The organism is Caballeronia sp. LZ028 (assembly GCF_031451415.1).
Lineage (GTDB): Bacteria > Pseudomonadota > Gammaproteobacteria > Burkholderiales > Burkholderiaceae > Caballeronia > Caballeronia zhejiangensis.
In genome coordinates, this window is the sequence record NZ_JARUXN010000001.1 from 2653935 (window position 1) to 2694521 (window position 40587).

Below are 40587 nucleotides of genomic sequence, written 5' to 3' on the forward strand. Positions count from 1 at the left end.
GCGCGCGGCTTCGGCGTCGATTTCGTCGAAGCGGCCCCGCGCATTGGCGCGCACGCCGCGCTCGCGCAAATCGGCTTTGGCGTCGACGGACGAGTAGCGCTCGTCCACCCATTGCACCGGCACGTTGAAACGTCCGTTCACCTGATTGCCGAAGCGCTTGGCGAGCGCGCTCATTTCGTGCGGCGTGCCGTCGGGATGCATTGGCATGCCGACGACGATGGCGTCGGGCTTCCACTCGTCGAGCAGTTTGCCCACTTCGACGAAGCGATATTCGCGATTGCGGTTTTCCAGCGTGACGAGCGCGCGCGCGTGGCGGGTGAGCGTATTGCCGACGGCGACACCAATGCGTTTCTCGCCGTAATCGAATGCCAGCAGCGTGGCTTCGCGGCTCATGCGTGCCCTGCTTCGCCGGACAACATCGAGCGCGACACGCCGAGCAGCGAGAGCGCCGCTTCGAGGCGGTCTTCGGCTGGTACGTCGAAGATGATGCGCGGATCGGCTTCGACGGTCAGCCAGCCGTTCTTCGAGATTTCCTCTTCGAGCTGGCCCGCGCCCCAGCCGGCATGACCGAGCGTGAGCAGGAAGCGCTCGGGGCCCTTGCCGCTCGCGACTGCTTCGAGCACGTCCTTCGACGTGGTCATGGCAAGGCCGCCGGGCACGCTCATCGACGAGCTATAGGGTTCGCCCTCGCCCGCTTCGTGCAGCACGAAGCCACGCTCCGTCTGCACGGGACCGCCGAAATAAACGGGCAAATGGACGAGCGGCTCGATTTCGAGCTTGAGATCGATGCGATTGAAGAGCGATTGAAGGTCGATGTCGGTCGGCCGGTTGATGACGAGACCGAGCGCGCCCTTCTCCGTGTGATCGCAAAGGTAGACCACCGTTCCTGAAAACGTCGGATCGGCCATGTTGGGCATGGCGATCAGGAACTGATTCGTCAAATTGATGCGATCGGAAGTCTTGGACATAATTCAGAATTTTAACAAAGGCGCTGCGAGATGGCCGACTTTGATGTGGGTCTGGTCTGGTTTCGGCGGGATCTGCGCGCGGCAGACAATGCTGCACTCTATCACGCGCTTACAAGGTGCCGTCGGGTGCTGTGCGCCTTCGTTTTCGATCGCGATATTCTTGCGCCGCTCGATAAAAAAGACCGGCGCGTGCCGTTTATTCACGCGAGCGTCGTCGAGCTGGATCGCACGCTGCGCGAGGCGGGCGGCGCGTTGATCGTGCGGCACGGGCACCCCGTGCACGATATTCCTTCGCTCGCACGCGAATGCGGCGCGAACGCCGTGTTCGTCAATCGCGATTACGAGCCGGCGGCGAAGGCGCGCGACGAAGCCGTCGCGCAGAAGCTCGCGAGTCAGGACATCGCGTTCTTCTCTTTCAAGGATCAGGCCGTCTTCGATCACGACGATGTGATGACAGGCGCCGCAAAGCCCTACACCGTCTTCACGCCGTACAAGCGCAAGTGGCTCGCGACGCTCACGCCCGATGCGCTTGCGCCCTACGCATCCGAAGAACATCTGGACGCGCTCGCGAAGCCGCCGTCGAACGTGAAGCATGCGATTCCATCGCTCGATGCGCTCGGTTTCGGCGATGCACCCGCGCCTGCGTTTCCCGCCGGCACGCGCGGCGCCTATGAGCTCTTCGACGATTTCCGGGACCGCATGATCGACTACAGCCGCACGCGCGATTTCCCCGCGCTAAAAGGGCCGAGCTATCTCGGCGTTCATCTGCGGCACGGCACGATGTCGATCCGCGCGCTCGCCCGCAGCGCCCACGATGCGCAGCGTCACGGCGACAAGGGCGCCGAAACGTGGCTAGGCGAGCTGATCTGGCGCGAGTTCTATTTCTCCGTGCTGCACCATTTTCCGCACGTCGGCGTGGCTGGCGATCATCGCGCGTTCAAGCCGGAGTACGACCGCATCGGCTGGGAAACGGGCGATGCCGCCGACGCGAATTTCGCCGCGTGGTGCGCGGGTCAGACGGGCTATCCGCTCGTCGATGCGGCGATGCGGCAGATCAACGCGTCGGGATACATGCATAACCGTCTGCGCATGGTCGTGGCGAGCTTTCTGACAAAAGATCTCGGCATCGACTGGCGACGCGGCGAGGCGTACTTCGAAGCGCATCTGAACGACTTCGAGCTGTCGAACAACAACGGCGGATGGCAATGGGCCGCGTCGAGCGGCTGCGATGCGCAACCATACTTTCGCATCTTCAATCCGGTCACGCAGTCACGGAAATTCGATTCGGCGGGCAAGTTCATCCGTCATTACGTGCCAGAGATCGCGGCTCTTTCCGATCGCGATATCCACGCGCCGTGGCTTGCAAAACCGGATGCGCTGAAAGCGGCGAAGATCTCGCTCGGCGCGGATTATCCGCAGCCGATCGTCGATCACGAAGCCGCCAGAAAACGCACGCTCATGCGTTATGACGTCGTGCGTGCGCCGGGCCCGAAGCAGCTTCCGCCCGACGACGACGGCGAAGACTAGCGCGCAAACGGCGCAGGTTTTTCGATCATCGCAGTCAGCGCGACGATCGATCCGCGCCCTTCCGAAGGCGCAATGCCGGCCGCCGCCTGATGCAGCATCGAACGCAGCATTTGCGCGGCGCGCTCGGGCACGGTCGCGTCGATGCCGCGTGTCGCGCCTTCGGCGCCATCGGCGTGCGTTTCGCCGTGATGCGCGACGCGCCGCCATGCGAGGCCGAGCGTATCCGCCAAGAGCGCGACATGCCCGAGGCCCAGCGCGCAAGCCGCCGCGCCCAGCCGATGCGACGCGTCCGCCGCCGACAGCGCCGCCGCTTCGTCGACCATGCCGGTTTCGTTCGCCTGCGTGCCGCGCTCGACGAGCGCGTCGATCGACGTTTCCGCGCTCTGCAGGAAGTCCTCGTAAGCACTCGCGTTCACGCGCAGCACGCCGAGATCGCGCGTCGCGGCGTCGCGCGAGGCTTCCTCGCCCGCCTGCGCGGCGCTCTCTTCCCACGCCGCTTCCGATTCGGGCGTCGCGGCGACGTGCCACGCGACCGTCAGGCCGTAATCGCGCAAAACATCGACGTGGTCGGCATCTTCCGGCCGCGCGCCGTACAGCGCGAAATCGCGCCACAGCAGCGCGAGCGTCGCGCGCACGAGCGAGCGCGGCGCATACGACAGCGCGTGCGCCTGATCCGCCAGCACGAGGTTGAAGCGCGCGTAGAGACGCTTGACGTCGGCGATGTAGTCCAGCTCGCCGCCGGTGCGCTGCGCGCGCTCGCGCAGCGCCACGACCGCCGACGACGCGAGCCGCCAGAAATCGTAGGGATCTGGGCCGCGCAGTTCGTCGAGGCAGGCGTCGAGGCGCGCGAACGTGTCGGCGGAGCCTTCGGCCGGTCCGCGCAAGAGTTTCAGCAACGTTTCCTCATAGCGCGCCCGCGTATGCGCGAGCCGCTCGGGCGCGATGCCGCGCAGCGTCGCCGGCGCGATCGCGCGGCCCGCGAGGGCGAGGTCATCGTAGGAAACCGGCGCGATGCGCGTATGCGATGCAAGCAACGCATGCAGGCCGCGATAGTGATCGAAGAGCGCCGTCGAGCACGAGAGTTCGCGCAGATTGCGCCGCTCGACCGCGCCGCGAAAAACCGCGATCGCATCGGCGATGCGTGCGTGGCTACCTTCCGATTCCTCGCCGAGCGGCGCGACGAGCGTCAGCGCCTCGGCGAAGCGCTGCGCGGGAAGCCACCCCGCCGAATGCAGCGCGGCGATCGCGCGCTTGAGCGCCGCCCCGGTTTCGCCCTGACGCTGGAACGCGTGCAGCGCGTCGGTCAGCGCCATTTCTGCGAGTCGCACCGATCCGCCGCGCGGATTGGGCAAGGCTTCGTACGGAACGGGCAGATCGGGACGAGATGTCATAACAAGCGCTCACAAGCCGGTTCGCGGGCGCGGCGATGGAAGGCCGCCGTCACCCGCCGTTTAAATGCGTCATCGACAGGCGGGAGACGGCGTCGCCGCGCCTGCTTCAAGCGTATGCCTTAACGGGCCGGTGCGGGAACCGAACCTGCAAAGGCTTTTCGCATCTTTGTTCGCCAACGTCGGTCGACGCCGGAATCGCCGCAACGAACTCATCTGACGCTGCAAAATCCGAAAAATCGGACGGGCCGCCCGACGGCGGCCCATGCGTGGCACGCGCCGTCAGCGACGTACGCGGTCCGCAAAAAACGCGCGCCGCATGACGCGAGTCATGCGGCGCGGCAGAACGACAAGATCAGATCTGGACCATCTCGAAATCTTCCTTGCGAGCTCCGCATTCGGGACAGGTCCAGTTGATCGGAACGTCCTCCCAGCGCGTGCCCGGCGCGATGCCCTCGTCAGGCAATCCCGCCTCCTCGTCGTAGATCCAGCCGCAGATCAGGCACATCCAGCTTCTGTATTCCATACTTATGCCGAGTCGATTGGTCGTTTAAAAATAGGACATGATGGTACCGTGTTGCCGTGCCGATGCCTAGCAAGCCGCCCGCCTGCGGTGCGCGCATCGTGACATGGGTCGAAACGGCCGTCACGCCGGGTCCGGTGAAGAAGGCTAGCGCACCGGAAAAAAGTGCGCAAAGAAACATTCCTGGCGGCGTTAGGCCGCATAATCAGACATGACCGAGCGGGCATTCGCTCACGCGCCGAGGCGCGCACGAGTTCGCTTAGAGCCGATCGTCCATCCAAGCAATCCAATACCATAATGTCCGTTTTTGCCATGACCGGCGATTCCCCACCGATCGTACTCACCTTCGGCCTTTCCGATCCCACGGGCGGCTCCGGCCTGCAGGCCGACTTGCTGACGCTCGCCAGCATGGGCTGTCACGGCGCGACCGTGCTGACGGGCTACGCGGTGCGCGATTCCGCGACCTGCGATGAAGTGACGGGCCTCGATCCGGACACCGTCGCGACCCAGGCGCGCATGTTGCTAGAGGACATGCCGATCGCCGCCTTCAAGATCGGCGCGGCGACGCGCGCGGAGCTCGTGTCCGCCATCGCCGAAGTCGTCTCCGATTACGACGACGTGCCGCTGATCCTCGCGCCCGATTTCACGCTCGACGACGAACACGTCCTGTCCGCCGATGAACTGCGCGAATCGCTCGCCGATCTGCTCGTGCCGCAGACCACCATGCTGATTGCCGATCACGCCACGCTACTGCAACTCGCGCAGCCCGACAGCGACGCGGAATCGCCGACGCTCGATTCCGCGATTTCCCACATTCTGGCGCAGGGCTGCGAGTACGTGCTCGCGATGGAAACCGGCACGCATCGTCACGTCAACACGCTCTACAGCGAAGAAGGGCTCGTGCGACAGGACACGTGGGAGCGCAGCGTGCAACGCATCATGGGCCTGACCGATACGCTCGGCTCGGCAGTCGCCGCCCTGCTCGCCAACGGTCAGGAACCTGCCGAGGCCGCGCGTGAGGCGCAAGAGTATGTGTTTCAGGCCGCGCGCGCCGCGTTCCGGCCCGGCATGGGCGCGTATCTGCCGGATCGCTTTTTCTGGGCGCGCTCGAACGATGCAGACGAAGAAGGCGACGCATCCGCGCTGCCCGACGATCCAACGGGATTGCCCGGAGAAGCCCGACACTGACACACAACAAGAAGGGAGGCGACGCGAGCGCATGCCATACCGACTGCCCCATCTGCACAAGCCCGGCCCGCAAGGCGCGATCCGCATCGGCTGCGCGGGCTGGGGCCTGTCGAGCGGTGTCTCCGCGAGCTTTCCGCATGAAGGCACTCATCTCGAACGCTACTCGCACGTTCTGACGTGCGTCGAGATCAACTCCAGTTTCTACAAGCCGCATCGCGAGCAGACCTACGCGAACTGGGCGCACAGCGTGCCCGAGTCATTCCGGTTCTCGGTCAAGCTGCCGAAGGCGATCACGCACGACGCGCGTCTCGTCGATATCGAATCGCTGCTCGACGACTTTCTCCGCGCGGCCGGCCAACTCGGCGACAAGCTCGGATGCTGGCTCGTGCAATTGCCGCCGAGCCTGCCGTTCGATCACGACATCGCCGACGCGTTTTTCAAGGCGCTGCGCGAGCGCACGACGTTGCCGGTCGCGTGCGAGGCGCGCGAACATAGCTGGTTCACGACGCACGCGGCAGCGTTGCTGAAGTCGCATCACATTGCATACGTCGACGCCGACCCGATTCCCGACGAATGCGAGATCAAGCATCGCGCGGACGCATCGCTCGTGTATGTGCGGCTGCACGGCTCGCCCGAGTTATACAGGTCTTCGTACGACTACACGTATCTCGACGAACTCGCGCGCACGCTGCACAACCGCGCGAAGAAGACGGCCGAAGTCTGGTGCATCTTCGACAACACCGCCGAGGGCCACGCGCAGCCCAACGCGCTGCATCTGATGGAGCGGCTGCGGATTCATCACAAGGTCTGAAGTTCTTTTTGGAGGCTTCCTCAGATGCTCAAGCTGCTTGCGGCCACGCTCGCCGCGTCTTGCATTTTCACGGCCACGCCGGCACACGCTCAGAACGCCACGCCCGCCGGCGATGGCACGTTCCTGCTGACGATCTTCCTCAAGCACGACGAATCGAAGACGCTGCCCCAGATCAATCAGCAGTTGAAGGAGCAAGGCTACTTCAAGCAGTTTCCGCCGCCGGGCGTCGAAGTGGTGTCGTGGTACGTGATGATGGGAATCGGTCAGGTCGTCACGTTGCGCGTACCCGCCGACCGGTTGCGCGAAGTCAACCGCGCGATCGAAAGCACCGCATGGGGCGGATATCGGACGGAGTTCTATCCGACGTACGACTACAAGGCCGCCGCGCAGAAGTTGCGCGAGGAAATGAACAAATAGTCCGGACGAAAAAAAACCCGCATCGCTGCGGGTTTCTTCTTTCGGCATGACGCGAGCCTCTTTCGAAGCCCGCGCCGATGTAATCGGCTTTCGCCAGATTACATGTCCATGCCCATGCCGCCCATGCCGCCGGGCATGCCGCCAGGCATCGGAGCATCTTCCTTCGGCAGTTCGGCGACAGCTGCGTCGGTCGTCAGCAGCAGGCCAGCCACCGATGCCGCGTTTTGCAGCGCCGTGCGCGTCACCTTCGTCGGGTCGACGACACCGGCTTCCACCAGGTCACCGTACTCGCCGGTTGCCGCGTTATAGCCGTAGTTGCCCGTACCTTGAGCAACTGCTGCCACCACGACCGAAGCTTCTTCGCCGCCGTTCGTGACGATCTGGCGCAGCGGCTCTTCCATGGCGCGCAGGACGATCTTGATACCAGCGTCCTGGTCTGCGTTCGCGCCCTTCAGCCCGTCGATCGCCTTGCGTGCGCGGATCAGCGCAACGCCGCCGCCTGCCACGATGCCTTCTTCCACAGCTGCGCGCGTTGCGTGCAGTGCGTCTTCGACACGTGCCTTCTTTTCCTTCATTTCGACTTCGGTCGCAGCGCCGACCTTGATCACCGCAACGCCGCCGGCCAGCTTGGCCACGCGCTCTTGCAGCTTTTCACGGTCGTAGTCCGACGTCGCTTCTTCGATCTGCTTGCGCACTTGCTTCACGCGCGCTTCGATGTTCACGGCTTCGCCAGCGCCGTCGATGATCGTCGTGTTTTCCTTGCCCACTTCGATGCGCTTCGCCTGGCCCAGTTCAGCCAGCGTTGCCTTCTCGAGCGTCAGGCCGGTTTCTTCCGCGACGACTTGACCGCCGGTCAGGATCGCGATGTCTTCCAGCATGGCCTTGCGGCGGTCGCCGAAGCCCGGAGCCTTGACAGCAACCGTCTTCAGGATGCCGCGGATGTTGTTGACGACCAGCGTAGCCAGCGCTTCGCCTTCGACGTCTTCAGCGATGATCAGCAGCGGACGGCCAGCCTTCGCGACTTGTTCCAGAACCGGCAGCAGATCGCGGATGTTCGAAACCTTCTTGTCGTGCAGCAGCACGAACGGGTTTTCGAGGACGGCGACTTGCTTGTCCGGGTTGTTGATGAAGTAGGGCGACAGGTAGCCGCGGTCGAATTGCATACCTTCGACGACGTCCAGCTCGTCTTGCAGCGACTTGCCGTCTTCGACGGTGATGACGCCTTCCTTGCCGACCTTGTCCATCGCTTCAGCGATGCGCTCGCCGATCGACGTGTCGCTGTTCGCCGAGATCGAGCCGACTTGCGCGATTTCCTTGTTCGTCGTGCAGGGCTTGCTGATCTTGCGCAGTTCTTCGATTGCTGCAGCCACGGCCTTGTCGATGCCGCGCTTCAGGTCCATCGGGTTCATGCCCGATGCGACGTACTTCATGCCTTCGCGAACGATGGATTGCGCGAGCACGGTAGCGGTCGTGGTGCCGTCACCTGCGTTGTCGCTGGTCTTGGAAGCAACTTCCTTGACCATTTGCGCGCCCATGTTCTGGAGCTTGTCCTTCAGTTCGATTTCCTTCGCGACCGACACACCGTCCTTCGTGACCGTCGGGCCGCCGAAAGAGCGCTCGAGCACGACGTTGCGGCCCTTCGGACCCAGCGTGACCTTGACCGCGTTGGCCAGGATGTTCACGCCTTCGACCATCTTGGCGCGTGCGGAATCGCCAAAAGTGACTTCTTTAGCTGCCATATCCAAACTCCTTGATTCGATTCGGTTTGCTGGCTTCGCTGCGGCGCTCGGAGGAGCGGCTCAGGCAGACGAAGCCGAACGTGCAGGAAGGATGCTTACTTGACCAGAACGGCCATGATGTCTTCTTCGCGCATGACGAGCAGTTCCTGCCCGTCGACCTTGACGGTCTGGCCAGCGTACTTGCCGAACAGAACACGGTCGCCGACCTTCACGTCGAGGGCGATTTGCGCGCCCTTGTCATCGCGCTTGCCCGGGCCGATGGCCAGGACTTCGCCTTGATCCGGCTTCTCAGCGGCTGCTTCAGGGATCACGATGCCCGATGCGGTCTTGGTTTCCTGGTCCAGACGTTTGACGATGACGCGATCGTGCAAAGGACGAAGGTTCATACACACTCCTCTCTTGATTGAGACTGAAAACGCGGGAAAACCCGTCCTTTGAGAAGGATCTCGCCGGACGGCAATCTTGTTAGCACTCTCGTGCAGTGAGTGCCAATTATATGGAGCGACTTTGACAATTTCAAGGACGCAAAGGCCGGGAAAACGCTTAAGCAGCTTGACTCTTGAAAAACGGCACTGCGTCCATAAGCGGAAAACCGGATCAATGGAAACCAAAAACCGATTGACAGAATTAATGCCGATTCGACAAAAGTGATTTCGTCGGATTAGGGTTTTTCCTAGGTCGTCCGGAGCCTAGACTGCATCTCAACGACGAAGCAACGGAAAGACACACACTCCGCCGCGACGTTCCTTAAAACAGCATCCGGAGGTCATCATGTTCAAGTTCAAATCAATCGTTCCCGCCATCGCCATTGCAGCCGTACTCGCCGCGCCGGCTTTCGCGCAAGCGCGCGAAGACGGCCCTGCCACCCGTGCGCAAGTGCGCGCCGAGCTCGTTCAGCTCGAACGCGCCGGCTACAAGCCGATGGCCGATCAAGCCACGTATCCCGCCGAGATTCAGGCTGCCGAAGCGCGCGTGGCCGCGCAACAAAGCGCATCGAACGCGTCGTTTGGCGGCGTGAGCGATGGCGCGTCGGCATCGGGGAAACCGGCGCGCGTCGGCTTTTTGAGCCGTATCGTCCGTCCCGCCGCCGATGCCAATCCGGTCGACTTCAATCGCCCGTAAGCGAAACGCAAAGCGGCGCGCGACGCCGCATCCGACGAAGCCCGGCCTCGCATGCCGGGCTTTTCGCTTGCTGAAGGAACTGAGACCTATGCTTTTTCGTCGGTGATACCGCTGGCACTACAATCTTCACCTGCCTCCCTTCGTTCCTCTCGCTCTCCGTCTTAAGCCGCTCATGTCATCTCTCGCATCGTCGCGTCTCGTGTTCGTGTCGCTCGCGCTGACCGCCCTTGTCGGGTGCGGCGGCCGCGCCGCCACCACGCCGAGCTATCAGCAGGAGCTGTTCAGCACCGGCGTGAGCCCGTTCGCGCACAATTTCGACGCCACCGTCAACGAAACCTGCGAGGCCGCGCGGCGTGCGCTGCTGTCGCAAGGTTTCCTCACGACGATGGGCCAGCCCGACACCGTCGACGCGACCAAGAATTTCCAGCCGAGCGCCGAAACGCACGTCGTCGTCTCGTTCCACGTCGTTTGCACGCCCGGCGAAAACGCGACGAACCAAAGCATCGCGTACGTGAACGCCGTGCAGGACGGCTATGCGCTCAAGAAAAGCGACACGTCCGCGAGCGTGGGCTTGAGCGTGCTCGGCTCGCTGTCGCTGCCGATCCGCTCGAACAGCGACGCGATGGTCAAGATTTCCAGCGAGACCGTGCCCGCCGGCAAGTTCTATGACCGCTTCTTCGGTCTGATGGGCCACTATCTGAACACGGTGCCGCGCAGCGCGCCCGTCGCCGGCGACGAAGTGAAAAGCAAGCCGCTCGCGCCGTCGATCATCGTGAGCTCGCCCGAGCTGACGCCGACGCCGATCGTCGTGCAGGCGCCCGCCGCCGCGACCGCGATCCAGAGGCCGAATGCCGATGCGGCTGCGGCTGGCGCATCGGACGTCCCGGCGGCGTCGGCGGCCGCAGTGCCCGCGGCCACCGTGACGCACTGAACCGTCAGTTCGGCACGTTGACGATGCCGCCCGCCACCGAGATCGCGTTCGCGCCGGGATCGGTCGCGATGGGCGGCAGATTCGACGTCGTGAGGGCGGGCGCCGAACCCGCCTTGCCGCCGCGCGCGACCGTCCGCACCACCTGCGACGGCGGCAGCGGCGCGTTGTTCTTCAGGTGGTTCCACATCAGGTTGAGCGCCTGAATGTCGTAGTAGTGGACCGGAATGAAGCGCGTGTCGAAGCCTGCCACGCTCAGGAACGCGTCGAAGTGCTGACCGTTCGTGATCTCATACAGCGAAAGCTGGCTCTTGCTTCCCTCCGCCACGCGATTCGCACCCAGATACGGCCGCGACGCATGATTGATCGGCACGAGCGCATCCGCCCGGCCCTGCACGATGATCGCGGGCTTGCCGCGAAGATTCGCGTTCACGCGGATCGCATTGACGCTGCCCGCCATCGTCGCGTTGCCGTTCGTCCATAACGCGCGCAGGCAGGAGGCGCCCGCGTAGCTGGCATCGGGCGTCGCCAGCCGATGATCCGCCGCGCCCGTCGTTCCCGCGTTGTAGACCAGGTTGATGCCGTTGGTCGGCGGCACGCCGTTGCCGTTGCCGAAGATCGTCGGCATCGGCGAGACGAGCGGCGTGACGCCGGCCGCGCCCGTCGCCGCGCTGGTCGTGCCGAAGCTGAACTCGCAGAGATTGTCGAGCACGCTCGCTTTCATGTACGCATCGGCGTAAGTCACAGCGACGGCCGGGACCGCCTGCGAATCCCACATCGGCGCGTGCAGCGTGTCGGAATCGCTCTCGTAGCCTGCCTGATGCAGACGGTTCAGCGCATCGGTCGCCTGCTCCGTCGTCGTGCCGCCCGAGACGAAGCCGTTGGCGGCAAGCGTCGCACAGCGCGCCGTGCGGATCGCGTTGGTCGTGGCGGGCAGAAGCGTCGTCAGATACGGCGCGCCTGCCGCAGCGGGCGCGAGCGCCGCGCACGGCTGCAGCAGGTTCGCGAGCGTCATGTAATCCGCGAGCGGCCTGCCGAACGAGCCGACCGGCACGCCGCCCTGCCGCACCGAAACCTGCGACGGCAAATTCAGATTGATCTGCGGCTCGCCGACGACGACCGCCGTGATCCAGCCATCGGTGTCCTGTTCCGCCGCCGCCAGCGATGCGCCGCCGCCGTTGCTCACCGATGCCGCGATCGTCGTGATGCTGCCCTTGCTGTAGCGCACCTGATGCGTCGATCCGCTGACCGGCCCGAACATGTCGTTGAGCGCCCAGTACGCGAACTGGATCGCCTGCAGCGTGTTCTTGCCCCAGTCCTGCTCCGGGTTTTGCTGCGAATGCGCGTGCTTGTACGCGTAGCGATTCGGGAACGCCGAATTGAACGACGACAGCGCCGACGCGCTCACGTTCGCCTTAAAAATCGCCTTGGTTCCGGCGATGTCCGCACTGGCGAGCGTGCCGTCGATGAGCGTCACGAGCGTCGTCGAAATTTCCTGCGCGCCGTTGCCGCTGCCCTTGTCCGTGTAGGCGACCGCGCAGCCGCGCTTGAGGCCCCACTCGCCCGCCGCCGAAATCGCACCGTAGACGCCGCGCGATCCCGATGACGTCGCCGTGACGATGCACGGCTGGTCTGGATTGAAGCTCGTCGGGATCTGCACGAGCAGGCTCACGTTCTGCCTGCCGCTGCCATCGTCCGCGTAGGCGATGTACTCCTTGCCCGCGATCTTGCCTTCGCCGAGCGAGTCGTTGCCGTTCAGATCGACATTCGGCCCCCAGAAGCGGCCGTAGCCGCCGTTCGCCGACATGTCGACGAGCGCGCGGTAGTTCGAATAGATCGCGAGACGGCGCAATTCGGCTGCCGTCGGCGCGGCGGGCTTCGCGAACGTCGGCGCGGTCGCCGACGCGAGCCCCGTCTTGCCGAGACCGGCCGTGAGCAAATCGTCGGAGACGCCGTCGTAAGTCTGGGTGTTGACCGAGCCCGAGATGAAGCTCGGCAAGCTGTTGGCCGGCTGGCCGCCGCCGCCGTTGTCGTCATCGCCGCCGTGGCATGCGGCCAGTGTCGCCGCCGCCAGCAACGCCAGCGCGCCGAGCGCGGCCGTTCGCGGCACATCCTGCAAAGCCTGCAACCTCGGGAAACGCGCGAGTCTTTTCATTTGAATCTCCGCCATCGGTTCCGATTGAGTGATGCGATTTTCAAGCGATCGACAATGCGAGTATCGCGCCGATCGAACGCCAGTCACAGCCGATTTCACGCGCGCCGGCTGCAAAAGCTCCAAACGACAACGGGCCCCGGCGGCGACGCCGGAGCCCGTTCAAACGCCCGCCAGACGAGCGAAGCTTGCGGCATCGCGAGATGCCGCCCACTGCCTGTGATGCGTGTTATTGCCCGCCGCCTTGAACGCCGAGCGTAATCTTGTTGGAGACCGACTTCACGCCCGGCACGCCCTTCGCGACTTCTTCGGCCTGAGCGATCTGGCCGCCTTCCGGCACCGTGCCGGTCAGCGTGACCGCGCCGCTGCGCGCGCGCACGAACACGTTCGACACGTCGAAGCCCTGTGCCTTCGACAGCGCGCGGCGCACGTCGTAGCCGAGCTTGCGGTCGGTTTTCTTGGTCGCGGATTTCTGAGCCTTGGCCGCCGCTGCCGAGTCGGTGCTCGTGGCCGCCGCGTCGCTCGATTGCGCATAGGCGCTCGATGCCACGGCCACGCACACCACCACGCCCAGCGCCTTCAACAGATCGACTGCTTTCATGATTTCTCCTTTTGTTTCGCTTGTTGACTTCGCACAGTTGCTACTTCGCTCGTTTTGCACTTCAAAAGCGGGCCGCATTCCCAGCGGCTGGGCAACGACATCGAGCGGCTGACCGTGACCGCGCGCGCCCGGCGCCTGAAACTGACGCGGGAATAGCGGCGGCAAGCCGGCGGATGCGGCTCACGGTGCTGCGAGAGACTGGCGATCGAAACAAATCACGGCCGGTTTTTTCGGGCGATGACGCCCGCCGGCTCGAATATGACCTGCCGCATGGCGCCTGCTTGGCGGTCCGCGAACCCACATTCCGGGCTGCGGCGCGCGAGGAGCCTTGTCGTGCGGCGGCGAACGTCAATTTAGCCCAGCGCGGCCATTAGCGCAAAGCATTTAACAATGCGGCCATATGCGACGCCGTTCGCAAGCAACAGCGCGCGCGCTTTCTACACACGCCTGTCACACGGCGCGCCGGGCCCGCGGTCATCCGGGCGACGCGCGATCTCATGTACCATCGACGCCATGCCGGCCGTCCGGACGCGCCGCTCGCGCGCCTCGCCGAACACGTTCGGGCAGACGTGGGCGCATCGCGATCGGGTAAGCTCGCACGCACGAAGTTTCAAGATTACCGACGAGATGACCCACCCTTCAGGAAACAATCCGGGCCACGATCCGGACGTCCCGCCCAAACGCAAGCCCCTGCCGAGAATCGGCGCGCGCTTCGTCGCGATCTCATGGCGCGATCTCGCGCTCACCTTCGGCCCGATCCTGCTCGTGTGCGCGGCCGCGCTCTATGCCGCCGTGCGGCTGATCCAGCCCGCGCCGCCGAGCACGCTGACCATCGCCGCCGGCCCGAAAGGCAGCTCGTTCTGGACGAGCGCGCAGAAATACAAGACGATCCTCGCGCGCAACCGCGTGACGCTGAACATCCTCGAGACGCAAGGCTCGCTCGATAACCTGACGCGCCTCGAAGACCCGAAATCGAACGTCGACGTCGGCTTCGTGCAGGGCGGCCTGACCAAGCCGGGCGCGACGCACGACAATCTGGAATCGCTCGGCAGCGTGTCCTACGTGCCGCTCGCGGTGTTCTATCGCGGCGCGACGGTCGTCAGCCGATTGTCGGAGCTGAAGGGCAAGCGGCTCGCGATCGGCGCGGAGGGCAGCGGCACGCGCGTGCTCGCGCTGAATCTGCTGAAGGCGAACGGCATCGAGCCGGGCGGCGACACGGAACTGCTGCCGCTCGCCGGCGACGAAGCCGCGAAAGCGCTCGAAGACGGCCAGATCGACGCAGCCTTTCTGACCGGCGACTCCGCGCAGCCGCCGACGATGGCGAAGCTCCTGCGCACGTCCGGCATCCGCTTCATGGATTTCGCCCAGGCCGACGCCTACGCGCGCCGCTTTCCGTATCTGACAGAAATCGACTTGCCGATGGGCGCCTTCGATTTCGCCCGCAACCTGCCGCCGCGCGCGGTCCACATGATCGCGCCGACCGCCGAACTGGTCGCGCGCGACAGCCTGCATCCGGCGCTCTCCGATCTGCTGATCGAAGCCGCGCGCGAGGTGCACGGGCGCGCGAATCTGCTGCAGCGGGCGAACGAATTCCCCGCGCCGCTCGTGCACGAATTCCGCATCAGCGACAACGCCGAGCGCTATTACAAATCCGGCAAGAGCTTTCTGTACCGTTCGCTGCCGTTCTGGGTCGCGAGTCTCGCGGATCGCGTGCTGGTCGTGCTGGTGCCGCTGATCGTCGTGCTGATTCCGGGCTTGCGGCTTGTGCCGGGACTGTATCGATGGCGCGTGAAATCGCGCATCTACCGCTGGTATGGCGCGCTGATTGCGATAGAGCGGGAAGCGATCAGCGGCCCCGACACCGCGCAGCGCGACGCCCTGCTCGACCGCATCGACGCGATCGAAACGGCCGTCAATCGCATGAAAATGCCGCTCGCGTTCGCCGATCAGTTCTACGTGCTGCGCGAGCACATCGGTTTCGTGCGGGAGCGTCTCGCGCACGCGCCGGTCGCCCCGGCCGACCAAACCCGCGCGCGCGACATGGCGCAACAGCATGCGGCCGGTGTCGTTCGCCAAGCAGACACGGAGCAAGGCAGCACGTAATATCTGTTGGAGAAACGTTAAAAAAGGATGCGACGCCGCGCGCTGCATCCGTCATGCAGGACACGACAAAAAACGAACAGATGCGGCTCAGAGCGCGCCGCCGCGCGAGCAAAGCCACGGAATCTCAGGGAGAAGGGAACATGAGTGCCCCGCATTCGACCAGCACCGGTCATCCGTACTTTTTCTTCGACTTCATATCGCCGTTTTCGTACTTGCTGCTGGAGCAGCATGAGAAGTGGCCCGACATGCCGTTCGAGCTCGTGCCCGTCCAGTTGATGAAGCTGCTCGACCGCTGGGGCCAGCCGCACGCCGCGACGATTCCGTCCAAGCGCGTCTTCACCTACCGGCACGCGCTGTTTCGCGCGGAGCAGCTCGGCATTCCGTTCAAGATGCCGCCCGCCCATCCGTTCGATACGAGCAAGGCGCTGCGTCTTGCCGTGCTCGCCGACGGCGACATCGCCCGCGTGCGCGAAATCTTCCGCTACATCTGGCGCGAAGGGCGCGATCCCGCGACGCCGGAAGGCTTCAAGGCGTTGTGCGAGCACGTCGGCATGCCGGAGGCCGTGACGCGCATCGAGGATGAGGACGTCAAGGCGAAGCTGCGCGACAACAACGACCGCGCCGTAGCGATGGGCGTGTTCGGCGTGCCGACTTTCCTCGTCAACGACCAGATCTTCTGGGGCGAAGACACGCTGCCGATGGTGCTCTACGTCGCGCGCTCGCCGAACTGGCTCGACGGCGCGGAAGTGAAGCGCATCAGCGCGCTGCCGATCGCGCCGAAAGACGCCGATTTCAGCTGACGGCGGCCGGATGGCGCACGCGCCTATGCCGTGCATAGCGCGCCTGCTATGGCGTCAAAATTGGATAAGCGGTTTACTTCGGCTTTAGGGCTCGCGAGTTCGCGCCCGCGCGTCCTGAATTCACTTGCTTGCCATGAACGATCCCGCCGACTCACTCGACATCTGGCTCATCCGCGTGCTGCGCACCTTGCTGCTGGAGCGCAGCGTGACGCAGACCGCGCAGCGGCTGAACCAGACGCAACCGGCGATCAGCACCGCGCTGCGCCGTCTGCGCGAGATCCTGAACGACCCGATTCTCGTGCGCGGCAAACAGGGCATGGTGCCGACCGAATACGGCGAATCGCTGCTCGCGCCCGCGCAACGCGCATTGCGCGAAGTGGAATTCGTCGCGACGCCGCACGGGGATTTCGACCCGCGAAGCTCGCGCCGCACGTTCCGCGTGGCCGCGCCTGATTATCTGAACGATTTCTTCATGCCGACGCTCGTCGCCGCTTTTCGCGACGCCGCGCCCAATGCGCGTCTGGAGATCGAGTCGCTGAATCCGATGCGCGATCACGAGCGCATGCTCGACGAAGGCGAAATCGATCTGATGGTCGCGAACTGGACGAAGCCCGAGCCGCGCTTCGAACGCCAGGATCTTTTCAGCGACGTATTCGTCTGCCTGATGCGTGCGAATCATCCGCTCGCGCGCGAACCGCTGACGGCGGAACGCTACGCGCTCGCCGCGCACCTCGCGCCGACGCCGTATAGCGGCGGCCGGCGTCATCCGATCGACATCGGGCTCGCGCGCGCGGGCATCGAAAGGCGCATCGTCACGACGATTCCGTACTTCGGCCTCGTGCCGCAGGTGCTGTTGCAGTCGGACCTCATCTTCACCGCGCCGCGCCGCTTCGCGCAGCACTATGCGGCGATGCTGCCGCTCGCCGTGCTCGATTCGCCGGTGCCGTTTCCGCGCATCAAGTGCTACCAGCTTTCGGTGCCGCAGCCCGATCAGCCGACGGACATCGCCTGGCTGCGCACGCTGATGTCGACCGTTTCCGACTCGCTCACGGGCCGGAAGCAAGTCGCGGCGGCGGCATCGGGCGATGAAACCGCCGAACTGGGCGAAGCGGCGAAGTAACGCACGCGCGGCGGGACTTCGGTACTATCCGAACGACACCTTCTGCCCGCCCGCTCACATGGATGCTCTCGACAAACTGATTCAGCTTGCGAGCCTTGCCGGCGCGCTCGATCTGCGCTGCCTGCTGCGCGGCCCGCTGGAACTGGATCACGCGCCCGCGCCCGCCGGCGAAGCGGTGTATCACGTCGTGCTCGACGGCGCGTGCACCGTCGTGCGCAAAGGTCACGCGCCGCTCGAACTGACGGCGGGCGACATCTTCTTTCTGCCGCGCGGAGACGCGCATGTGCTGAGCATCAAGGCGCGCGAAGGCGGCTCGTCCAAAGTCGAGATGGAAGCGCGCGACAACGGCGCGGTCACGGTAAGAAGCAATTGCGGCGGGCAGCCGCCGGGCGTGGACTTGCTGTGCGGGCGCTTTCTCTACGCGCCGCGCGCGCTTCTGATCGACGTCCTGCCAGATGTCGTGCACGTATCGTTCTCGAACGCGTCGGCTTCCTATCTCGCGCCGCTCGTCCAGACGATGCGCCGCGAAGCGGAAGATGCGCAACTGGGCGCGCCGTCGATCGTCACGGCGCTATCGACCGCGCTCTTCACGATGGTGCTGCGCGCGTGGCTCGACGGACAGCCGTCATTGGCGGGCGTGCTCGGCTTGCTGGCGAACCGGCGGCTGGGCGCATCGATCATCGCGATGCTCGAGCGCCCCGCCGAACCGTGGACGCTGGAGATGCTCGCCAAGGAAGCGGCGATGTCGCGCGCCACGTTCATGCGCGCGTTCTCGGCGCATTCGGACAGCTCGCCGCTCGCGTTGCTGAGTCACGTGCGGATGCAGCTCGCCAGCACGATGCTCACGCATACGAAAAAGAGCATCGCGGATGTCGCGGCCGATGTGGGGTATCAGTCGGAAGCGGCGTTTTCGAAGCGGTTCAAGGAGCTTTATGGCGTCGCGCCGGGACGCTTCAGACAGACCAACGGCATCGCTTGAAGCGTCATTGTGGCTCAGGCGGAAAGATGCGCTGCGTTCACCGCCGGCGTTCCGAACCTCGCCGTCATCTCCCGCACGCGCAGCAGTTGCGCGGCAACGGCGAGCCCGATCGACCACGGCGCCTTGTCGACGATCCCTTCCACGCCGATCGGACACGTGATCTCCGGCAGCCGGTCCGCCGCCACACCACGCTCCATCAATCGCCGCTCGAACTTGACGCGCTTCGTCTTCGAGCCGATCAGCCCGAAGTAAGCGAAGTCGTCGCGCCGCATGATGCGTTGCGTCAGCGAAAAGTCGAGCGAATGATCGTGCGTCATCACGATGAAGTACGCGCCCGGCGGCGCTTCGTCGACGATCGCGTCGGGCAGATCGGTCGCTTCGATCTGCACGTTCGCCGGCACTTCGTCGGGGAAAAGTTCGTCGCGCGCATCGACCCATTGCACGACGCACGGCAACGTGCCGAGCACCTTCACGAGCGCGTGGCCGACGTGGCCCGCGCCGAACAGGACGACGTGCATCATGAGCGCGCGCTCCTCACCGCATTCACCGCCTTCAGGATTTCTTCGGCCGTCGCGGGCGCGTTGAGCGGCGGATTGATCTTGTGATCGCCGACAGCGGAAACGGCATCGCGGATCGCGAAGAACACCGAGAACGGCAGCAGCAACGGCGGTTCGCCGACGGCCTTCGAACGATGGATGCTGTCCTCCACGTTGCGATTCTTGAAGAGATCGACGCGGAAATCGGCGGGCATGTCGTTGGTCGTCGGAATCTTGTAGGTCGACGGCGCGTGCGTCATCAGCTTGCCGTTGTCGTCCCACCAAAGCTCTTCCGTCGTCAGCCAGCCCATGCCCTGTACGAACGCGCCTTCCACCTGGCCCTTGTCGAGCGCCGGATTCAGCGACGCGCCCACGTCATGCAACGCATCCGCGCGCAGCACGCGCATTTCGCCGGTGAGCGTGTCGATCACCACTTCCGACACTGCCGCGCCATACGAGTAGTAGTAGAACGGACGGCCTTGCATCGTCGCTGCATCCCAGTGGAGCTTGGGCGTCGCGTAGAAGCCGTCGGACCACAACTGCACGCGCGCGAGATATGCCTTCTGGACGACTTCGCCGAACGGAATGGCATCGTCGCCGACGATCACGCGGTCGTTCGCGAAGCGCACTTGCGCCGGCGTGACGGTGCCGCCGCCGAACTTCTCCGCCGCGAACTTCGCGAGCCGCTCGCGCAACTGGCGCGCGGCGTCCTGCGCGGCCTTGCCGTTGAGATCGGTGCCGGTCGATGCCGCCGTCGCCGATGTATTCGCGACCTTGCTCGTATCCGTCGCCGTCACGCGCACGCGCTCGAAGTTCACGCCGAGTTCGTGCGCAACCACTTGCGCGACCTTCGTGTTCAGGCCCTGGCCCATTTCGGTGCCGCCGTGATTCACGAGCATCGAGCCGTCGGTGTAGATGTGAACCAGCGCACCCGCCTGGTTGAAGTGCGTCACGTTGAACGCGATGCCGAACTTCACCGGCGTCAGCGCGAGGCCCTTCTTCAGGATTGCGTTGTTCGCGTTGAATTCGTCGATGGCCGCGCGGCGCTTGCGATACTCGCTCGTCTCTTCGAGTTCGGCGATCAGTTCGTGGATGACGTTGTCCTCGACCGTCTGGCCGTAAGGCGTCTTGTTGTTTTCCGTCTTGCCGTAGAGATTCGCGCGGCGCACGTCGAGCGAATCCTTTCCGACCGCACGCGCGACGTTATCCAGAATGTATTCGATCGCGAACGCGCCCTGCGGCCCGCCGAAGCCGCGAAACGCGGTGTTCGACTGCGTGTTGGTCTTGCCGCAATAGCCTGCGATCTTCACGTCCGAGAGCCAGTACGCGTTGTCGAAATGGCAGACGGCGCGCGTCATCACCGGGCCCGACAAATCCGCGGAGAAACCGCAGCGCGACGTCATGTCGACGGACACGCCTTCGATCTTGCCGTCATCGTCGTAGCCGACTTCGAAGTCGTACACGAAGTCGTGACGCTTGCCGGTGATCATCATGTCGTCGTCGCGGTCCGGACGCAGCTTGACCGGGCACAGCAACTTCCATGCGGCGAGCGCCGCGCAGCACGCGAAAATGCCCGACTGCGATTCCTTGCCGCCGAATCCGCCGCCCATGCGACGGCATTCGACCAGCACGTTATGCGAATGCACATTCAGCACGTGCGCGACGAGATGCTGCATTTCCGTCGGATGCTGCGTTGAGCAGTAGACGTGCATGCCGTCGTCCTCCTTCGGCACGGCATAGGCGATCTGGCCTTCGAGATAGAACTGTTCCTGGCCGCCGAGCTTCATCGCGCCGCGCTCGTGATGCGCGGCTTTCGACATGCGGCTTTCGGCGTCGCCGCGCGCGAGCTTCAGCGGATTGAGCACATACGATTCCGCTTTGCGCGCGTCTTCGGGCGTGAGAATCGGCACGAGGTCTTCGAATTCGATGGTCGCGCGACGCGCCGCCAAGCGCGCGGTATCGTGCGACGTCGCGACGACGATGAACATCGGCTGGCCGACGAACTGCACGATGCCCTGAGCCAGCACCGGATCGTCGTGGATGATCGGGCCGCAATCGTTCACGCCGGGAATGTCCTCGGCGGTGAAAACGGCGACCACGCCCGGCGTCGCGCGCACGGCGTCGAAGTTCATCGACACGATCTTCGCGTGCGCCTTCGGGCTCGTGCCGAGCGCGGCGTGCAGCGTGCCCGCGACGAGCGGAATGTCGTCGGTATAGCTCGCGCGCCCGCTCACGTGCAGATGCGCCGACTCATGCGGACGCGATACGTGGACCTGCTTGAAAGCGTCGATTTCGTTCGCGAGCGACTGAGCGTCGGCGATGAATGCTTCTGCTTGCTGATTCATGTTCTTTTGCTCCTTCGCTTACTTCGCTTCGACGAGTTCGATTGCGCGCACATCGAGCTTCGATTTGTCCAGCGGATCGTGCGGGCGCGTCTCCAGCCAGAAGCGATACAAGAGGCTCTTTGCGGTGTCGAGGCGATAGTCGCTGCTCGCGCGCATGTCGGTGAGCGGCTGGTAATCCTTGGAAAGCGCGATCATCGCGGCCTGCGCGGTGGCTTCGTGCCAAAGCGCATCGTTGAGAATGGCTTCGGCGTGTTCCGCGCGCTTCGGCGTCGCGGCCATGCCGCCGTAGGCGAGGCGCGGCTCGCGGATCGTGTCGCCATCGGCGATGAAACTGAACGCGGCGTAGACGGCGGAAATATCGGAGTCGAAACGCTTCGACAGCTTGTACGCGCGGAACTTAAGGTTCGCGCGCTTGCCCGTGCGCGTCGGCACGCGGATCGCGGCGACGAACTCGTTCTCGCGCATGTCCTTCTTCTGATACGCGATGTACAGATCCTCGAGCGGCATCTCGCGCAGACCATCGACGCTTTGCAGGACGACGCGCGCATTCAGCGCGATGAGGCCGGGCATCGAATCGCCGATCGGCGAGCCGTTCGCGACGTTGCCGCCGAGCGTGCCGGCGTTGCGGATGGGCAGCGACGCGAAACGCAGACGCGTCTCTTCGAGTTCGGGATAGAGCTTCACGAGTTCGTCGTACGCGCGCTCGACCGACACGCCCGCGCCGATCTCGATCCATTCGTCCGTCGTCTCGACGCGCTTGAACGAGTCGATCTGCCCGACATAGACGATATCGCCCAGATCGCGCAACTGCTTCGTCACCCACAAACCGACGTCCGTGCTGCCCGCGAGAATCCGCACGTTCGGGTTTTTGTCCTTGATCGCGGCGAGCGCTTCGGTCGTGCGCGGCGCGTCGAACTGGCGGCCGGCGTGCTCGTAGTGGAACGTGTCGTCGCGCTTCAGGCTTTCGAGCGTGCGCGCGAGCGCCGGCACGTTGACGGGCGCGAGCGGCGCGCGGTCGAACATCTGCTCGGCAGCGTCGATGATCGGCCGATAACCCGTGCAGCGGCACAGATTGCCCGTCAGCGCATCGCTGATCTCCTGGCGCGAGGGCTTCGTCTTCTCGCACGTTCCCGGGCAGCCGGTCGTCGCATGACCGTGCTTTTCGTAGAGCGCGAACATCGACATCGCGAAGCCGGGCGTGCAGAAGCCGCATTGCGAGCCGTGACAATCGACGAGCGCCTGCTGCACCGGATGCAGCGTGCCGTCCGGCTGGCGCAGGTCTTCGACGGTGAAGAGCGCGCGGCCGTCGAGCGTCGGCAGAAACTGCACGCACGCGTTGACGGCCTTGAACGCGACGCCGCCCGCGCCGTCCGGCTCGCCGATGACGACCGTGCACGCGCCGCAGTCGCCTTCCGCGCAGCCTTCCTTGGTGCCGGTGCAGCGCGCGTCTTCGCGCAGATATTGCAGGACGGTGCGCGTCGTCGACGCGCCGCTCACTTCCTGGATCGCGTTGCGGTGATAGAAGCGGATCGGCTCAGTCATGGATGTCTCGGGGCTCTTCGATGCTTTTTCGCTGGTTGCGCGGGATGCGCAGCCGGTGGCATTCGCGATTTCGGACCTTTTCAGATTAGTCCTGTCGCTTCGATGGTTCAAAAGCTATCACCGCCAAAATCGATAACCCATAGGCGGCATTGCATGAACGACATATTCTTCGTCCGATATGTGCTGCGAGCCTTATCCAGCAAGGCCTGCGTCGGCGGCGCCCGATGACTCGGACAGGCGATTTGTCCTAGCTGGTTACAAAACGACTGCGACGTTGCGCCGCAACATATGGGACAATCACGCCTTCGCGCCGAATTCAACCCCGCAATTTCCCTATGTCCACCGAGTCCCGCATCAAGCCGCAAAGCGACTTCGCCGTCACGCTGCGGATTCTGCCCGTCGTGCTGTACACGTTCCTTTGCTACCTGACGATCGGCATTCCGCTCGCGGTGCTGCCGGGCTTCGTGCACACGGATCTCGGCTACGGCTCGGTGATGGCGGGCGCGGCGATCAGCGTCCAGTACTTCGCGACGCTGCTGTCGCGGCCGCTGGCGGGCCGCACCGCCGATACGCTCGGCCCCAAGAAAACCGTGCTCTACGGTCTCGCGGCGTGCGCGGCAAGCGGCGTGCTGCTGCTCGCCTCGGCGCTCGCCGCGCAGTGGCACGCGGTGAGTCTCGTGCTGCTGGTGATCGCGCGGCTCGTGCTCGGCTTCGGCGAGAGCTGGGTCGGGACGGGATCGATCACATGGGGCATCGGGCGCGTCGGCGTGAACAACAACGCGAAGGTGATTTCGTGGAACGGCATCGCCACTTACGGCGCGCTCGCGATCGGCGCGCCGCTCGGCGTCGCGATCGATCATTCGCTGGGATTCGCGTCGCTCGGGCTGATCGTGATCGCGCTCGGCGGCTTCGGCTACTGGCTCGCGACGCGCATGGCGAGCGTGCCGATCGTGCACGGCGAGCGCATGTCGTATCGGAGCGTGTTCTTCCGCGTGTTGCCGCACGGACTGGGACTCGCGCTCGGATCGGCGGGATTCGGCTCCATCGCGACGTTCATCACGCTTTACTATGCCGCGCACAACTGGCCGAATGCGGCGCTTTCGCTTACGGTGTTCGGCACGATGTTCATCGGCGCGCGGCTTCTGTTCGCCAACACGATCAAGGCGTATGGCGGGTTTCGCGTGGCGATCGTGTCGTTTGCGTTCGAATGCGCGGGTCTGCTGATGCTGTGGCTCGCCGCCGAGCCGACTTTCGCGCTCGCGGGCGCGGCGCTGACCGGCTTCGGATTCGCGCTCGTGTTTCCGGCGCTCGGCGTCGAGGCGGTCGGGCTCGTGCCGCCGGCCAGCCGGGGCGCGGCTTTGTCGGCGTATTCGGTGTTTCTCGATCTGTCGCTCGGGTTGACCGGGCCGCTCGCTGGGTATGTCGCGGGTGAGTTGGGGTACGGGTCGGTGTTTCTGTTTGCCGCGCTGGCGGCGGCGGCGGCGGTGGCGTTGTCGGTGGCGCTTTATATGCGCGGTGGGCGTGGGGTGGGTGGGGCGGCTACGGCTTGAGCTCAGTGCTTTCGTAGCGTCGCGTTGCGTCGGGCGCGTTTTACCGGGTCCCGTTTTCGGGTCGGTCGATCGGCACTGCCCCTGTGCGGGGCGCACCTGATTTCTTTGCCGTCGACCAGAGCTAGCGCTTTAGCGCTTACTCTGGTCCTGTGCAAAGAAAGTAGCTTCTCAGGCCCGCGGTCACACGCACGTTGGGTAGTACTCTCGTCCCAGGCGGCACTCGCCTAAGTGTCGCCCTCAAAGGACCAACCGGGCTTGAATCGCGCACGGTCTGTCTCATCGCGCCGAGCCACCGGATCAGCACGAGTTGGCTCCGGCCCGCTGCGCCGGCTACGGCGTCGCCCTTTACGTGCCGGCTTTCGATCCGTGTAATTGCAGCCCCAGCGCCTTGACCACTTTCAGGATCGTGCCGAAGCTCGGGTTGCCATCCTCCGATAACGCTTTATAGAGTCCTTCCCGGCTGATGCCGCTATCGCGCGCCACTTGCGCCATACCCCGCGCGCGTGCGATCACGCCCAACGCATGCGCGATAAACGCCGGATCGTCGCCGCCTTCCTGCAGACACGCATCGAAGTATTCAGCGATATCGTCTTCCGTTTGCAGATGTTCGGCCGAATCCCACGGCCGCGTCTTGATTCTGGCTGACGTCATCATTCACTCCATGTTCAGATGTCGAAGCATCGCGTGAGCCGATTTGATGTCTCGTTCCTGCGTCGACTTATCGCCGCCACACAGAAGAATCACGAGGACATCGCCGCGCTGCACGTAATACACGCGATACCCCGGCCCGTGATCGATACGCAACTCGATAATGGGATGCCCGGCAGAATTCGTATCGCCGGGATTTCCCAACGCGAGCCGGTCGATTCGGACCTGAATGCGGCGCTTCGCAATCCGGTCCTTCAGCGAGGCGAACCAGTCGTCGAAAACCTCGGTCGTGCGGATGTTCAACATCGTTGATCGTAGTCCATGGTTCACAGCGTGTAAACCACAGTTCACACGACTAAATTGAAGCAGGCGCGCCTTCCGGCCTTGCGAGTCTCACCAAGATAAGAAACAGAACGCCCCTTCGTCTTCAGCGTTTGTCTTAAAATCCCCGCTTGGCCCATTAGCGTCCGCTTTATGAACCCGACCTCGGAAGACCGCTGGCGCGATTTGCGCCCGGACCCGGACAGCGACACTCCGCTCTACCTTCAACTCGCCCGCAAGCTCGCCAACGCTATCCACGACAATCGCTGGAACGCAGGCGAAGCGCTGCCCTCCGAGCGCGTGCTGTCGGAGGCGCTCGGCGTCTCGCGGATCACCTCGCGAAAAGCGATCGCGCTGCTCGTCGAACAAGGGCTCATCCGCCGCGAACAAGGCGCGGGCAGCTTCATCACGCCGCGCTACGAAGACCCGCTCTCGCGTCTGTCGAGCTTCTCCGAAATGCTCCGGCGCCGCGGCTTCAAACCGAGTTCCAAATGGCTCTCGCGCAGCATCGAGCCGGCCAATCGCGAGGAAGTCATCCAGCTCGGCCTCTCGCCCGCCGCGACCGTCACGCGCCTGAAACGCCTGCGTCTCGCCGATGACATCGTCATGGCCGTCGAGAATTCCACCTTTCCGGCGTCGTGCATTCCCGATCCGCAGACCATCGGCGATTCGCTCTACAGCTATCTCGATGCCCGCGGGCTTTCGATCGTGCGCGCGCTTCAGCATTTCCGCGCCGTGAACGCGAGCCCGGAGATTGCCGAGCAGATGGGCATCGCACCACACGACGCGCTGCTGCTCATCACGCGCGTCGGCTACACGGCCGATCAGCGCGCCATCGAGCTCACCGATACCTACTGCCGCAACGACTACTACGACTTCGTCGCCGAGCTGCGAAAGTAACCCGCCCAATGACCGACACGCCCACAGCCCAGACGTCCGACCGATCGCTCTCCATCATGCTGTGGCTCGTCGCCACGGGCTTCTTCATGCAGACGCTCGACTCGACGATCGTCAACACCGCGCTCCCCGCGATGGCGCGAAGTCTGGGCGAGGCGCCGCTGCGCATGCAGGGCGTCGTGATCGCCTACTCGCTGACGATGGCGATGATGATCCCCGTCTCCGGCTGGCTCGCCGACAAGCTCGGCACGAAGCGCGTGTTCTTCAGCGCGATCCTCGTGTTCACGATCGGCTCGCTGCTCTGCGCGAACGCGCAATCGCTGACGGCGCTCGTCGCGTATCGCGTCGTGCAGGGCGTCGGCGGCGCGATGCTCCTGCCGGTCGGACGCCTCGCCGTGCTGCGCGTGTTCCCGGCGGAGCGCTATCTTTCCGCGCTCGCGTTCGTCGCGATTCCGGGGCTGATCGGCCCGCTCATCGGCCCGACGCTCGGCGGCTGGCTCGTGCAGATCGCGTCGTGGCACTGGATTTTTCTGATCAACGTGCCGGTCGGCGTGATCGGCTGCATCGCGACGAACCTGTACATGCCCGACAGCCGCAATCCGGCGACCGCGCGCTTCGATCTGGCGGGCTACCTGCTGCTCGCGATCGGCATGGTCGCGCTCACGATTTCGCTCGACGGACTCGCCGATCTCGGCCTCGCGCACGCGATCGTGATCGTGCTGCTCGTGCTCTCGTTCGGCTGCTTCGTCGCTTACGGTCTGCACGCGACGCGCGCCGCCCAGCCGATCTTTTCCCTCGATCTCTTCAAGATCCACACCTTCAGCGTCGGCTTGCTGGGCAATCTCTTCGCGCGTATCGGCAGCGGCGCCATGCCTTATCTGATCCCGCTCCTGCTGCAAGTGAGCCTCGGCTACACGCCGTTTCAGGCCGGCATGATGATGCTGCCCGTCGCGGCCGCGGGCATGGCGTCCAAGCGCGTCGTCACGCGGCTCATCGAAAAGCACGGTTATCGGCGCGTGCTGGTCGTGAACACGGTGCTCGTCGGGCTGATGATGGCGAGCTTCGCGCTCGTGAGCGCGCATCAGCCGCTCTGGCTGCGGCTCGTGCAGCTCGCGATCTTCGGCGCCTTCAATTCGATGCAGTTCACCGCGATGAACACGCTCACGCTGAAGGACCTCGGCACCGGCGGCGCGAGCAGCGGCAACAGCCTGTTCTCGCTCGTGCAAATGCTGTCGATGAGCCTCGGCGTGACCGTCGCGGGCGCGATCCTGTCGACGTTTACAGGACTGCTGCCGCAGGTCACGGAGACGAACTCGCTGCCCGCCTTCCACGCGACGTTCCTGTGCGTCGGCATCATCACGGCCGCGACGGCGTGGATCTTCGGACAGCTCGCGCCGGAAGTGCGCGCGGCCGCGAGAAAGCCCGACCCGTCCGAATCGAACTGAGAACCCGGACGACGCACCGCGCCGGTGCCCGCACGCACGTTTGGACGGCGCGCGCTCCCGCGTCTGCGGCATGCGAGCTTCAATCCGCACACGAATAGGCGCAACGAAGCGCGCGATACCCGGCGAGCGCCGCTTGGATATTGAATTTGCACGCTTTTTGCTCGAACGGTCGGGTGCCGATCCGGTAAACTATCTCGATAAAGTTACTTGCCCTGCGCCCCGACACCATGAGCATGGTTGATCTCGACCCTCCCCGCTTCCAGCCGCCGCGCCCCGTCGCCGGCGACGATGGATCGCGTCGCACCGTGTTGTACGGCGAGTACACCGTTTTCAGCGTGTTCCAGCCCGTGTTTTCGGTGTCGCACCGGCGCGCGATCGGCTATCACGCGTCCTTGCGCGCGCGCGATGACTCACATCGTCACGTGCCGTCGCACGAGGTCTTCACGCAGGCCGCGCGGCGCGGCGATCTGCTCGAACTCGGCCGGCTCGCGGAATCGCTGCATCTGGGCAACTTCAATGCGTTCGACAGCCACGACGAATGGCTCTTCCTGAGCCTGCACCCCGCCGCGCTGATGGACACGAGCTACGGCGATGCGCTGCTCGCGTCGCTGAAGGACATCGGTCTGTCGCCGCAGCGCGTCGTGCTCGAAGTGCCCGAGCAGGCGGGCGGCGAGACGACGCGTTTCGCTGAAATCATCGATTCGCTGCGCAAGTCGGGCTTTCTGATCGCGCTCGACGGCTTCGGCGTGAAGCATTCGAACATCGATCGCGTGTGGCATCTGCGGCCGGATATCGTGACGCTCGACCGCTGCATCCTTCAGCAGGCGACCGAGCATTCGCATATCGAGCGTGTGCTGCCGCGCCTCGTCTCGCTGCTCCATGAGTCCGGCCAGCTCGTCTTGATGGGCGGCCTCGCGACCGAACGCGACGCGCTCATCGCGCTGGAGTGCAATGTCGATTTCGTGCAGGGCGCGTACTTCGCGCAGCCGAGCGTCGAGGCGGTGCACAGCGAAGTCGCCGCTGGCGTGATGGATGCGTTGTCGGCGGCATCGCGCGAACGCGTCGCTGGCCGCGAACGGGCGCAAGTCGCGCGCCTCGAGCCGTATGTAAGCGGGCTGGAGCGCGCGTCGGTCAAGCTGATGGAAGGCGAGACGCTCACGGCCGCGACGAGCGAACTGCTACAACTCGCCGACACCGCGCGCTGCTTCCTGCTCGATCAGGCCGGGCGGCAGATCGGCGACAACGTCGTGCCGATCGTGCGTACATCGCAGCGCGCGAAGCGCTTCAGTCCGCTGCTGCATTCGGAGGGCGCAAGCTGGGAGCGCCGGCCGTACTTCATCGAGGCGCTGCGCGCGCCGGGGCGCATGCATCTGACGGCGCCGTATCTGTCGATCAACGAGGCGCACCTTTGCGTGACGGCGTCGATCGCCGCGCAGACGCCTTATGGCTTACAGGTGCTGTGCGTCGATATCAACTGGGAAGGCGCGAAGCAGCGGTAGGCTACGCGCTGTTTTCGGATTCCGGACGGAGCAGATCGAAGCCGGCAAGCACCAGCACGCCGGAGAGCACGATGAGCGCGGCAGAATGGCGGCCGAAATAGAGCAATGCGGCGGCCGACCAGGCCGCGAGGCACAAGCCTGCGAAGCGTTTCATGATGGCGATGCGATTTCGATCGTTGCGGCGAGCCGATATTTTAGGCTCGCGCTCCGATGCGCGCAGCGACGGCTTATCGTCACGCACGCTGCGTCACTCTGCTCCGCTGCTTTCCGCGCGTCAGATATCGTCCCAGTCGAATCGACGGCTTTTCGACCGCGTAATATCCCGCGATGCTGACGGGAAGAATCAGCACGGCGGCAATGATCAGCGACATGCCTTGATAGGTTTCGCCAAAATAATGCAGCACGCCCAGCAACACGATGCAATGCAGCAGATACAGGCTGAATGAAATCTCGCCGAGGAAAATCAATGGCCGCGCGGTCAGAAACGCGGCGAACGGCCTGAGCGCAATCGCCAGAACGAGAATGCCGGTCACGGCTGGAAGAATGATCCAGTCGTCGGCGAAACTGCGCAGCACGTCGTTGGATATCGAATGGCGAGTGATCGAACCGACGAGGACGTAAAGGGCGAGACAAATCAGCAATGCGCCGAAAAGCGTTCGTGCGGAATAGGCGCCGAGTTTCGACGAAATGGCTTCGCGATATCGCGCAATCAGGGCGCCGAGGACGAACATCGACATGTAATGGATGGTCGGCATCCATTCGCCCTGAATGCTCGCGTCCAGGAGGGTCCGCTGCAAATGATGGTAATAGCCGAATGCAGCGAGAGAGAAACACATGCTTAGTGCTACGGAAAACCAGACGGGCGTGGCAAATACCACGACGACGAGAAGCGGGAAGATCAGCGAGATACGCATCTCGTAGACGAGCGACCAGAGCACCGGATCGAGCGTGCTGTTGCTGAACGGAATCACAAAGTAGAGGTGATCCAGCAAATCATGCCGATCGATGCCCGCGTGCCATGCCTGATTGACCCATTCGCCGGTCCAGGAGAGATTCGAGCGGTAGAGCAAGCAATACGCGGTATAAGCGGCCAGAACCGCGATCAGATAGGGGATGTAAATGCGGCACACGCGCTTCACGATGAACTCGGCGAAGCCCGGTCTGCTGTCGCCGGTAATCTGCATGGCCAAGGCGAAACCGCTCAGCGCAAAGAACAGGATCACGGCGGAATGCCCTTCGGCGATTGCGCGCCATGGAACGTGCTGCAGCCAATGCGTGAGCGTGATCTGTGAATAGTGACTGAATACGACTGTCAAAGCGGCAATGCCGCGCAGCGAATCCAGTTGATGATAGCGTGTCGTCATTATTCAGCTCGCGTCTGTGTTGGCAAAGCCAACATGGAAATCGGAAGCCGATTGGGCGACCAGAATCCCGTTAGACCAAGTGAGACTTCGACGTTCCCCAAAAATAGCTCACGCCGGACGCTTCAACGAAAAAAGCCCTCTCGCGAGGGCTTTCATTTTGATTGCGGCATTCGGAATTCATTTCGGAATGCGGCAATCCAGTTTCACGCGCGCTTACTTACGCACCGAAATTCTTTGACGCGAAATCCCAGTTCACGATATTCCAGTAAGCCTCGATGAACTTCGGACGCGCATTGCGATAGTCGATGTAATACGCATGCTCCCACACGTCGATGGTCAGGAGCGCCTTCGCGTCCGTCGTGAGCGGCGTGGCGGCGTTGCTCGTCGACACGATATCGACGGTGCCGTCGGTCTTCTTCACGAGCCACGTCCAGCCCGAGCCGAACGTGCCGGTCGCGACCTTGGCGAATTCTTCCTTGAACTTGTCGTAGGAACCGTACTTTGCGTTGATCGCGTCAGCCAGCGCGCCGGTCGGAGCGCCGCCGCCGTTCGGCGACAGGCTGTTCCAGAAGAACGTGTGATTCCATACTTGCGCCGAGTTGTTGAACACGCCGCCCGACGACTTCTTGACGATTTCTTCCAGCGGCAGGTTTTCGAACTCGGTGCCGGGAATCAGCTTGTTCAGGTTCGTCACATAGGTCTGGTGGTGCTTGCCATAGTGATACTCGAGCGTTTCTTCCGACATGTGCGGAGCGAGCGCGTTCTTGTCGAACGGCAGCGGCGGGAGCGTATGTTCCATGATGCGAGCTTCCTTTCTATGTGGATTGTGGGATTGTGTGGCGTCCAGCAGTGGAGCACTGGATTGTAGGCGAGTTGGGATAACCCAGCAAACCGTGTGCTCTTTATGAGCAAGATTGCTTTCCAATCGCCTCACGCGGCGTAAAAAGTGCTCTGAGGAGCCTCGTCAGGCACGTCAAATGTACGCCGATTCCGCGCGCCGCGCCGGGCTCAGAATTCGTCGGACAGACGCGCCTGGACATCGGCGAGCAGCACATCCGCCGATCCTTCCGCGAGATGCACCGTGAGCGGCCGCTTGGGTTTCAATGCGTTCGGTGCACGCACGGCGCGGCCCGTCTGCGCGTCGATCAATGCGGCATAACCGCGTTCGAGTGTGCGCTGCGGGCTCAGCACCTGCAAGCGCGCCGCCAGTTCCGAAACGCACGCTTTCTCACGGTCGGCGCGCCGCTCATGCGCGCTGCCGATACGCTGCGCGAGCCGCAGCAGATGCTCGCGCTCGGCGGCGACATTCGGACGTCTGCGCTGCCAGCGGTAGTGCACCAGCGCGAAGTGCGCGCGCGCATCGCGCACGGGGCGCGCGCCCGCCGCGGCGAGCCGGCTTGCCAGTTGCCGCAGATGCGCGCGCTGCCGCGCCAGCCGTTCCGCGGGGCTCACGAGCCGGCGCGCGAGCCAGTCGAGTTGCTGCGCGCGGCGCTCCATCATCCGGCCGAAGCCGCGCGCGAGCGCCGCATGTCGATGATCGAGCTCGCGCAACAGCAGCACGCGCTGCGGACTGACGAGCTCGGCGGCGGCGGTCGGCGTCGGCGCGCGCACGTCGGCGGCGAAATCGGCGATGGTGAAATCCGTCTCATGCCCGACGCCGCTCACCACCGGCACCGCGCTCGCCGCGATCGCGCGTGCGAGCACTTCCTCGTTGAACGCCCAGAGATCCTCGATCGAGCCGCCGCCGCGGCACACGATCAGCACATCGACCTCGCGGCGCGCGTTCGCGGCTTCGACCATCGCCGCCAGCCTCGCGCCGACGCCCGCGCCCTGCACCGGCGCCGGATACACGACGATCGGCACATGCGGCGCGCGGCGCGCGAGCGTCGTAAGGACATCGCGCAATGCGGCCGCCTGCAACGACGTCACGATGCCGATGCCGCGCGGATGCGAAGGCAACGCGCGCTTTCGCTCGGCCGCGAAGAGCCCTTCGCTTTCGAGCTGCGCCTTCAGCCGCAGAAACGCCTCGTAGAGCCGGCCCTGCCCCGTGCGCCGCACCGCTTCCACGTTGAGCTGCAGTTCGCCGCGCGGCTCGTACATCGTGACAAGCGCGCGCACTTCGATCTTGTCGCCCTCGCGCGGCGTGAATTCGGCGTATTGCGCGCGGCCGCGGAACATCACGCAGCGCATTTGCGCGTTCGCGTCCTTGATCGAGAAGTACCAATGGCCGCTCGCCGCGCGCGTGAAATTCGACACCTCGCCCGATACCCACACGAGCGGAAATGACCGTTCGAGCATCGAACTGATCGCGCGATTGAGCGCGGAAACGGGGATGACGGCATCGCCGCTTTGCGACTGCAGTGAATCGGGAGTCATGGCTGGACGAGAAAAATCTTCAGGCGCGGCGCTGTGCGCGATGGACAAACGCCGCTGAACGAGGTACGCAAGTGTAACAAGTGTCCACACAGAAAGACTTACCGCCGCGTGCGGAGCGGCATCGCCAGAGGCTGGTGAGTTCGTTTCAAGCCGTTGATTCTTCGAGGTTAAATTTTTATGGATACTGTCAGCCCCGGAGCAACTCTTTCCTGACGCGCGATCGCGGTGTGTCGGCTGGAAGTTCTTCACAGAGTTATCCACAGGCGTGCGGAGCGGATGGCGTCGCCCTTTCTCCCGCGCTCCTGACTGGCGCCCACGCCCCGCGCGCGCTAGAGTGCCGGGTTCCAGCACCGGCTGGCGCGGCCGAAACCTGCTCGTCCCGGGCCGCGAGAAGCCGGGCATCGTCCAACGCCGACCGTCATCCAAGGAGCTGCCGTTGCACGCCATGCCGTACCCGACTTGCCGCCCGCCAGCGTTCATCGCGAAGGCGGTCCATGTCTGATTTCAAACCGCCGCTCGAAAACTTCCTCGCCCGCGAATGGCGCCGGCGCGGCCCCGTCGCGTGGGCGCTGACGCCTTTCGCGTGCATCTTCGGCGCGATCGCTGCCACGCGGCGCGCCTTCTACGACCTCGGCTGGATGAAGCGCGTCGAAGTGGGCGCGCCGGTGGTCGTCGTGGGCAACGTGACCGTCGGCGGAACGGGCAAGACGCCGACCGTCATCGCGCTCGTCGAGGCGTTGCGCGCCGCCGGATTCCAGCCCGGCGTGATCTCGCGCGGTTACGGCGCGAAGATCGCCAAGCCGACGAGCGTCACGGCAAGCTCCGCCGCCGAGCAGGTCGGCGACGAACCGCTGTTGATCGCGCGGCGCACGCACGCGCCGGTGTTCGTCTGCCCGGACCGCGTCGCGGCGGCAAAGGCGCTGCTCGAAGCGCATCCGAACGTCGATGTCCTCGTTTCCGACGACGGCCTGCAGCACTATCGCCTCGCGCGCGCGTTCGAGCTCGTCGTGTTCGACGACCGTCTCGGCGGCAACGGCTTTCTGCTGCCCGCGGGTCCGTTGCGCGAGCCGATGTCGCGCCGCCGCGACGCGACGCTCATCAACAGTCCCTACGAGCGCACGCTGCCGCCGTGGCCGAACACCTTCGCGCTCGAACTCGAATCCGGCGACGCGTGGCTGCTCGACGATCCGCATCAGCGCCGCCCGCTCAATCAGTTCGCCGGCGAGAAAGTGGTCGCGGCGGCGGGCATCGGCTCGCCGGAACGCTTCTTCGCGACGCTGCGCGCGGCGGGCATCGCGCCGGCGACGCGCGCGTTTCCCGATCACTACGCATATCGCGAGAATCCGTTCGCCGGCGTCGACGCCGATGCCATCCTGATCACCGAAAAGGATGCAGTAAAATTGGGCGCCTGGCGCGATGCACGCATCTGGGTCGTTCCGGTGCAAGCCGTGCTGCGGCCGCGCCTCATCGCTCTTGTTGTGGAGAAACTCCGTGGACGCACGTCTGCTTGAAATCCTCGTTTGCCCGATTTGCAAAGGCCCGCTCAGTTACGATCGCGCCGCGCAGGAACTCGTCTGCAGCGCGGACAAACTCGCCTATCCGATCCGCGACGGCATTCCCGTGATGCTCGTCGACGAAGCGCGTCAGACCGTCGAGGGCACGCCCGTCGAGCCGCTCAAACCCGTCGGCGACGCCTGAGCACGCGGAAATGTCCGTTCCGTTCATCGCGGTCATTCCCGCGCGCCTCGCTTCCACGCGGCTGCCGAACAAGCCGCTCGCCGATATCGGCGGCAAGCCGATGGTCGTGCGCGTCGCCGAGCGCGCGCGCGAATCGGGCGCTTCGCAAGTGCTCGTCGCGACCGACTCCGACCGCGTGGTCGAGGCCGCGCGCGATCACGGCGTCGAAGTCATGTTGACGCGCTCGGATCATCCCACAGGCACGGATCGGCTCGCCGAGGTCGCGACGCGTCTGAACTGGGCCGACGAAGCCATCGTCGTCAACGTTCAGGGCGACGAGCCGCTCATCGATCCGCAGCTCGTGCGCGATGTCGCCGATCACCTCGCGGCGCATCCCGAATGCGCGATCGCGACGGCCGCGCATCCGATTCACGATCCCGCCGACGTGTTCAATCCGAACGTCGTGAAGGCCGTGCTCGATGCGCAGAGCCGCGCGCTCTACTTCTCGCGCGCGCCGATTCCGTGGACGCGCGATCTCTGGCAACCGCACTGGCCGGACGTCGCCGCGCTTGGGGCACTGCCGTCCGTGCCGAAGAACGTGCTGCGGCATATCGGCCTCTACGCCTATCGCGCGAAATTCCTGCGCGACTTCCCGAACCTCGCGCAAGCGCCGATCGAAGAAGCCGAAGCGCTCGAACAACTGCGCGCGCTGTGGCACGGCGAGCGCATCGCGGTGCGCGTGACGCAAGACGCACCGCCGCCCGGCGTCGACACGCCCGCCGATCTCGCGCGCGTTCAGGCGCTCTTCCCGGAAGCGGACTGATCTCTATCTCTGTTCGACAACCCGTGTAAACCCCGCCGGATGGCCCATTCGGCGGGGTTTCTGGCGTTTTCTATCCGCGTTATTACGGTCGCAATCGTAAAGCGGCGTGGCATAATCAAGCGATTGCGCGAGCCTTCCGGTCAGCGCCACGCTCAACGTTGCGCCGCTGTCCGCAGGTGCCCGCCGTCTCCTTTTCGGCTGCGCGCCCTGTCGTCGACGCCGCACGAGCCTGGCCACCGGATGTCAAATCAGCCTCGCGGCTTGAAGCGGTTTATAGACGATTCGGAGAGATCACCATGCGTTTGATCCTGTTGGGCGCACCCGGTGCGGGCAAGGGCACCCAGGCAAACTTCATCAAGGAGAAATTCGGCATTCCGCAGATTTCGACCGGCGACATGCTGCGCGCGGCCGTCAAGGCAGGCTCGCCGCTCGGCGTCGAGGCGAAGCGCTTCATGGATGCGGGCGAACTGGTGCCGGATTCGCTCATCATCAATCTCGTGAAGGAACGCCTGCAGGCCGACGACTGCAAGAACGGCTATCTCTTCGACGGCTTCCCCCGCACGCTGCCGCAAGCCGAAGCCATGAAAGACGCCGGCGTGGCGATCGACTACGTGCTCGAAATCGATGTGCCCTTCGACGAAATCATCACGCGCATGAGCGGTCGTCGCGTGCATGCGGCATCGGGCCGCACGTATCACGTCAAGTTCAATCCGCCGAAGGTCGACATGACCGACGACGTCACCGGCGAGCCGTTGATCCAGCGCGACGACGACAAGGAAGAGACCGTGAAGAAGCGTCTCGACGTGTACGTCGCGCAGACCAAGCCGCTGATCGCGTATTACAACGACTGGGCGAAGAGCGGCGCAGCGCCGAACGGCCTGAAGGCGCCGGAATATCGCAAGATTTCGGGCCTCGGCGCCGTCGATGAAATCCGCACGCGCGTGTTCGACGCGCTCAAGTAACGCGCTGCCTGATTCGCGTTCGACAGAAACCCGCTCCCTGTGAGCGGGTTTTTTGTGTCCGTGAAAATCGCATGACCGTCGTGCGAATTTGCAGCATGCGGCTTCGCTACAATCGACGCGTTTCCCAAAAGGAATGACATCGGCGCGAGCGGCTCAACCCTGCTCTCGCGCGCACGAATCGCACAAAAGGAGAAGAGACATGGAGATGCAAGGCAACACCTTTCTGATCACGGGCGGTGCGTCGGGCCTCGGCGCGGCGACCGCGCGGCTCATCGCGGCGCAAGGCGGCAAGGTCGTGCTCGCCGACATGAACGACGCGGCAGGCGAAGCGCTCGCGAAAGAGCTGTCGGGCGCGTTCGTCAAATGCGACGTGAGCCAGGAAAGCGATGGCCAACGCGCCGTCGATGCCGCGTTGAGTCTCGGCACATTGCGCGGCCTCGTGAACTGCGCGGGCATCGCGCCGGCGGCGAAGACGGTCGGCCGCGACGGTCCGCACGCGCTCGATCTCTTCTCGAAGGTGGTGTCGGTGAATCTCATCGGCACGTTCAACATGATCCGGCTCGCGGCGCACGCGATGTCGAAGAACGAAGCGAACGCGGCGGGCGAACGTGGCGTGATCGTGAACACGGCGTCGGTGGCGGCTTATGACGGACAGATCGGCCAGGCGGCCTATGCGGCATCGAAGAGCGGCGTCGCGGGCATGACGCTGCCGATCGCGCGCGATCTGAGCAAGAGCGGCATCCGTGTGATGACGATCGCGCCGGGCCTCTTCGAAACGCCGATGCTGCTCGGCATGCCGAAGGACGTGCAGGACGCGCTCGGCGCGATGGTGCCGTTCCCGCCGCGCCTCGGCAAGCCCGACGAGTACGCTCTGCTCGTCAAGTCGATTTTCGATAACCCGATGCTCAACGGCGAAGTGATCCGCCTCGACGGCGCGATCCGCATGCAGCCTAAGTAACGCTCTGCACGGCGCGCGCGGCGTGGTTCAGTCGCCTTGCTGCGTGCGCTGCCGCAACTCGTGCAGCTCGGTTTCGACGACGGTCGCGTCCTCGGCATCCGGACGAATCTCGATGTATCGCTGCAAATCTTCCAGCGCCGGTCGCAGATAATCGAGCCGCGCATACGCGAAACCGCGATCGCGCACTTCCTCGATGCTGTTCGGCAACGCGATCACCAGCCGCTGCTGAACGGCGAGCAGACGCTGCCACCGCTCCGTTTGCAGATAGATACCCTTCAGATTGCGCAGCATGCGCGCGACGATTTCGCGCCGCGTCGCGGGTTGCAACAGCACGCGCAACGCGCTGCCGATCGACTCGCCCACGCGCTGCACATACGGCTCCAGCATCTCGACCATCTGCGCTTCGGAGAGCGTCTGGCCGGTCGTCGGATCGAGCATCAGATCGTGGCCGGGCGTCGCGACGCGCAAAAGGAAATGCCCCGGAAACGATACGCCGCGCACCGGCAGGCCGAGTTGCTCGGCCATTTCCAGATAGATGACGGCAAGCGAGATCGGAATGCCGCGCCGGCGACGCAGCACCACATTCAGATGGCTGTTATCCGGATCGTAGTAATCGTTGAGATTGCTGGAGAAGCCCAGCTCGCGGAAAAAGTAGCGATTCAGCGCATCGACTTTCTGCTTCGCGTCGGCGTCATCGGGCATGCGGCGACGGGCGCGCACGACGAGTTCGTCGATCTCCGCGAGCGCGGCCTGCATGTCGAGATCGGGATACGCGTCCTGCGCGAGCGACAAGGCGGCTTCCGTGAGCGGAAGGCTGTCGTCGTCCGCCATCAGCGAGGAGAAGTAGTCGAGGATACGCGTTGTCGTCATCAAAGCGTGCGTCTCTTGAAATAGGCGTACTTGAAGCCCATTGCGGCAAGAATACCGAAATATAACGCGGCAAACACGACGAGACTTGCACCGAGAAGCGCGATGCGCAGGACCGGCGTCGCGCGCATGCCGATCCAGTCGAAATTGATCGCCACCCAATGCATCGTCCCCGCAAGAATCAGGCACGCGCCGATCAGTTGCACGAAAAAGCGCAGCCAGCCCGCCGAAGGCTCATAGATCTTGCGGCGGCGCAGCCCCGCGAACAGCAGCAGCGCGTTGGCGAGCGCGCCGAGGCCGATCGAGAGCGTCAGGCCCGCGTGAGAAAAAATCGGCACGAAGATGTAGTTGCTCACCTGAGTCATGACGAGCACGAAGATCGCGATCTTCACCGGCGTCTTGATGTCCTGCTTCGCGTAGAAGCCCGGCGCGAGAATCTTGATGAGGATGAGGCCGATCAGCCCGATCCCGTATGCCGACAGCGCGCGGCCGACCATCACGACCGAATGATTGTCGAACTTGCCGTAGTGAAAGAGCGTCGCGGTGAGCGGCTCGGCGAAGAAAAACAGCGCGATCGCGCTCGGCGCGGCCAGCAGGAACGTGATGCGCAGGCCCCAGTCGAGCAGCGCGGAGTATTCGTCGTGATTGGCGTCGACGTGCGCTTTCGAGAGGCTCGGCAGCAGGATCGTGCCGAGCGCCGCGCCGAGCAGCGCGGTCGGGAATTCCATCAGCCGGTCGGCGTAGTTGATCCACGACACCGCGCCCGCCCCGATGTTCGACGCGATATTCGTGTTGATGATGAGGCTCAGTTGCCCGACCGACACTGCGAACATCGCCGGGACCATTTTCAGCAGCACGCGCTTGACGCCGGGATGCGCGAGCGCGGCGCGGAAGTTCAGCCCGATGCGCGGCGTCATGTCGATCTTCTTCAGGCCGGGCAGTTGCACGAGCAATTGCAGCACGCCGCCGACGATCACCGCATACGCGAGCGCATAAACCGGAATCTTCAGATGCGGCGCGACGAACACCGCCGCGGCAATGAACGACACGTTCAGCAGCACGGGCGCGAACGCGGGCAGCGAAAACTGCTTGTACGTGTTGAGCACGCCCGAGGCGAGCGTCGTCATCGAAATGAGGACGATGTACGGGAACATGATGCGCGTCATCGAGACGGCGAGGCCGTACGCCGCGCCCTCGTGCGACAACCCCGACGCGACCGCGTACACGACCCAGCTCGCGCCCAGCATGCCGAAAAGCGACAGCACGACGAGGAACCAGGTGAGGACCGTCGACATCGCGTCGACGAGCGCCTTGGTCGGATCGTGGCCCTTGCTGTTCTTGAACTCGGCGAGGATCGGCACGAACGCCTGCGCGAACGCGCCTTCCGCGGAGAGACGCCGCAGCAGGTTGGGGATTCGGAACGCGACGTAGAACGCGTCGGTATAGATACTGGCGCCGAAGGCTCGGGCGATCAGCGTTTCGCGGATCAGGCCGGTCACGCGCGACAGCAGCGTGAAGCCGCTGACCGTCAGCAGGGCTCGGAATAGATTCATGGGGCGCTTATTATACGGGCCGCGAGCGGCGCGCCCACGAGACTCGGGGCAATGCTGGCGGCCAATGCCGCACGTTTGACCGATGACAAGGCAGCCGCCCCGTGCCGGCGCGATCCACGCCGCGCTTGTCATGTCTCATATTCCCTTGCTATAATCGCGGGTTTCGAAGCTCCAAAAATCGCTCCGATTTTGCGGCTTCGCGTCTTTTCCGGCCCCGGCCGGCGATGTTTTAGAGGTTCTCGGGCAATCGTTCCCGGGATTTCAGATCAAAGGCAGCGCGCTCGATCGCCCGCGTCAGGGCTTTCATGGCCTTCGCCGGCCCCGCGCGCTCCGGACAAGTAACAGCGAAACAGGAAAAGGGAAACCGTCATGGCAAATTCCGCACAAGCTCGCAAGCGCGCCCGTCAGGCCGCCAAAGCCAACTCGCACAACTCGGCGCTGCGCTCGAAGTTCCGCACGGCCATCAAGGCAGTTCGCAAGGCTATCGAAGCCGGCGATCAGGCCAAGGCCGCCGAAGTGTTCAAGACGTCGGTCAAGACGCTCGACATCATCGCGGACAAGAAGATCGTCCACAAGAACAAGGCAGCTCGTCACAAGAGCCGCCTGGCTGCAGCCATCAAGGGCCTGCAAGCCCCCGCTGCCCAGTAATTCCGGCTCGCTTCCGGCGGGCGCATTCCGGTTTCGCGAGTTTCGCGTTCGGGGCGTTCGCCGAAGCAGCTTCCTGTTTCCGCTGCGCAGTAACGAAAAAGCCCGCTTCGGCGGTAATGCCGTTCAGTTAAGGTCTTTTCTTAGATAGCGAACGGTGTACCGTTTAGGGCGGGATTTGACGACCCGGTCGCATGTGCGTCCGGGTCGTTT

At 64.3% G+C, this 40587-nt stretch carries 39 protein-coding genes (1 of these 39 cut by a window edge); 20 read left to right on the forward strand and 19 right to left on the reverse strand.

What is annotated here, in order from left to right; genetic code table 11:
* Both ruvX and QCE58_RS12565 read right to left on the reverse strand, forming a co-directional pair.
* A protein-coding gene (gene ruvX, locus QCE58_RS12560) for a Holliday junction resolvase RuvX (protein ID WP_244807555.1) crosses the window boundary here: on the reverse strand, nt 1-393 show its 5' portion. Its footprint begins 54 nt before the window's first position; only the first 393 of its 447 coding nucleotides appear in the window; it begins with the start codon at nt 391-393; the stop codon falls past the left edge of the window.
* Nucleotides 390-968, reverse strand: a complete 579-nt coding sequence (locus QCE58_RS12565; RefSeq protein WP_008342667.1) for a YqgE/AlgH family protein — start codon at nt 966-968, stop codon at nt 390-392. Before QCE58_RS12565 ends, ruvX begins: the two co-directional genes overlap by 4 nt.
* 30 nt (nt 969-998) lie before the next feature.
* On the opposite strand from QCE58_RS12565, the gene QCE58_RS12570 reads away from it, so the two are divergent.
* Nucleotides 999-2495, forward strand: coding sequence for a deoxyribodipyrimidine photo-lyase (locus QCE58_RS12570; RefSeq protein WP_239295079.1), 1497 nt, complete (start codon nt 999-1001; stop codon nt 2493-2495).
* Here the strand turns inward: QCE58_RS12570 and QCE58_RS12575 are convergent.
* Both QCE58_RS12575 and QCE58_RS12580 read right to left on the reverse strand, forming a co-directional pair.
* Nucleotides 2492-3886, reverse strand: coding sequence for a hypothetical protein (locus tag QCE58_RS12575; RefSeq protein WP_250529168.1), 1395 nt, complete (start codon nt 3884-3886; stop codon nt 2492-2494). The two genes, QCE58_RS12570 and QCE58_RS12575, sit on opposite strands and share 4 nt — an antisense overlap.
* A gap of 352 nt (nt 3887-4238) precedes the next feature.
* On the reverse strand, nt 4239-4409 hold the full coding sequence (locus tag QCE58_RS12580; RefSeq protein WP_008342674.1) for a rubredoxin: 171 nt from the start codon (nt 4407-4409) through the stop codon (nt 4239-4241).
* A gap of 309 nt (nt 4410-4718) precedes the next feature.
* On the opposite strand from QCE58_RS12580, the gene QCE58_RS12585 reads away from it, so the two are divergent.
* The 3 genes from QCE58_RS12585 to QCE58_RS12595 are packed head-to-tail and all read left to right on the forward strand — an operon-like array spanning nt 4719 to nt 6822.
* Nucleotides 4719-5594, forward strand: a complete 876-nt coding sequence (locus QCE58_RS12585; RefSeq protein ID WP_034471621.1) for a hydroxymethylpyrimidine/phosphomethylpyrimidine kinase — start codon at nt 4719-4721, stop codon at nt 5592-5594.
* 31 nt (nt 5595-5625) lie between these two features.
* Nucleotides 5626-6405: a DUF72 domain-containing protein gene (locus QCE58_RS12590; protein WP_244807560.1), complete on the forward strand. Its 780-nt coding sequence runs from the start codon at nt 5626-5628 to the stop codon at nt 6403-6405.
* Nucleotides 6406-6429: 24 nt separating this feature from the next.
* Nucleotides 6430-6822, forward strand: coding sequence for a hypothetical protein (locus QCE58_RS12595; RefSeq protein ID WP_175980444.1), 393 nt, complete (start codon nt 6430-6432; stop codon nt 6820-6822).
* Nucleotides 6823-6920: 98 nt separating this feature from the next.
* Here QCE58_RS12595 and groL read toward each other — a convergent pair whose 3' ends face one another.
* Together groL and QCE58_RS12605 are read right to left on the reverse strand one after the other, a co-directional pair.
* A complete protein-coding gene (gene groL, locus QCE58_RS12600) occupies nt 6921-8561 on the reverse strand; it encodes a chaperonin GroEL (protein ID WP_008342681.1) in 1641 nt (546 codons plus the stop codon).
* Nucleotides 8562-8656: 95 nt separating this feature from the next.
* Nucleotides 8657-8947 (reverse strand): co-chaperone GroES, encoded by a 291-nt coding sequence (locus tag QCE58_RS12605; protein WP_006999126.1) that lies wholly within the window; start codon nt 8945-8947, stop codon nt 8657-8659.
* 385 nt (nt 8948-9332) lie between these two features.
* Between QCE58_RS12605 and QCE58_RS12610 the strand changes: the two genes are divergently transcribed.
* Together QCE58_RS12610 and QCE58_RS12615 are read left to right on the forward strand one after the other, a co-directional pair.
* Nucleotides 9333-9683: a DUF4148 domain-containing protein gene (locus QCE58_RS12610; RefSeq protein ID WP_034471613.1), complete on the forward strand. Its 351-nt coding sequence runs from the start codon at nt 9333-9335 to the stop codon at nt 9681-9683.
* A gap of 172 nt (nt 9684-9855) precedes the next feature.
* A complete protein-coding gene (locus QCE58_RS12615; protein ID WP_250521370.1) occupies nt 9856-10614 on the forward strand; it encodes a DUF2242 domain-containing protein in 759 nt (252 codons plus the stop codon).
* A 4-nt stretch (nt 10615-10618) separates the two neighbouring features.
* On the opposite strand, the gene QCE58_RS12620 is transcribed toward QCE58_RS12615, so the two are convergent.
* Together QCE58_RS12620 and QCE58_RS12625 are read right to left on the reverse strand one after the other, a co-directional pair.
* Nucleotides 10619-12766 carry a D-(-)-3-hydroxybutyrate oligomer hydrolase gene (locus tag QCE58_RS12620; protein WP_250521371.1) on the reverse strand — a complete coding sequence of 716 codons (2148 nt, stop codon included), beginning with the start codon at nt 12764-12766 and terminating at the stop codon, nt 10619-10621.
* 226 nt (nt 12767-12992) lie between these two features.
* A complete protein-coding gene (locus QCE58_RS12625) occupies nt 12993-13364 on the reverse strand; it encodes a BON domain-containing protein (RefSeq protein WP_061162774.1) in 372 nt (123 codons plus the stop codon).
* A gap of 627 nt (nt 13365-13991) precedes the next feature.
* Between QCE58_RS12625 and QCE58_RS12630 the strand changes: the two genes are divergently transcribed.
* The 4 genes from QCE58_RS12630 to QCE58_RS12645 all read left to right on the forward strand — a co-directional run bounded on the left by QCE58_RS12630 (nt 13992) and on the right by QCE58_RS12645 (nt 18366).
* Complete coding sequence (locus QCE58_RS12630) at nt 13992-15467, forward strand: TAXI family TRAP transporter solute-binding subunit (RefSeq protein WP_175980446.1); 1476 nt, start codon at nt 13992-13994, stop codon at nt 15465-15467.
* A gap of 140 nt (nt 15468-15607) precedes the next feature.
* Nucleotides 15608-16267 (forward strand): 2-hydroxychromene-2-carboxylate isomerase, encoded by a 660-nt coding sequence (locus tag QCE58_RS12635; protein ID WP_008342696.1) that lies wholly within the window; start codon nt 15608-15610, stop codon nt 16265-16267.
* Nucleotides 16268-16400: 133 nt separating this feature from the next.
* Complete coding sequence (locus QCE58_RS12640; RefSeq protein WP_250435098.1) at nt 16401-17387, forward strand: LysR family transcriptional regulator; 987 nt, start codon at nt 16401-16403, stop codon at nt 17385-17387.
* Between the two features lie 58 nt (nt 17388-17445).
* Nucleotides 17446-18366, forward strand: coding sequence for an AraC family transcriptional regulator (locus QCE58_RS12645; protein ID WP_250480654.1), 921 nt, complete (start codon nt 17446-17448; stop codon nt 18364-18366).
* 14 nt (nt 18367-18380) lie between these two features.
* Here the strand turns inward: QCE58_RS12645 and xdhC are convergent, their stop codons facing one another.
* Genes xdhC through xdhA form a run of 3 tightly spaced genes read right to left on the reverse strand, consistent with a single transcriptional unit; the run spans nt 18381 to nt 22789 of the window.
* Entirely contained in the window at nt 18381-18887 is a 507-nt protein-coding gene (gene xdhC / locus QCE58_RS12650) for a xanthine dehydrogenase accessory protein XdhC (RefSeq protein ID WP_034471606.1), read from the reverse strand.
* Nucleotides 18884-21247 (reverse strand): xanthine dehydrogenase molybdopterin binding subunit, encoded by a 2364-nt coding sequence (gene xdhB, locus QCE58_RS12655; RefSeq protein ID WP_034471603.1) that lies wholly within the window; start codon nt 21245-21247, stop codon nt 18884-18886. The genes xdhC and xdhB overlap by 4 nt, the downstream gene beginning before the upstream one ends.
* Nucleotides 21248-21265: 18 nt before the next feature.
* Nucleotides 21266-22789 (reverse strand): xanthine dehydrogenase small subunit, encoded by a 1524-nt coding sequence (xdhA, locus tag QCE58_RS12660; protein WP_250457458.1) that lies wholly within the window; start codon nt 22787-22789, stop codon nt 21266-21268.
* Between the two features lie 335 nt (nt 22790-23124).
* Between xdhA and QCE58_RS12665 the strand changes: the two genes are divergently transcribed.
* The gene (locus tag QCE58_RS12665) at nt 23125-24339 is read left to right on the forward strand and encodes an MFS transporter (protein ID WP_175980449.1); all 1215 of its coding nucleotides are present in this window, start codon (nt 23125-23127) and stop codon (nt 24337-24339) included.
* Between the two features lie 345 nt (nt 24340-24684).
* On the opposite strand, the gene QCE58_RS12670 is transcribed toward QCE58_RS12665, so the two are convergent.
* A complete protein-coding gene (locus QCE58_RS12670; protein WP_239295091.1) occupies nt 24685-24990 on the reverse strand; it encodes an addiction module antidote protein in 306 nt (101 codons plus the stop codon).
* Nucleotides 24991-24993: 3 nt separating this feature from the next.
* Complete coding sequence (locus QCE58_RS12675; protein ID WP_239295092.1) at nt 24994-25293, reverse strand: type II toxin-antitoxin system RelE/ParE family toxin; 300 nt, start codon at nt 25291-25293, stop codon at nt 24994-24996.
* 168 nt (nt 25294-25461) lie between these two features.
* Here QCE58_RS12675 and QCE58_RS12680 point away from each other — a divergent pair, with 168 nt between their 5' ends.
* From QCE58_RS12680 to QCE58_RS12690, 3 genes are all read left to right on the forward strand, one after another.
* Entirely contained in the window at nt 25462-26208 is a 747-nt protein-coding gene (locus QCE58_RS12680; RefSeq protein ID WP_008342704.1) for a GntR family transcriptional regulator, read from the forward strand.
* Nucleotides 26209-26216: 8 nt separating this feature from the next.
* The gene (mdtD, locus tag QCE58_RS12685) at nt 26217-27650 is read left to right on the forward strand and encodes a multidrug transporter subunit MdtD (RefSeq protein WP_241814291.1); all 1434 of its coding nucleotides are present in this window, start codon (nt 26217-26219) and stop codon (nt 27648-27650) included.
* Between the two features lie 227 nt (nt 27651-27877).
* Nucleotides 27878-29149 carry an EAL domain-containing protein gene (locus QCE58_RS12690; RefSeq protein ID WP_008342708.1) on the forward strand — a complete coding sequence of 424 codons (1272 nt, stop codon included), beginning with the start codon at nt 27878-27880 and terminating at the stop codon, nt 29147-29149.
* A gap of 1 nt (nt 29150) precedes the next feature.
* On the opposite strand, the gene QCE58_RS12695 is transcribed toward QCE58_RS12690, so the two are convergent.
* The 4 genes from QCE58_RS12695 to xseA all read right to left on the reverse strand — a co-directional run bounded on the left by QCE58_RS12695 (nt 29151) and on the right by xseA (nt 32889).
* Entirely contained in the window at nt 29151-29303 is a 153-nt protein-coding gene (locus QCE58_RS12695) for a hypothetical protein (protein WP_033537310.1), read from the reverse strand.
* Nucleotides 29304-29382: 79 nt separating this feature from the next.
* Entirely contained in the window at nt 29383-30513 is a 1131-nt protein-coding gene (locus QCE58_RS12700) for an acyltransferase (protein ID WP_250521372.1), read from the reverse strand.
* A 217-nt stretch (nt 30514-30730) separates the two neighbouring features.
* Entirely contained in the window at nt 30731-31312 is a 582-nt protein-coding gene (sodB, locus tag QCE58_RS12705) for a superoxide dismutase [Fe] (protein ID WP_008342714.1), read from the reverse strand.
* Nucleotides 31313-31521: 209 nt separating this feature from the next.
* Nucleotides 31522-32889: an exodeoxyribonuclease VII large subunit gene (xseA, locus tag QCE58_RS12710; RefSeq protein ID WP_241814294.1), complete on the reverse strand. Its 1368-nt coding sequence runs from the start codon at nt 32887-32889 to the stop codon at nt 31522-31524.
* Between the two features lie 494 nt (nt 32890-33383).
* Here xseA and lpxK point away from each other — a divergent pair, with 494 nt between their 5' ends.
* The 5 genes from lpxK to QCE58_RS12735 all read left to right on the forward strand — a co-directional run bounded on the left by lpxK (nt 33384) and on the right by QCE58_RS12735 (nt 37309).
* Complete coding sequence (gene lpxK / locus QCE58_RS12715; RefSeq protein WP_250435112.1) at nt 33384-34400, forward strand: tetraacyldisaccharide 4'-kinase; 1017 nt, start codon at nt 33384-33386, stop codon at nt 34398-34400.
* Nucleotides 34381-34587 (forward strand): Trm112 family protein, encoded by a 207-nt coding sequence (locus tag QCE58_RS12720; protein WP_008342720.1) that lies wholly within the window; start codon nt 34381-34383, stop codon nt 34585-34587. Before lpxK ends, QCE58_RS12720 begins: the two co-directional genes overlap by 20 nt.
* A 10-nt stretch (nt 34588-34597) precedes the next feature.
* Nucleotides 34598-35389 (forward strand): 3-deoxy-manno-octulosonate cytidylyltransferase, encoded by a 792-nt coding sequence (gene kdsB, locus QCE58_RS12725; RefSeq protein WP_250435114.1) that lies wholly within the window; start codon nt 34598-34600, stop codon nt 35387-35389.
* Between the two features lie 296 nt (nt 35390-35685).
* Nucleotides 35686-36351 carry an adenylate kinase gene (adk, locus tag QCE58_RS12730; RefSeq protein WP_008342724.1) on the forward strand — a complete coding sequence of 222 codons (666 nt, stop codon included), beginning with the start codon at nt 35686-35688 and terminating at the stop codon, nt 36349-36351.
* A gap of 199 nt (nt 36352-36550) precedes the next feature.
* On the forward strand, nt 36551-37309 hold the full coding sequence (locus QCE58_RS12735) for a 3-hydroxyacyl-CoA dehydrogenase (RefSeq protein WP_239295099.1): 759 nt from the start codon (nt 36551-36553) through the stop codon (nt 37307-37309).
* A gap of 27 nt (nt 37310-37336) precedes the next feature.
* Here QCE58_RS12735 and QCE58_RS12740 read toward each other — a convergent pair whose 3' ends face one another.
* On the reverse strand, nt 37337-38179 hold the full coding sequence (locus QCE58_RS12740; RefSeq protein ID WP_008342728.1) for a SirB1 family protein: 843 nt from the start codon (nt 38177-38179) through the stop codon (nt 37337-37339).
* Nucleotides 38179-39729, reverse strand: a complete 1551-nt coding sequence (gene murJ / locus QCE58_RS12745) for a murein biosynthesis integral membrane protein MurJ (protein WP_008342730.1) — start codon at nt 39727-39729, stop codon at nt 38179-38181. Before murJ ends, QCE58_RS12740 begins: the two co-directional genes overlap by 1 nt.
* Nucleotides 39730-40098: 369 nt before the next feature.
* Here murJ and rpsT point away from each other — a divergent pair, with 369 nt between their 5' ends.
* On the forward strand, nt 40099-40377 hold the full coding sequence (rpsT, locus tag QCE58_RS12750; RefSeq protein WP_008342733.1) for a 30S ribosomal protein S20: 279 nt from the start codon (nt 40099-40101) through the stop codon (nt 40375-40377).
* Nucleotides 40378-40587: the final 210 nt, after the last annotated feature.

What these genes read in the sequence shown, in the direction of transcription:
- QCE58_RS12630 (WP_175980446.1), top strand. Translation starts at nt 13,992, where the DNA reads ATGACCCACCCTTCAGGAAACAATCCGGGCCACGATCCGGACGTCCCG.
- QCE58_RS12675 (WP_239295092.1), bottom strand. Translation starts at nt 25,293, where the DNA reads ATGTTGAACATCCGCACGACCGAGGTTTTCGACGACTGGTTCGCCTCG.
- QCE58_RS12585 (WP_034471621.1), top strand. Translation starts at nt 4,719, where the DNA reads ATGACCGGCGATTCCCCACCGATCGTACTCACCTTCGGCCTTTCCGAT.
- murJ (WP_008342730.1), bottom strand. Translation starts at nt 39,729, where the DNA reads ATGAATCTATTCCGAGCCCTGCTGACGGTCAGCGGCTTCACGCTGCTG.
- QCE58_RS12735 (WP_239295099.1), top strand. Translation starts at nt 36,551, where the DNA reads ATGGAGATGCAAGGCAACACCTTTCTGATCACGGGCGGTGCGTCGGGC.
- xdhB (WP_034471603.1), bottom strand. Translation starts at nt 21,247, where the DNA reads ATGAATCAGCAAGCAGAAGCATTCATCGCCGACGCTCAGTCGCTCGCG.
- groL (WP_008342681.1), bottom strand. Translation starts at nt 8,561, where the DNA reads ATGGCAGCTAAAGAAGTCACTTTTGGCGATTCCGCACGCGCCAAGATG.
- QCE58_RS12690 (WP_008342708.1), top strand. Translation starts at nt 27,878, where the DNA reads ATGAGCATGGTTGATCTCGACCCTCCCCGCTTCCAGCCGCCGCGCCCC.
- QCE58_RS12625 (WP_061162774.1), bottom strand. Translation starts at nt 13,364, where the DNA reads ATGAAAGCAGTCGATCTGTTGAAGGCGCTGGGCGTGGTGGTGTGCGTG.
- xseA (WP_241814294.1), bottom strand. Translation starts at nt 32,889, where the DNA reads ATGACTCCCGATTCACTGCAGTCGCAAAGCGGCGATGCCGTCATCCCC.
- QCE58_RS12670 (WP_239295091.1), bottom strand. Translation starts at nt 24,990, where the DNA reads ATGACGTCAGCCAGAATCAAGACGCGGCCGTGGGATTCGGCCGAACAT.
- QCE58_RS12700 (WP_250521372.1), bottom strand. Translation starts at nt 30,513, where the DNA reads ATGACGACACGCTATCATCAACTGGATTCGCTGCGCGGCATTGCCGCT.
- xdhA (WP_250457458.1), bottom strand. Translation starts at nt 22,789, where the DNA reads ATGACTGAGCCGATCCGCTTCTATCACCGCAACGCGATCCAGGAAGTG.
- QCE58_RS12580 (WP_008342674.1), bottom strand. Translation starts at nt 4,409, where the DNA reads ATGGAATACAGAAGCTGGATGTGCCTGATCTGCGGCTGGATCTACGAC.
- QCE58_RS12575 (WP_250529168.1), bottom strand. Translation starts at nt 3,886, where the DNA reads ATGACATCTCGTCCCGATCTGCCCGTTCCGTACGAAGCCTTGCCCAAT.
- mdtD (WP_241814291.1), top strand. Translation starts at nt 26,217, where the DNA reads ATGACCGACACGCCCACAGCCCAGACGTCCGACCGATCGCTCTCCATC.
- QCE58_RS12570 (WP_239295079.1), top strand. Translation starts at nt 999, where the DNA reads ATGGCCGACTTTGATGTGGGTCTGGTCTGGTTTCGGCGGGATCTGCGC.
- QCE58_RS12615 (WP_250521370.1), top strand. Translation starts at nt 9,856, where the DNA reads ATGTCATCTCTCGCATCGTCGCGTCTCGTGTTCGTGTCGCTCGCGCTG.
- QCE58_RS12610 (WP_034471613.1), top strand. Translation starts at nt 9,333, where the DNA reads ATGTTCAAGTTCAAATCAATCGTTCCCGCCATCGCCATTGCAGCCGTA.
- rpsT (WP_008342733.1), top strand. Translation starts at nt 40,099, where the DNA reads ATGGCAAATTCCGCACAAGCTCGCAAGCGCGCCCGTCAGGCCGCCAAA.
- QCE58_RS12680 (WP_008342704.1), top strand. Translation starts at nt 25,462, where the DNA reads ATGAACCCGACCTCGGAAGACCGCTGGCGCGATTTGCGCCCGGACCCG.
- QCE58_RS12620 (WP_250521371.1), bottom strand. Translation starts at nt 12,766, where the DNA reads ATGAAAAGACTCGCGCGTTTCCCGAGGTTGCAGGCTTTGCAGGATGTG.
- xdhC (WP_034471606.1), bottom strand. Translation starts at nt 18,887, where the DNA reads ATGATGCACGTCGTCCTGTTCGGCGCGGGCCACGTCGGCCACGCGCTC.
- QCE58_RS12640 (WP_250435098.1), top strand. Translation starts at nt 16,401, where the DNA reads ATGAACGATCCCGCCGACTCACTCGACATCTGGCTCATCCGCGTGCTG.
- QCE58_RS12590 (WP_244807560.1), top strand. Translation starts at nt 5,626, where the DNA reads ATGCCATACCGACTGCCCCATCTGCACAAGCCCGGCCCGCAAGGCGCG.
- QCE58_RS12605 (WP_006999126.1), bottom strand. Translation starts at nt 8,947, where the DNA reads ATGAACCTTCGTCCTTTGCACGATCGCGTCATCGTCAAACGTCTGGAC.
- lpxK (WP_250435112.1), top strand. Translation starts at nt 33,384, where the DNA reads ATGTCTGATTTCAAACCGCCGCTCGAAAACTTCCTCGCCCGCGAATGG.
- QCE58_RS12740 (WP_008342728.1), bottom strand. Translation starts at nt 38,179, where the DNA reads ATGACGACAACGCGTATCCTCGACTACTTCTCCTCGCTGATGGCGGAC.
- kdsB (WP_250435114.1), top strand. Translation starts at nt 34,598, where the DNA reads ATGTCCGTTCCGTTCATCGCGGTCATTCCCGCGCGCCTCGCTTCCACG.
- sodB (WP_008342714.1), bottom strand. Translation starts at nt 31,312, where the DNA reads ATGGAACATACGCTCCCGCCGCTGCCGTTCGACAAGAACGCGCTCGCT.
- adk (WP_008342724.1), top strand. Translation starts at nt 35,686, where the DNA reads ATGCGTTTGATCCTGTTGGGCGCACCCGGTGCGGGCAAGGGCACCCAG.
- QCE58_RS12695 (WP_033537310.1), bottom strand. Translation starts at nt 29,303, where the DNA reads ATGAAACGCTTCGCAGGCTTGTGCCTCGCGGCCTGGTCGGCCGCCGCA.
- QCE58_RS12565 (WP_008342667.1), bottom strand. Translation starts at nt 968, where the DNA reads ATGTCCAAGACTTCCGATCGCATCAATTTGACGAATCAGTTCCTGATC.
- QCE58_RS12665 (WP_175980449.1), top strand. Translation starts at nt 23,125, where the DNA reads ATGTCCACCGAGTCCCGCATCAAGCCGCAAAGCGACTTCGCCGTCACG.
- QCE58_RS12635 (WP_008342696.1), top strand. Translation starts at nt 15,608, where the DNA reads ATGAGTGCCCCGCATTCGACCAGCACCGGTCATCCGTACTTTTTCTTC.
- QCE58_RS12595 (WP_175980444.1), top strand. Translation starts at nt 6,430, where the DNA reads ATGCTCAAGCTGCTTGCGGCCACGCTCGCCGCGTCTTGCATTTTCACG.
- QCE58_RS12645 (WP_250480654.1), top strand. Translation starts at nt 17,446, where the DNA reads ATGGATGCTCTCGACAAACTGATTCAGCTTGCGAGCCTTGCCGGCGCG.